The 57671-nt window shown below is 36.4% G+C and carries 42 protein-coding genes, 1 other RNA gene, 1 pseudogene and 1 riboswitch (1 of these 45 running past the window's edge); of the genes and pseudogenes, 21 read left to right on the top strand and 23 right to left on the bottom strand.

Going from position 1 to position 57671, the window contains the following annotated elements; genetic code table 11:
- The 4 genes in view from GOQ16_RS06400 to GOQ16_RS06385 are tightly spaced (at most 21 nt apart) and all read right to left on the bottom strand, a layout consistent with a single transcriptional unit that may run on beyond the window.
- Positions 1-489: the 5' portion of an SRPBCC family protein gene (locus GOQ16_RS06400; RefSeq protein WP_160068536.1), read on the bottom strand. Its footprint begins 30 nt before the window's first position; only the first 489 of its 519 coding nucleotides appear in the window; the start codon lies at positions 487-489; the stop codon falls past the left edge of the window.
- Positions 490-495: 6 nt separating this feature from the next.
- Entirely contained in the window at positions 496-1035 is a 540-nt protein-coding gene (locus GOQ16_RS06395; RefSeq protein ID WP_160068535.1) for a DUF1697 domain-containing protein, read from the bottom strand.
- Positions 1036-1043: 8 nt separating this feature from the next.
- Positions 1044-1487 (bottom strand): VOC family protein, encoded by a 444-nt coding sequence (locus tag GOQ16_RS06390; RefSeq protein WP_160068534.1) that lies wholly within the window; start codon positions 1485-1487, stop codon positions 1044-1046.
- A 21-nt stretch (positions 1488-1508) separates the two neighbouring features.
- Entirely contained in the window at positions 1509-1883 is a 375-nt protein-coding gene (locus tag GOQ16_RS06385; protein WP_160068533.1) for a DoxX family protein, read from the bottom strand.
- Positions 1884-2049: 166 nt separating this feature from the next.
- Between GOQ16_RS06385 and rnpB the strand changes: the two genes are divergently transcribed.
- An RNA gene (rnpB, locus tag GOQ16_RS06380) (RNase P RNA component class A) lies at positions 2050-2429 on the top strand.
- 57 nt (positions 2430-2486) lie between these two features.
- Entirely contained in the window at positions 2487-3848 is a 1362-nt protein-coding gene (locus GOQ16_RS06375) for a sigma-54-dependent transcriptional regulator (protein ID WP_160068532.1), read from the top strand.
- Between the two features lie 42 nt (positions 3849-3890).
- Here the strand turns inward: GOQ16_RS06375 and GOQ16_RS06370 are convergent, their stop codons facing one another.
- The 11 genes from GOQ16_RS06370 to GOQ16_RS06320 form a co-directional block, all read right to left on the bottom strand.
- Positions 3891-4067, bottom strand: a complete 177-nt coding sequence (locus GOQ16_RS06370; protein WP_160068531.1) for a hypothetical protein — start codon at positions 4065-4067, stop codon at positions 3891-3893.
- Between the two features lie 224 nt (positions 4068-4291).
- Positions 4292-5962 (bottom strand): DUF4998 domain-containing protein, encoded by a 1671-nt coding sequence (locus GOQ16_RS06365; protein WP_204987436.1) that lies wholly within the window; start codon positions 5960-5962, stop codon positions 4292-4294.
- A gap of 9 nt (positions 5963-5971) precedes the next feature.
- Positions 5972-7246 (bottom strand): DUF4959 domain-containing protein, encoded by a 1275-nt coding sequence (locus tag GOQ16_RS06360; RefSeq protein ID WP_160068530.1) that lies wholly within the window; start codon positions 7244-7246, stop codon positions 5972-5974.
- A 26-nt stretch (positions 7247-7272) separates the two neighbouring features.
- Positions 7273-9228, bottom strand: a complete 1956-nt coding sequence (locus tag GOQ16_RS06355; protein ID WP_160068529.1) for a RagB/SusD family nutrient uptake outer membrane protein — start codon at positions 9226-9228, stop codon at positions 7273-7275.
- A 16-nt stretch (positions 9229-9244) separates the two neighbouring features.
- Entirely contained in the window at positions 9245-12367 is a 3123-nt protein-coding gene (locus tag GOQ16_RS06350; RefSeq protein ID WP_160068528.1) for a SusC/RagA family TonB-linked outer membrane protein, read from the bottom strand.
- Between the two features lie 297 nt (positions 12368-12664).
- Complete coding sequence (locus GOQ16_RS06345; protein WP_160068527.1) at positions 12665-13846, bottom strand: homoserine dehydrogenase; 1182 nt, start codon at positions 13844-13846, stop codon at positions 12665-12667.
- A 66-nt stretch (positions 13847-13912) separates the two neighbouring features.
- Positions 13913-15220 carry an O-acetylhomoserine aminocarboxypropyltransferase/cysteine synthase family protein gene (locus GOQ16_RS06340; protein ID WP_160068526.1) on the bottom strand — a complete coding sequence of 436 codons (1308 nt, stop codon included), beginning with the start codon at positions 15218-15220 and terminating at the stop codon, positions 13913-13915.
- A gap of 231 nt (positions 15221-15451) precedes the next feature.
- A riboswitch (SAM riboswitch) is annotated at positions 15452-15565 on the bottom strand.
- A 168-nt stretch (positions 15566-15733) separates the two neighbouring features.
- The gene (locus GOQ16_RS06335) at positions 15734-16552 is read right to left on the bottom strand and encodes an AMP nucleosidase (protein WP_160068525.1); all 819 of its coding nucleotides are present in this window, start codon (positions 16550-16552) and stop codon (positions 15734-15736) included.
- A 66-nt stretch (positions 16553-16618) separates the two neighbouring features.
- Positions 16619-17866 carry an ATP-dependent Clp protease ATP-binding subunit ClpX gene (clpX, locus tag GOQ16_RS06330; protein ID WP_160068524.1) on the bottom strand — a complete coding sequence of 416 codons (1248 nt, stop codon included), beginning with the start codon at positions 17864-17866 and terminating at the stop codon, positions 16619-16621.
- Position 17867: 1 nt separating this feature from the next.
- Positions 17868-18566: an ATP-dependent Clp endopeptidase proteolytic subunit ClpP gene (clpP, locus tag GOQ16_RS06325; protein ID WP_149915006.1), complete on the bottom strand. Its 699-nt coding sequence runs from the start codon at positions 18564-18566 to the stop codon at positions 17868-17870.
- Positions 18567-18635: 69 nt separating this feature from the next.
- A complete protein-coding gene (locus GOQ16_RS06320) occupies positions 18636-19097 on the bottom strand; it encodes a type I restriction enzyme HsdR N-terminal domain-containing protein (protein ID WP_160068523.1) in 462 nt (153 codons plus the stop codon).
- Positions 19098-19199: 102 nt separating this feature from the next.
- On the opposite strand from GOQ16_RS06320, the gene holA reads away from it, so the two are divergent.
- From holA to carA, 4 genes are all read left to right on the top strand, one after another.
- Positions 19200-20216 carry a DNA polymerase III subunit delta gene (holA, locus tag GOQ16_RS06315; protein ID WP_160068522.1) on the top strand — a complete coding sequence of 339 codons (1017 nt, stop codon included), beginning with the start codon at positions 19200-19202 and terminating at the stop codon, positions 20214-20216.
- Positions 20217-20228: 12 nt separating this feature from the next.
- Entirely contained in the window at positions 20229-20798 is a 570-nt protein-coding gene (locus GOQ16_RS06310; protein WP_160068521.1) for a hypothetical protein, read from the top strand.
- A gap of 1 nt (position 20799) precedes the next feature.
- Complete coding sequence (locus GOQ16_RS06305; RefSeq protein ID WP_160068520.1) at positions 20800-21006, top strand: YwbE family protein; 207 nt, start codon at positions 20800-20802, stop codon at positions 21004-21006.
- A 242-nt stretch (positions 21007-21248) separates the two neighbouring features.
- Complete coding sequence (carA, locus tag GOQ16_RS06300) at positions 21249-22349, top strand: glutamine-hydrolyzing carbamoyl-phosphate synthase small subunit (RefSeq protein ID WP_160068519.1); 1101 nt, start codon at positions 21249-21251, stop codon at positions 22347-22349.
- Between the two features lie 475 nt (positions 22350-22824).
- Here the strand turns inward: carA and GOQ16_RS06295 are convergent, their stop codons facing one another.
- Positions 22825-25371 carry an ATP-dependent Clp protease ATP-binding subunit gene (locus GOQ16_RS06295; protein WP_160068518.1) on the bottom strand — a complete coding sequence of 849 codons (2547 nt, stop codon included), beginning with the start codon at positions 25369-25371 and terminating at the stop codon, positions 22825-22827.
- 248 nt (positions 25372-25619) lie between these two features.
- On the opposite strand from GOQ16_RS06295, the gene ettA reads away from it, so the two are divergent.
- The 9 genes and pseudogenes from ettA to GOQ16_RS06250 all read left to right on the top strand — a co-directional run bounded on the left by ettA (position 25620) and on the right by GOQ16_RS06250 (position 36197).
- Positions 25620-27302, top strand: coding sequence for an energy-dependent translational throttle protein EttA (gene ettA / locus GOQ16_RS06290; protein WP_149914999.1), 1683 nt, complete (start codon positions 25620-25622; stop codon positions 27300-27302).
- Positions 27303-27312: 10 nt separating this feature from the next.
- The gene (locus tag GOQ16_RS06285) at positions 27313-28503 is read left to right on the top strand and encodes a PAS domain-containing sensor histidine kinase (protein ID WP_160068517.1); all 1191 of its coding nucleotides are present in this window, start codon (positions 27313-27315) and stop codon (positions 28501-28503) included.
- A gap of 12 nt (positions 28504-28515) precedes the next feature.
- Positions 28516-29577: a response regulator gene (locus GOQ16_RS06280; RefSeq protein WP_160068516.1), complete on the top strand. Its 1062-nt coding sequence runs from the start codon at positions 28516-28518 to the stop codon at positions 29575-29577.
- Between the two features lie 119 nt (positions 29578-29696).
- Positions 29697-31214: pseudogene (locus GOQ16_RS17840) on the top strand (IS1182 family transposase); the annotation flags it as partial.
- Between the two features lie 276 nt (positions 31215-31490).
- The gene (locus GOQ16_RS06270; RefSeq protein WP_160068515.1) at positions 31491-31916 is read left to right on the top strand and encodes a Rossmann-fold NAD(P)-binding domain-containing protein; all 426 of its coding nucleotides are present in this window, start codon (positions 31491-31493) and stop codon (positions 31914-31916) included.
- Positions 31917-31925: 9 nt separating this feature from the next.
- Positions 31926-33281 (top strand): oxygen-independent coproporphyrinogen III oxidase, encoded by a 1356-nt coding sequence (gene hemN / locus GOQ16_RS06265; RefSeq protein WP_160068514.1) that lies wholly within the window; start codon positions 31926-31928, stop codon positions 33279-33281.
- A gap of 12 nt (positions 33282-33293) precedes the next feature.
- Positions 33294-35687 (top strand): heavy metal translocating P-type ATPase, encoded by a 2394-nt coding sequence (locus GOQ16_RS06260; protein ID WP_160068513.1) that lies wholly within the window; start codon positions 33294-33296, stop codon positions 35685-35687.
- 69 nt (positions 35688-35756) lie between these two features.
- Positions 35757-35921 carry a cbb3-type cytochrome oxidase assembly protein CcoS gene (gene ccoS, locus GOQ16_RS06255; protein WP_160068512.1) on the top strand — a complete coding sequence of 55 codons (165 nt, stop codon included), beginning with the start codon at positions 35757-35759 and terminating at the stop codon, positions 35919-35921.
- Between the two features lie 42 nt (positions 35922-35963).
- Entirely contained in the window at positions 35964-36197 is a 234-nt protein-coding gene (locus tag GOQ16_RS06250) for a hypothetical protein (RefSeq protein ID WP_160068511.1), read from the top strand.
- Between the two features lie 376 nt (positions 36198-36573).
- Here the strand turns inward: GOQ16_RS06250 and GOQ16_RS06245 are convergent, their stop codons facing one another.
- From GOQ16_RS06245 to GOQ16_RS06215, 7 genes are all read right to left on the bottom strand, one after another.
- The gene (locus GOQ16_RS06245) at positions 36574-37293 is read right to left on the bottom strand and encodes an energy transducer TonB (RefSeq protein ID WP_160068510.1); all 720 of its coding nucleotides are present in this window, start codon (positions 37291-37293) and stop codon (positions 36574-36576) included.
- A gap of 445 nt (positions 37294-37738) precedes the next feature.
- The gene (locus GOQ16_RS06240) at positions 37739-38977 is read right to left on the bottom strand and encodes a hypothetical protein (RefSeq protein ID WP_160068509.1); all 1239 of its coding nucleotides are present in this window, start codon (positions 38975-38977) and stop codon (positions 37739-37741) included.
- A 16-nt stretch (positions 38978-38993) separates the two neighbouring features.
- Complete coding sequence (locus GOQ16_RS06235; RefSeq protein ID WP_160068508.1) at positions 38994-39761, bottom strand: hypothetical protein; 768 nt, start codon at positions 39759-39761, stop codon at positions 38994-38996.
- A 51-nt stretch (positions 39762-39812) separates the two neighbouring features.
- Positions 39813-40811, bottom strand: a complete 999-nt coding sequence (locus GOQ16_RS06230) for an FAD:protein FMN transferase (RefSeq protein ID WP_240140969.1) — start codon at positions 40809-40811, stop codon at positions 39813-39815.
- Positions 40802-43000: a PepSY domain-containing protein gene (locus GOQ16_RS06225; protein WP_160068507.1), complete on the bottom strand. Its 2199-nt coding sequence runs from the start codon at positions 42998-43000 to the stop codon at positions 40802-40804. The genes GOQ16_RS06230 and GOQ16_RS06225 overlap by 10 nt, the downstream gene beginning before the upstream one ends.
- Positions 43001-43018: 18 nt before the next feature.
- Positions 43019-43507, bottom strand: a complete 489-nt coding sequence (locus tag GOQ16_RS06220) for a DUF2271 domain-containing protein (protein WP_160068506.1) — start codon at positions 43505-43507, stop codon at positions 43019-43021.
- Positions 43508-43511: 4 nt separating this feature from the next.
- Positions 43512-44990 (bottom strand): ankyrin repeat domain-containing protein, encoded by a 1479-nt coding sequence (locus GOQ16_RS06215; protein WP_160068505.1) that lies wholly within the window; start codon positions 44988-44990, stop codon positions 43512-43514.
- A gap of 221 nt (positions 44991-45211) precedes the next feature.
- Here GOQ16_RS06215 and GOQ16_RS06210 point away from each other — a divergent pair, with 221 nt between their 5' ends.
- From GOQ16_RS06210 to GOQ16_RS06185, 6 genes are all read left to right on the top strand, one after another.
- Positions 45212-45577, top strand: coding sequence for a hypothetical protein (locus GOQ16_RS06210; RefSeq protein ID WP_160068504.1), 366 nt, complete (start codon positions 45212-45214; stop codon positions 45575-45577).
- Between the two features lie 98 nt (positions 45578-45675).
- Positions 45676-46800 (top strand): efflux RND transporter periplasmic adaptor subunit, encoded by a 1125-nt coding sequence (locus GOQ16_RS06205; protein WP_160068503.1) that lies wholly within the window; start codon positions 45676-45678, stop codon positions 46798-46800.
- On the top strand, positions 46801-51351 hold the full coding sequence (locus GOQ16_RS06200) for an efflux RND transporter permease subunit (protein ID WP_160068502.1): 4551 nt from the start codon (positions 46801-46803) through the stop codon (positions 51349-51351).
- A 199-nt stretch (positions 51352-51550) separates the two neighbouring features.
- Complete coding sequence (locus GOQ16_RS06195; protein ID WP_160068501.1) at positions 51551-52714, top strand: efflux RND transporter periplasmic adaptor subunit; 1164 nt, start codon at positions 51551-51553, stop codon at positions 52712-52714.
- A gap of 73 nt (positions 52715-52787) precedes the next feature.
- Positions 52788-55937: an efflux RND transporter permease subunit gene (locus GOQ16_RS06190; RefSeq protein ID WP_160068500.1), complete on the top strand. Its 3150-nt coding sequence runs from the start codon at positions 52788-52790 to the stop codon at positions 55935-55937.
- Position 55938: 1 nt separating this feature from the next.
- Positions 55939-57399: an efflux transporter outer membrane subunit gene (locus GOQ16_RS06185; RefSeq protein WP_160068499.1), complete on the top strand. Its 1461-nt coding sequence runs from the start codon at positions 55939-55941 to the stop codon at positions 57397-57399.
- Positions 57400-57671 lie beyond the last annotated feature (272 nt).

The following is a 57671-nucleotide window of genomic DNA, read 5'->3' as shown; positions in this document are numbered from 1 at the left end:
TAATCCTTGTTTGAAATCTTCGTTCATATCGTAGAATAACGTGAAAATATTGAATGGAAAAGGAATTTTTCCGTCTATTTCCCAAGTTACTTTGCTTTGATTGTGCGCGATAGAATCTACTGCGATGAAGGATTTGTTGGCTTCACCCTCGCCGTTAAAATATAAATCCATTTCTACGCGTTTTCCTTCCACCACATTGGTGATTACTTGCTTTCCATCACCGACTTTATCACTTTTCCATGTGTACGTAAAGCCAACAGTTCCATCTTCACCGCTATATTCTTTTTGAATATTAGGGTCTTGACGTGACCAATTGTCATATTCTCCTTGTTTTTTGATCTGTTTGACGTAATCAAATACCTCGTTGGAGCTCCTATTGATAATTAATTCACTTCCCGCGTGAAAAGTTTTCGGCAAAACAGCAGCAATGAGGAGTACAATTGCCACAAGAGCAAAAATTGCGATAAGTACATTTTTTAAAATCTTCATAACATTTTAGTTCAATTGGTAGGCAAGCTCGCTTAATTTGAGCATTGTGTTTAAGTTTCGACCTGTCGAAACCACTTTTAATTTCTGTTCGATAAATGGATTAGAAAGTTTGGAATTTGCCATTCCTTGCGGAACGTAAAAATAAAAAACGTCATCTTTGATTTCGTATTTTTCGTCACTTATATCAATACGAGCTAATTTGTCTAAATCCGAAGAATCTGGTTTTTTATCTAGTAAAGTTATAAATATACGATTTCCTTCTTCACCATATTGAAATGGATTATTATGTAAAATGTGCTGCAATGAATCTGTAGTCAGCACAAAAACATGTACGCTAAACCCAAACTGCTCACTAATAATTTGTTGAACTTTCAATATAATATCCGGAGCTGATAAATCTGATTGAAGAATAATATTACCACTTTGGATATACGTTTTGACATTGTGAAAATTAGCTTTTTCAAGATGACTTTTTAATTCGGCCATCTTGATGGTATTTTTTCCAGCAACATTTACTGCACGTAGTAAAATAATGAAAGTTTCCATTAGATTACTTATTCAAATTTTCTATTTCCTTCAAAATGAATCATCCAAGCTATTCCGAATTGATCAGTGAATGAAGAAAATAATTCCGCAAAAAATACATCACCTAGAGGCATTTCCATATTCTGAGCATTCACCGAAAGTGAATTGTATAATTTATGTGCTTCTTCTGCTGTATCAACATCTAGCATAACGTAAGTTGTTGTTCCCGTGACAGCTTTTTGTCCAAAAGTTTCCAAACAATCAGATCCCATAAGCGTACTGTACTCGTTTAAAGGTAAACCGACATGCATTATTTTGTTTTTATCTGCTTCAGGAACTGTATAACTAGGATCTTCGGGCATATCACCAAATCGATATATACCAGTAAATTCAGTATTAAAAACACCTTTGTAGAAATTGAATGCTTCTTCGCAATTTCCGTTGAAATTAAGATAGGAATGAACTTTTGCCATAATAATTAAGTTTATATATAGTTATTTCTCTATTAACGTGAGGTATTTATTTCTATTGTCAATGATTACCCATAGGATGACAAGCAAAAATGCACCAGCCATAGGTAATCCTTCAGGGGCATAATAGATATGTTGTAGCATAATACCGACCATAATAGGGAATAATACAATTGCGCCTAAAGCTCTTGTTTTAGGAATTATCAATAACACACCTCCCAGAATCTCTACAATTGCTATTAATGGCATTAGCCATTCTATCGTTCCAAAAGCTTCATTCACTTTTGTCAACTCTTCACTTAATTCGGGTGTAGGTATGTAATGAAATAGTTTATTCAATCCAGCATTGATAAACATTAGTCCAGCTAATAAGCAGACAATAAACTTAAATATTCTCATTGTTTTAGTATTGCGGTTAGCTTTTTTATTCAAAAAAATTATTTTCAAATCTATTACAAAATTTAAGCAAAAAACTTGGCATAAGGAAAGATTTAAACAAAGAATAAAAATATAATTTCTACATATAGCCAATTCTAATCCAAATAATCCATTACCTTTGCAGCTGAAGCAAACTGGTTCTATCGCTGTCCTGTAATGGGAGAGAGGAAAGTCCGGGCAACATAGAGCAACACGCTTCCTAACGGGAAGGATGCCATATGGGTAGACAGAAAGTGCCACAGAGAATATACCGCCAAGCGTTCGCGCAGGGTAAGGGTGAAAACGTGAGGTAAGAGCTCACGGTCTTGTATGGTAACATACATTACGGTAAACCTCGTGTGTTGAAAAACCAAATAGGTTGCGAGAGTCAAGGGCTGCTCGTTCTTTTTTCTTCGGAAAGCTCGCAATGGGTAGGTTGATGGAGCTTGTGCGCGAGTGCAAGCCTAGATAAATGATAGAAATCCTTACTCAAGGATACAGAACCCGGCTTACAAGGTTTGCTTCTTTTTGTTTTTCTCTCTTATTTTCTTATTTTGTTGACCAATCAAATTATACATAAACACTATGGCAACAGTTTTAATTATTGATGACGAAAGACCGATACGCAGTTCTCTTCGTGATATCTTGGAATATGAAGATTATAAAGTATTGGATGTTGATAATGGAGCCGATGGTTTGGAAATATTAAAGAAGGAGAAGATTGATCTTGTTCTTTGTGATATCAAAATGAATAAAATGGACGGTATGGAAGTTCTTAGCGCTGCTAAGGAATTTTCTGACGTGCCGATTATCATGATTTCTGGCCACGGAACAATTGAAACTGCTGTAGAGGCTGCGCGAAAAGGCGCTTTTGATTTTCTAGAAAAGCCTTTGGATTTGAATCGCTTACTTATTACGGTTCGCAATGCATTGGAAAAAGGAACTTTGGTCAAAGAAACAAAAGTCTTAAAGCGTAAAGTTTCAAAAACAAAAGAAATATTAGGGGATTCACACGGAATTTCATTAATCAAAGACAGCATTGATAAAGTGGCACCAACAGATGCACGCGTTTTAATTACTGGAGCAAATGGGTCAGGTAAGGAGTTAGTTGCAAGATGGTTGCATGAAAAATCTAATCGCTCTTCTGCACCTTTGATAGAGGTGAACTGTGCTGCTATTCCTTCGGAATTGATTGAATCTGAACTATTCGGTCACGAAAAAGGTTCTTTTACTTCTGCTGTAAAACAACGTATTGGTAAGTTTGAACAGGCAAGTGGCGGAACATTATTTTTAGATGAGATAGGCGATATGAGCCTTTCGGCACAGGCTAAGGTGTTGCGTGCTTTACAAGAGAATAAAATCACGCGTGTAGGAGGTGAGAAAGAAATTTCGGTAGATGTACGTGTTATTGCTGCGACAAATAAGGATTTGCTAAAAGAAATCGATGCGGGTAATTTCCGTATGGACTTATACCACCGATTGAGTGTAATTCTGATTCATGTTCCTTCATTAGCGGAGCGTCGTGATGATATTCCGACTTTGGCATCGACGTTTTGTGCAGAGATATGTGAGGAATATAATATTCCAACGAAACCTATAACTACGGATGCCATGAAAGCTTTACAAGCTCTGCCATGGACAGGTAATATTCGTGAATTGCGCAATATGGTAGAACGTTTGATCATTTTGAGTGGTAAAGAAATTACAGATTCTGATGTGAATATATTTGCTAATCCTTCAGTTTCGACGCACAATTCAAAAGTATCTGGTTCCTCGATGATTGATATGGATAGAATGGAAACGTATGCAGACTTTTTGAATTTCGCAGAGGAGAAATTCATTACACATAAATTGAATAAAAATGGGGGAGACATCGTTCAGACAGCACAGAAAATAGGCGTCTCGGAAGAGGAATTAAAAGGTAAACTTGCAAAATTTAAGCTATAACAAAAGAGGTTGTGAAATATATATTCACAACCTCTTTTGCTTTTAATGATTGAACTTACGTTTTTGTCTATTGTAAAGAATAACTATTACAACAAGGAGTAAGATGGCACCAATAATAATAAAACCAGTTGAAGAACTATTTTCCTCCACCTGATCAGTTTGAGCCCATCCCAAACTAGCCCACAACGATAAGAAAAATATGCCACCTAACTTTCTCATAAAATTTGAATATAACGTTAACTATTAAATCTAATGAATTAAAGCTTGACAAACAATAGATTTAAGACTTTTTAACGTTTTTTATTAATTAACACTTAACATCTAAATAATTTATTATGAACGTTCTCTAGTTATAATCGGTTGTGCAGATTTTGTTATTTAATATAAGAAAAGCGGGTTTGAAAAATTTCAAAACCCGCTAGTTTTAAATTTTGATAATAGGATTATTTTGAAAATCTGAAATTAGCAAAATAATATACCATATCAGTTGGTGGCGAAAACGTCAAACTAGGTTCACCACCTATATTAAGAGCAATAACTCTATTGTGACGATTTACAGTAGACTGTAGATCTACAGTAACATCTGTCCATTGTTGTAATTGATTATCTGGTATTCTAAAATCATTGGCATTAAACGAGGATCCTTCTTGGCCAAATGTGCTTTCGGATGTAAATGCCCAAAGGTAATTCATTATCCTAGGCCAAAGTCTTTGATAAGGATCATAGGTACCGCTAATGACAGATTTAGCTGGCATATAAACTTTGAATTTGAGGTATCTGTACTCAGGAATATTAAAACGATATTCTTTTGGCAGAGTAAATACAAATGTTCCATTTTTGCCTCGCATTGTAACTCGGAATGGATTTTCTATTCCGGTACCTGCTGGATAGGTGGTAGCTGGAATTTGCAGGTCTAAAGCCCATGCTGATGCGTCTTGAATTTTGCCATCAAGGAAGAAATTCATTGGTATTAAAGACTCATTTGGCGTTGTGACATACTCAATTATACCTCTACTTTCGAATGGTTTTAATAAATGGTCAATACCTAAAGAATTTGGTACGTATTTAATTTTTTTGATTAAACCTAAGTTCAAAAGATCTACCATTGTTTGAGCATTTGGATTTGTAATAGGAGATACTTTACGTATGAAAGGAAGGTAATTGCCACCACCTATGGTTTTTACAATTCCATTTCGATCATAATGCAAAGTTTTTAATGGAAATATGATGCCCCCAGTCAAATCTAGTTCTTCGACGTTTGCGAAATAAAACAAATCCTGAAGTGTGTTCGTGTGTACAGGAAAAGTTAATTTCTTATAGCTAGCTACCGCATCTGCCGTAAAGGTAGTTATCCCATTCGCTTCTAAAATTTCTCGCTCAGCAGGATTAAAGGTACTCGAACCTGTTGGCATATTAATGGTAAATGGTGTGTTCAGTTGAACTGAATCTAATATTGCCACTCCATTTACTTTTGGTATTACATTATATTTGAGTAGCATATTTAATGGTTGTCCAGCATTTAAATTGGCTGCGAAGATTCGAGGGTTATTTACTTGCTTACCTGTTATTTTTGCTCCACTTTTATCGGTGTACTCATATTCTAAGCTCCTATAATTTAACAAAATATTTGTCAGCGAAGTAGGCCAATCTAGTACAGCGGCACTTGGTGATGTCAATACTCGTGGAGATGAAACTACTAAATTGTCAACATCACTCTGTGTATAAGGAATAACTGCTATTACCTGAGGTACAGATTTGTTCTCGAATTCGTCGATAGTATACACACGAATTCTATACAGTTTTGACTGCTTGAGATTATTTACATTAACCCATGACACTAAAGAATCTATAACAATTTTTTCGTTATCAAATTCTATAATTGTTTTATGTGATTTACCCATTGATATTTGACTAGAAGGAATACGACCCGCTTTCATCAAATCTAACTCAACCCGTTCATAACCGATTTTACTTACAATAGTATCGTATTTGGCAGGGTATACTACCTCATCTGAATAGGGCTCCACATTGTCATACATCCCTTTACAAGAATATATAAGCGCAAGTACCCCAAATAAATAAAGATATTTGCTGTTTATTTTAATGACTTTCATAATTCAAGGTTAATTGCTTTTTCTACCATAAAGAGTTATTTCAGAAAGACAGTTCGCATCTTCTAAAGTATAATTACCATTGAAACTTTTTACAGCTTCATAGCGAAACCAACGCGTTTTCTTGGTGTATGCTGGTTCGTCCGGGTACATATAAGCCATATCACCAGCTTCACCTTTTTTCACAAACTCCAACTCGCTCAATCCTAAAGGTACTTCGATTTTGTTTTGTGATACGAATTCCCAAGAGTTGGTACTATCGTTCCAGATATACATATTGTACATGCCAACATTTTCATTTCTATAATATTGACCACGAGAAATATTGGCAAGTCCTCCAGAGTGACGTTGTACAGTGACAATTCGGCTTAATTCGTAGTAGTCACCTAAGTCAATGATAAAATTCCAAGGCATATTACCATCTGATGATCGCCCTGTTTTGCCACGTCCACTGGTATGCATAAAATTCAAATTATCACCACGGTCAATAATATCATCTATCACATATCTATTTCTACCTTCAAGACCATTTCCAAATACCATAGGCACGCCACCTACTGAGTCATTTGGGTTGGGTAATACCCAACTTTGTTTCGGGACTTTTATATCCTCATACAAAGAAATTTGACCTTTTGAAATTGGTTCTGTGATATTACCATAAATGTCTTCTACGCGAATTTTTACATCAACCTTTTCACTTGGAGGAAGCACTAAATCATTAATAAATCTTCTGTCTTTCTCCAAGTTGGAAGAGAATACTGATGTGAGCGATCTTGTTTGTCCATTCTGATTGAATGTAAAGTCAACATATACATTTATATTTTGCTTTAACTCATTATTCCAATCAATGAAAAATGAACTAAAACCAGGTTTTACAATCATAGAGTTTGCTACTCTACTAAAAGCAGGCTCTAAGGGTTTAACTTTTACATCTAAAGCTTCAGATTTATTGCCCGTCCTATCGACTGCAAACAATTGTATCGTATATTCCTCTGTATCTGGAAGACCATATACATCTAGGGAGTCGACAAAGTATGATGCAGCAAATGTAAATACTCGGCCATTTTTATTAGTATAAACTGCTTCCACACTCATCAAGTCTTCATCTGATGGTAGTGAATAGAAAAAACGCGCTCCACCGTATAAGGGTTCATATTTTTTCAATGTGATCTTACCAGGGGCTTGGCTATCATCACTGTTTGGCTTAAATCTATCTTTCTCCTTGCAGGATGATAGTATACATAAGCTGATAAAACAGTAGATGACTCTTAAATATATTGTTTTCATAAAATTGCAATTAAAGTCTCAAATAATTACCAACCTGGATTCTGAATCAATTGACCATTCGTATTCATTTCATTAAGGCTGATAGGCCACAAACAATCTGTAATAGTGAATCTGCGTTGTTGTTTAACTTCAAGGATGAAGAATGTTGATCCGGTTGTGCCAGTATGTGTCCATCCCCAAACAGGCGATGAGAATGCTGAAGTAGCTTTTTTGTGCCTCCACATATCCCAAAAGTGAATTCCTTCAAATGCAAACTCTATAGATCTCTCTTTCAAGATTAAATCACGAAGTCCTTCTTTGGTTCTATGTTTATTTACAGTTCTTGCTAAAGTTGGGTCTGACCATACATCTTCTATTTTAGGAACACCTGCGCGTTCTCTTACTTTATTTATTTCATCGTATACAGATTGCGACGGTCCTGAAAACTCATTCATTGCTTCTGCCTTCATTAAATAAAGATCAGCCATACGTACTATTGGATATGGAAATTTGATTGTACGCTGCCAAGCGTTTGACTGAGATTCTGGATGAACCATTTTTTGCGTTCCAATACCTGTTGCCAAGAAATCTGTAGTATGTTGAGAGGAATTGTAACCGCCGTGAGAGTTACCGTACATCATTGTGTTTATACGTACTGCGTGCGCCCTCCAATATCCCGCAGTAATACCAAGATTTGCATAAAATCTCGGTTCTCTATTCATATATAATTTGATTGTCTCTGCACCAGGTTGCACGTATCCATTCCAGTGTGCATAAGCAGGATCAGACATGCCAGGCGTTCTTATTATTTCATGCCGATTGTTGAAATCGTATGTCAAGTCTTCTTCGATAGGTAGTCCATTCTCAGTATAATAACGTTCAGTCATGGCGTAAGTAGCAGCCATCCACTGCCATGAATATGCTGCAGTATTTACTACACCATCACCATATCCTTCTGGTAGTCGTATATTAGTTGAGTGTGCAAGCTCTCCTTGATTATAATAATCTAAATTTGAGTTACCCCAGACCAATTCTTTGTTCCAAGGATCTACAATTAGCATACGCAAATCATATAGCTTTTTCATTCGTTCATTATTTTCAAGAAAAGCAGGTCTGTCATATATAAATGGTTCTTTTTCGAATTTGTATAAACCTAAGCCATTTTCTTCTGCTGTAGCAATTGCGTCATTTATTGCAACGAGAGCCTGCTGCCATTTTTCATTGTTCACTTCCATCGGAAAGAATGGCTGCCCATCTTTATCCATAAAGTCACCAAAATATTCACGATTTCCATTAAAGAATGGACTAGCTCTGAAAAATAATACACGTGCTTTAATCGCTTTTGCTGCGACTTGATCAATTTGTCCTAGATTATTTGATGTTGCTCTTTCTGTCAAATTCGGAATTGCTTGATTCATCAAATCAAGAATGTAAGTAAAGCACTCTTCTACCTTTTTTCTTGGTAGGAATAATTCTTCTTTTTTAGACTCTGGAGAAGCTGTTGTTTCTGGAATTACGATTGGACCATATTGTTGTACAAGTAAGAATGCAAAATAGGCTTTTAAGAACATTACTTGAGCTTTCCAATCCGCAATTTCGACTTCGGACATGTCTTTCACCTTGTCAATATTTGCCAAAAAGACATCTGCTTGTCGGATAGCTATGTATAATGGTTTGCCTCCTTCAGATCCAGACCAAAATCCTAATTGAGGATTTGTTTGTGATTGCAGACCACGCATGATTCGGATAGCTCTTAGATTATCTGTATTATTGTTTAGATCCAATCGACCTACATATTCATCACCCAATGTCCATGTAGTCACGTGTGTACGTTCGTCATTTGGCAAATAGCTATAAACTTTCGCGAGTGCGTTATATGCATCTTCCTTTAAGGTAAATATATCTTCTAATTTTAAAGTGTTATCAGGAACTACATCTAGATACTTCGTGCAAGAACCTAAGCCTATGGCAGTTGCTAATAATAAATATTTTAATGATTTCATTTTTCGGTTATTTTAATTAATAGACTAATTGAATACCTACATTAAATCTTTTGTTTGGAGGATATCCTAATCCATTTCTACCCATTTCTGGATCCCAAAGTTTAAATGGACTTGTAACAAACAAATTCTCGCCACTAATGTATATACGGCTACCTTTATTTAGGCCAAAACGTTTTAAACCTTTAGGGCTATAACCAATTTCAAGAGATTTCAGGCGTAGAAACGATCCATCGCGCATCCACCATGAAGATTGTTGAATGTTATTATTGACAGGATTTGTGGATAGTCGAGGCCAGAAAGCATGGATATTTGGATTTGTCTCGCTCCAATAATCTTCTGCTATTATTGAAAGGGCATTTCTTCTATTTGCAAAAGGAGCTATTCCGTATGCTCCTGTCGCAAGGTTAGATTCAGCTGTTGAATTTATAAAAAAAGAGACATTGGCATTTCCTTGTAAAAAGAATGAAAAATCGAAAGATTTATATCCCATAGACATACCAAAACCATATTGTATCTCAGGTACCGTTGGGAATCCCATAGCTATACGATCATTGCTATTGATAATACCGTCGCCATTGATGTCTTTATATTTGATATCACCAGCCATATATTCTCCAAAATCTTGTTTTGGAGAATTTCGAATTTCTTCTTCATCTACAAATAAGCGTTCGGCTAGCAATCCCCATTGTTGGTTTATGTTCTGACCTCTACGTTTTAGATAAGCATCAGGGTAATCTCTTTCATCTAATTCATCTAATTTATTTACGGCATAGGTGAAATTTGCACGTCCTGATATCCAAAAATCTTGGTTTATATTTTTCATGTAATCCAATGAACCGTCAAAACCTTGTGAACTAACCTGCCCCACATTACCGCTTACGCTAGCTTCTAAACCAGCTGATGCAGGGAAGTTTTCTCTGTTCATATAAATTTTGCTACGTACATCTCTGAAAAAATCTGCAGTCAACTTTAATGACTCATTCATGAAATTAATTTCAGCCCCTAAATTCCATTTTTCGGATTGTTCCCAAGTGATATCAGGATTGGCATATCTATTTACAGAATAACCATCATAAGCATTCATAAAGGAAGTACCCCAACGGTAAGCTCCTCCACCCATAGCGATATCGGATAAATAGAAGAAGCGCCCTGACCTGTTTGAAATGGCATCATTACCAACAAGCCCCCATGTACCTCTTACTTTTAAGGAACTGATCGCTGGCTTTAGCGGTTCGAAGAACGTCTCGTTAGACATTAACCAACTCACACCAAATGATGGAAAAAAGCCATATCGCTTTTCACCAGTGAATTTTTCCGACCCATTAAAGCCGTAGCTTGCCTCAGCAAAGTATTTATTATCATAATCATACGTCAGACGACCTGAATTACCCATATTTTTTTCAGGTAATGTTTCATAGATGGAAGTACTGTTTCCAGCTGTCAACAACTTTTCTTCCATCATACCTACAGTCATTGCGCCAATATTATGTGAACCAAAAGATCTATTCCAATTCAATCGCGCTTCAAAATAGTAATGTCCATTCGCATCTCTGTTTGGGATCACATTGCCAAGGTAAGATTGTCCAGTTGTTGGATTTAGGGGATAAAGCTTAAATTCCCCTGTAATCTGATTGTAACTTTCTAAATCGTAATAAAATGGGTTATAAGTACGTCTACTAGCATACTTACTCCATGTGCTGACAGATGCTTTACCTTGAATTTTTAATCCTTCTGTTAGGAATCCTAAATCTTGTGATAATGTAGCTTGTGCTATGATACTACTTTCGTTACGATCTTCAAAACCTCGTACCATTTCGGCGTATGGGTTTGATTTAAGTGAACCTGTCACAAATGAATTTCCAAAAAGAACATGCTCAGTAAATTCATTGGCAGCATCAGGCTTATATACCGCAGGGAAATCTACAGGATTACTATTCATTGTCATGCGGAAAATATTTGATGCTGACTCGTAAGGACCTGTATAACGCTCAAATCTGCCTTGTATACGAGTGTCTAACGTAGTAGTTTTCGTTAGTTTGAAAATCACATTTGATCTAATGAATAATCGATTGATATCAATGTTATTATTAAAGTTATTTCTGTTATCTACTTTCAGAAGGCCAGTTTCTTTATCAAAACCTGTAGAAACATAGTACGTTGCCACCTGTCCACCACCAGATAAATTAACATTTGCTTTGGTGTTGGTAGTTGATTTATTAAATAGTGTATTGTACCAGTCGATATTTGGATATATCATAGGATCTTCTCCATTGAATGTGGATTGGATTTTTTGTTCTGAGTAGTAAGATCCAAGTATCGGTTGACGAGTCAATTGTGCTTGATTATACAAGCGCATATAGTTTACGCCATCGATCATATCAATCATTTTTGTAGGCATAGCCGTATTGACATCGACACGGGCATTCATCGACACAGGTCCTTCGCGGCCTGATTTTGTTGTTACCATGATGATACCATTAGCACCTCTTGCCCCGTAGAGTACCGTAGCTGATGCATCTTTCAGAATCGAGAAACTCTCAATATCGTCGGGTTGTAGTCTTGCTAAATTGTCGGTAGTAGCTTCAAATCCATCAATTAAGATCAAGGGTGATGTTTGATAACCAAATGTTGTTACCCCACGAATAAAAAACTGTGCATTATCTGCGCCAGGTTCTCCTGAAGTTTGATACGAAATAACACCTGGAATTCTACCTGCAAAGGAACCTGTTAAATTGGAGGCAGGAATTTTGAGGTCTGATGCCTTGACAGTCGTAATAGCTCCAACAACACTGGATTTTTTCTGTGTTCCGAAAGCGACCACTGTTACTTCATCAATGGCACTACCATCTTCATACAATAGAATTTCCAGAATATTCTTCTGATCCACGACAATACTCTGTGTTTTCATTCCCACGAATGTGAATGTCAGGCTGTCTCCCACACTTGCTATCACTTGAAACTCACCGTTTGCATTAGTCTGCGTTGAGGTAATTTTATTCTTCAAGACGTTCACTCCTCCAATTGACTCTCCATTTGAACCACTTTTCACGACGCCAGTGATTTGTTTTTGAGAGAATGCTAGAATAGGAATTGCTAGAAAGAATAAAAGTATCAACAATTTTTGTTGAACTTTTTTCATAAAATAGATTTAGTAGTTGTATTAAATAAATGGTTAATTTAAATAAATATACAACACTAATATTTTAAAACAAATAGCTAAGTTGAGTATATGGAAAATTTTTTTACAAACTTTAACGTTTTAGCTTAGAAAGTTGACTGTGATTTATTTTCTTTAAATGAAATTAGATTTCTTGAGTATATTAAAAGACCTTATGTCTCTTAATATCTAGTATAATTTAATAATTAGGGATGGTCAAAAAGCAAAAAAGCACAATCATTTTAAGACCGTGCTTTCAAATTTTGTTACATATTCTTTCTAGGAGATTTCCGCTAGGAAATAACCATCTTGATTGATTAAATCTCGCTTGTCAATAATCTCTTGCAAATTAATGTAGCCAATCACATATTTTGATTTTTCACCGTAAAAACGCTCTGTGATAGATTTGAATTCAATGTTTTCTAACACGTCTTCATCTTCGTAACGCAAGTATACTTTCAAATCGTAGTTTGTAGAGTATTGCAATTCTTTAGATTCCAAATGTTTTTTGTACTCATATCTGTAATCATAGCGTAGGGCTGCGATATCCGAAAGTACAGCCGAGCCTGTAGGATGACCACCTGCACCTTTACCGTAGAAGAATTGCTCGTCCGCAAACGCTGCCTTTACCAATACACCGTTATTTTCATTCTCGACATTATATAGAATATTGTCGTTGGTGATAAATTTTGGCAAAACATACAATACAACTTCACTATTACTGATCTCTTTAGCAAAAGGAATTAGCTTGATTTTAAAGTTTTTTTCTTTTGCGTAGCGAATGTCGTTATCGTTTAATTTGTCAATTCCAAGATTTAAGATTGTCTCCGGATTTACAAATAAACCATACGCGTGTGAGGCAACGATAGTCAATTTGTATTTTGGGTCATAACCACCGACATCCAAAATTGGGTTTGTCTCCGCGAACCCCAGCTCTTGGGCTTTTTTCAATGCATCGGCATAACTTTGACCTTCATTGAAAATTTTGGATAGAATATAGTTTGAAGAACCATTGAAAATACCGCTTATAGAATGTAAAAGCTCATTATCGTAGTATTCTTCCAAATTGCGAATAATCGGAATACTTCCACAAACAGCACCTTCATACAATAGGGAAGTGCCATGTTGTTGTTGGATTTCTGTTAATTCTTCTAAATGTGTAGCGATCATTTTTTTATTTGCAGACACCACGTTCTTACCTGAAGAAAGTGCTTTTTTGGTGATTTCAAAAGCTGCATCCGCATCATCAATCAATTCAACTACAGTATTGATTTCAGGATCATTCAGAATAACATTTGCATCCGTTGTGAATAATTCAGCAGGCAAGGATCTTTTCTTGTCTGCATTCTTGATCACAAATTTTTTAATCTCTAAGTTTAAGTTTTTTGTCTTAATAATATCGTATAGTCCTTGTCCGACAACGCCAAACCCGAACATACCGATAGTAAGTTTTTTACTCATATGTAGCTTTAATAGTTCTTTTCTTTCCTTATGTATGTTTTCTAAAAAAATTAAGTAGTCTGGTGACTACTTAATTTTTTCAAATGCTTGTTCTAAATCCGCTTTGATATCGTCGATATGTTCAATACCAACAGACAAACGCAATGAACCTGGGAAAACACCTGCTTTAGTTTGCTCTTCATTACTCAATTGTTGATGAGTCGTAGCTGACGGATGTATTATCAATGATTTAGCATCACCAACATTTGCTAAGTGACTAACTAATTCTAGTGCATCGATAAATTGATCTGCTTTCTCAGCACCACCGTTAATCGAGAATGAAAGAACAGCACCGTATCCATTTTTCAAATATTTTTGTGCATTTTGATGATGAGGATGACTTTTCAATCCCGGGTAACTTACTTTTTCCACTTGTGGATGTGCTTCCAACCATTGCGCGATTTCTAATGCATTATCAACGTGACGTTGTACACGTAAAGACAATGTTTCTAAACCTTGCAATAATAAGAATGAGTTGAAAGGAGATAGGGCAGGACCAAAATCTCTTAAGCCTTCAACACGTGCGCGAATAGCAAACTGGATATTTCCGAAAGGACCATTTTCGCCAAACACATCAGCAAAAACTAATCCGTGGTATCCTTCTGATGGTTCAGAAAATTGTTTGAACTTACCGTTACCCCAATTGTAATTACCACCATCAATGATTACACCACCAATACTCGTTCCGTGACCACCGATCCATTTTGTAGCTGATTCAACGACTACATTTGCACCATGTTCTAATGGTTTAAACAAATATCCACCTGCACCGAACGTATTATCTACGATTAAAGGTAAATCATGTTTACGTGCAACAGCTGCGATTTTTTCGAAATCTGGAATATTATAACTTGGATTTCCGATAGTTTCTACATAAATAGCTTTTGTTTTATCGTCAATTAATGCTTCAATGTTGTCAGCATCTGAATCTGCTGCAAATCGAACATCTATTCCAAGTCTCTTGAATGCAACTTTGAATTGATTATACGTACCACCATATAAGTTCGCACCTGCAACAAAATTATCACCGCTTTCTAAGATATTGTTCAAAGCGATAAATTGTGCTGCCTGACCAGAAGCAACTGCTAATGCAGCTACACCACCTTCTAATGATGCGATTCTCTTTTCGAATACATCCGTAGTAGGATTCATGATACGTGTGTAGATATTACCAAATTGCTTTAAAGCAAATAGATTAGCACCATGTTCTGCATTTTCAAATACGTATGATGAAGTCTGATAGATAGGGACAGCTCTTGAGCCAGTAGTAGGGTCTACATCTTGTCCTGCGTGTACTTGTAAAGTTTCGAATTTTAAATTTTTATTCTCAGCCATTTTCTTTTCTGTTTTTTTAGGTTATTAAATATATGTATTTATTCTATCAATAATGCGAAATTTGGTCGTCGTAATCGTATTTTACTATGTTAAAGCATGGTAAATACGGACGACTAGCGCATTCGGATAGAACGTAATACGGAATTATTTGGTAGCAAGATTTGTGTGTACCTATCAAGTACAGTAGTATATAAATACTTCGAAATTGTAAATTTTGTCATAGTCTATTTTCATTTATATGCTCTAAAACGATCTTGTTTTAGACAGGATTTGGCACCTTTTCAATCCTTATTGAAGGTTGCCAGTGGGTCATTGAGCCAGTCTCTCGCCACTTCTTTATAAATCAAGACCAATATTGAAAAGGTATTGATTAGGAATACTCTACTAAAGTACTCGACAAATATAGTGGATTTTTTAGAAAATCAAAAGTATTTGAAAAATAATAGTAAAAAATAAAGTCCAACTAGCGAGATTGGACTTTATTGGGTTTGGTTGATTTCTGTTTTCATTGCATTAGAATTTCAAATGTTTAACGGTTAAACCATTATTAATGAGTTGTTTTAATGCATCGATTCCAATATTTAAATGTGTCTCCACAAATTTTTCGGTTACGGATAGATCTGAAGCTGCAGTTTTGACACCTTCGGGCACCATCGGTTGATCCGAAACAAGTAATAAAGCTCCTGTCGGAATTTTGTTTGCAAATCCCACACTAAAGATTGTTGCGGTTTCCATATCGACAGCCATCGCACGGATGGATTTCAAATATTTCTTGAATGCTTTGTCATGTTCCCACACACGACGGTTGGTTGTATATACAGTTCCTGTCCAATAATCACGTTCGTGATCTCTTATAGTAGTAGAAATTGCTTTTTGCAAGGCAAAAGAGGGAAGAGATGGTACTTCAGGTGGAAAATAATCATTCGATGTACCTTCACCTCGAATAGCAGCAATAGGCAATATTAATTCCCCAACAGCAATTTTCTTTTTCAAACCTCCAGTCTTTCCTAAGAAAAGAACCGCTTTAGGATCTATAGCGGTTAGCAAATCCATTACTGTTGCCGCCATCGGACTACCCATACCGAAGTTGATAATCGTAATGCCATTAGCTGTACAGGCTTGCATGGCTTTATCTTCACCATATATCGGCGCATCATCGTGCATAGCCGAAAACATTCTTACATATTTTGAAAAGTTGGTTAGTAAGATATATTCCCCAAATTCTTCTAAGGGTTTGCCCGTATAGCGTGGCAACCAATTTTCAACAATCTCATCTTTTGATTTTAGTCCTGGTGTGATTGGACTTTCTACTGATTTCTGTTTTTTCGTCATAAGCAATTCTTTAAATTATATATTGCAAAAATCCCTCACTTTTTTGGAGTGAGGGATTCTTTATTATTACGCTACTTTCAATTTTTTGATATCAGATTTTGCAAATTTTTTCTTCGCATAATCGAGCGTAATATGTAATGTTTTGTCCTCACTATTTTCTTTGCTGGACGGTATTTCGAACATGGCATCCAGCATAATCGCTTCGCAAATGCTACGTAAGCCACGGGCACCCAATTTGAATTCCCACGCTTTGTCTACGATAAAGCTATACACTTCTTTGTCAAAAACTAAATCAACACCTTCGTATTCAAATAACTTAATGTATTGTTTGATTAAAGCGTTTTTAGGTTCTGTCAAGATGCTTAACAATGTCTCTTTGTCCAATGGATTCAAGTGTGTCAATACTGGAAGACGACCGATTAATTCTGGAATCAAACCGAAGTTTTTCAAATCTTGAGGCGTGATATATTTGTATAAATTGTTTAAATCTACATCTTCCTCTTCTTCCAACATTTTGAAACCAACAGTTTGTGTTCTCAAACGGTTAGCGATTTTTTTCTGAATACCATCGAATGCACCACCACAAATAAATAAGATGTTACTTGTGTTGACAGAAATCATTTTTTGATCTGGGTGTTTACGACCGCCTTGAGGCGGTACGTTTACATTTGTTCCCTCTAATATTTTCAATAGAGCCTGCTGCACACCTTCACCAGATACGTCACGTGTGATACTAGGATTGTCGCTTTTACGCGCAATTTTATCAATCTCATCGATATAGATAATACCTCTTTCGGCAGCAGCTACATCGTAATCCGCAGCTTGCAATAAACGCGTCAAAATGCTTTCAACATCTTCACCAACGTAACCAGCCTCGGTCAATACTGTAGCATCTACGATAGAAAAAGGAACATTTAAGATTTTGGCAACAGTTTTTGCCAATAATGTTTTACCTGTACCCGTTTCACCAACGATGATCAAGTTTGATTTTTCGATTTCAGTTTCGTCAGCAGATGATTTTTGGTTCAATCTTTTGTAGTGATTGTATACCGCTACTGAAATAACTTTCTTCGCATCATCTTGACCGATTACGTATTGATCCAAATGTTGTTTAATCTCTAATGGACGAATTAATTTTAATGTCGTTTGTAGAGATTTGTTTTTTCGCTGATTCAATTCTTCTGCTAAGATCTCTCCAGCTTGAGTTACACAACGATCACAGATATGTGCTCCGTCACCAGCAATAAGCATTAAAGCTTCGTTCTTACTGATGCCACAAAAAGAGCATTGTATATCTTTTTGATTTTTACTCATTTTATTTATTATCTTTTCTTGGTGCTAACACCTCATCAATCATTCCAAATTCTTTGGCTTCTGCAGCTTTCATCCAGTAATCACGGTCAGAAGATTTTTCTACCCATTCGTACGATTGACCTGAATGATCCGAGATGATGGTGTATAATTCTTCTTTCAATTTCATCATTTCACGCAAATTGATTTCCATATCTGATGCTACCCCTTGCGCGCCACCTGAAGGTTGGTGAATCATCACACGTGAATGTCTTAATGCAGCACGTTTTCCTTTTGCGCCAGCTACTAACAATACAGCACCCATCGAAGCCGCGATACCTGTACAGATAGTCGCTACATCTGGTGTAATATATTGCATAGTGTCATAGATTCCTAAACCTGCGTATACACTACCACCTGGGGAGTTAATATAGATTTGAATATCTCTTTTTGCATCTGTAGATTGCAAGAATAACAGCTGAGCCTGAATAATGTTTGCTACTTGATCATTAATTCCGTCACCTAAGAAAATAATGCGATCCATCATTAAGCGTGAGAAAACGTCCATTTGTGCAACATTTAATTGGCGTTCTTCCACAATGTAAGGCGTCAAGTTTGTTGGCATTTTCGTCTCTACTCTGGAGATAAATCCATCCACATGTTGGCTACCAATTCTGTGGTGTTTTATCGCATATTTTCTGAATTCGTTTTTATCTATATTCATATGTATAATATTTCTATTCCCTAAAATTAAGACTAAATATAAATGCTTTTTGTGAAATACATATAAAATTTATGTCTCTAAAATGTAATTTGGAAGATCATCAATAAATTGATAGCTGTTGTCTTCAAAATTAACCCTGCAAAAGTAATGTTCTATGCCGTTGCTGACTAATAACAAGGGTATTTTATGCTTGCTATTGTACGAACTGATTTGTTCAAAAGTTTTTGCATTTATCTTTACTTCAGGTGCTTTAAATTCAGCAAGAATCACTTTTTCACCTTTAGTATTGTAAATAATTAAATCCGAACGCTTTTGCAAATCATTCAAAATTAGTCCGCCTTCGATTTTCATTAAAGTCTTTGGATATTTTTTGTATTGATGCAAAAAATGTACCCAATGCTGTCTTACCCATTCTTCTGGTGTCAATACCAAATTCTTCTTACGCAATACATCAAAAATGTATATTTTGTCGTTAATGCGCGAAAGTTTAAGTGAAGTGGGAGGTAAGTTTAATGGGACAGGACTAAACATACACAAAGGTAATGAATTACTGTCAAAATTAGAAATGCTTACGTCTTCGAATATTCCACAATTCCCAAATGTTTCGTAATAAATAGTTAATTTCGCGATGTTATGAAAGTACAAGAAATACTTAGCGCAATAAAACAACGCAAATACAAGTCTTTGTATCTGTTGCATGGAGAAGAATCGCATTATATTGATGTGATTTGTGACGCTATAGAAAGTACGGTATTGAATGACGCGCAAAAAGGGTTTGATCAGACGATTTTTTACGGTAAGGATGTTGATTTTTCGACAATCATTAGCGCAGCAAAACGCTATCCAATGCTAAGTGATTACCAAGTCATCATTGTCAAGGAAGCGCAAGGATTAAAGTGGAAAGGAGAAGATGGCGTAGAAATGTTGGCCAAATATGTAGAAAATCTTACTCCTACGACTATTTTAGTTTTTGCGTATAAACACGGTAAGTTTGATAAACGTACCAAATTATATAAAGCGATAGAAAAAGCCGGAATAGCATTTGAATCCGAGAAATTATACGACAATAAAGTCGCGCCTTGGATTGTTGATGAAATTCAAAGTCAAGGTCGAAAGATTCATCCACAAGCCGCAGCTTTGATGGCTGAATATTTGGGAACTGATTTGTCGAAAGTGGCAAACGAAGTCCAAAAATTAATTCTCAATGTATCTAAAGAGAAAGAGATTTCTGTTCAAGATATTGAGCAAAATATTGGAATAAGTAAGGATTTCAATGTATTTGAATTGAATAATGCACTCGGCAAACGAGATACGTTGAAAGCAATCCAAATTGTAGATTATTTTGCTGCGAATCCAAAATCAAATCCAGTCGTTCTGGTAATGGGTACGCTGTATGGTTATTTCTCCAAAGTGTTGAAGTACCATTATCTTTCGGACAAATCTTCGCAGTCTGCTGCACGCGAATTAGGTGTTTCGCCATTTTTTGTAAAAGATTACGAATATGCAGCTCGTAATTTCAATAAACTCAAATTATTTCATGTAATGACGATTTTGAAAGATTACGATTTAAAATTCAAAGGTTTGGACGCAGGTCCAAATACTTCGGATGGAGATCTATTGCGCGAAATGATTTTTAAAATTTTAAATTAATATACTTTACATATGAAAAAAATCTTACTTGCATTGGCTTTAGTAAGTTCTTCTTTTGCGCTGAAGGCACAATCTTCTAATTATATGATTATTCAGGGTGGGGGTAATTTAGGTTTTGCTAATGAAGGATATAAAGGTGCTTTCAATGGCTATTCCGCTCACTTTATATTTGGTAAAAATTATAATGATCGTGCTTATTTGGGATTGGGATTAGGAAATGAACGATTTAAAGGAACTTATGAGCATATGGAAATTGCGCAGTCCGACGCAGTAATTCATACTTACAATTACGACCAAAATTTGTTTCCTATTTTCGTGGATGGCCGTTTGCCTTTTGGTGAATTTAATGATGTGTCACGAATTGGAATTTTGGCGAATGCAGGGTATGCACCAAAGCTAAGTGCGCAGTATGATAAAGGTTTTCTATTCAAAGCTGGTTTTTTCTATTTGCATGATACGCCATACAAAACAAAATGGACGGTTTCGGCGGCTTATGGTTACCAGCAATTGACCAAGAATATTTTTATGAAAGATTTTCAACACCAACATTTTAATATTTCTGTTGGTTTAATGTTTAAATAGGATGAAAGACGGAAAAACAAGAGCAGATATTAAGCCTGGTATGCTGGTGAATATCGTGTTGAAAAAAGATCAACGTACGGGCATATTGACAGAAGGAATAGTGAAAGATTTGTTGACTTCAGCTTCTTTTCACCATCGTGGGATCAAAGTAAGATTGACGGATGGACAAATTGGTCGTGTGCAAGAAATAATAGAAGATGACTTTTAACAAATAATCCATATCCTCTATTAAAATTTGTATTTTACTTTTGATTTTTACTTTTTATTTCTACCTTTGTCTCCCGTGAAATTTGATACTTTTGATCCAGTAAATGATGTAATCAACTTCAATGTAAACATTGAAATATCATATATTTGATACTTTTAGCCCATTCGGGCTTTTTTTGTGTCCAAAAATATCGAATGAAGATACGCTACAGAATGAATAATTTATTTTTTACAATATAAAAAATGACCAGCTACAGTAAATTACCCGCAATTTTAGTTTTAGAAGATGGTACTGTTTTTCACGGTAAAGCAGCCGGAAAAATAGGAACAACTACTGGTGAAATTTGTTTTAATACAGGTACGACAGGGTACCAAGAAATCTTCACAGATCCTTCGTATTATGGACAGATCATGGTAACAACCAATGCGCACATTGGTAACTATGGTATTGACGAAGATGATGCTGAATCTAACAAAATTCAAATTGCTGGATTAGTTTGTAAAAACTATAACATTAACTATAGCCGTAAAATGGCAGATAGTTCTATTCAAACTTATTTTGAAGAAGAAAATTTGGTAGGTATCTCTGATATCGATACACGCTCATTAGTACGTCACATTCGTGACAAAGGCGCGATGAATGCTATTATCTCATCAGAAAATTTGGATGCGGAAGCGTTGAAAGCTGAATTGGCTAAGGTGCCTTCGATGGCAGGTTTGGAGCTTTCTTCAAATGTAAGTACTATAGAGCCTTATTTCTATGGTGAAGAAGATGCAGCTGTGCGTATTGCAGTATTGGATTTAGGGATTAAACGTAATATCTTAAGAAACTTTGACGCGCGTCAGGTATATGCTAAAGTATTCCCAGCAAAGACTTCATTCGCTGAAATGGAAGCTTGGGGTGCGGATGGTTACTTTATCTCAAATGGTCCTGGTGATCCATCTGCAATGGATTATGCCATCAATACCGTGAAAGAGATATTAGCAGCAGACAAACCAATGTTTGGTATTTGTTTAGGTCACCAAATCTTAGCATTAGCAAACGGTATTCGTACGCAAAAAATGTTTAACGGTCACCGTGGTATCAACCACCCTGTGAAAAATATAATCGCTAACCGTTGTGAGATTACTTCACAAAATCACGGTTTTGGTGTGGTAAGAGAGGATATCGAAAATTCTGAAAATATCGAAGTTACGCATATCAACTTGAATGATAATTCAATCGAAGGTATCCGTGTGAAAGGTAAAAAAGCTTTCTCTGTACAATATCACCCAGAATCATCTCCAGGTCCACACGATTCTCGTTATTTATTTGACGATTTCGTTAGCATGGTAAAAGCGTAATAAAGCATTATTGTATTATATTTTAAAAGGCTCAACATTGAAAAATGCTGAGCCTTTTGTTTTATATTTAAGGAATTACATTGTGTAGGAAATGAATAAAACCTATTATAACAAAATATTTTGGTTGAAATTTTCAAGGTATAATTGCAATAATTCTTTAATAACTAAAAAGGATTCTATTCAATTTTTAGTTATTAGTGCAATACATGTTTTACTGTTTTTATTTGTAGGGTCTCCTATACAATTTGTTTCTGGAGTGTATATTTTATTAGGTCTCAACGAGCTTTATATTAGGAAATCTTCTTTATCGAGAGCGAAGATTCAGCGTTATACACTTACTTTATTAATACTTTTAATTTTGATTCTTATATTAATTCCAATTAGTAGCTTCATAAATGATGTACTGGTCTAAACAAAAAAATCCCCAAGCTTAAGCTTGAGGATTTCTAGTATATATTGTGTATTCGAAAAAGGCTTATTTTTCTTTTTTTTCGTTAATATCTGTTGAGACTGAATCATCGCTATTCGGATTTTCACCTTTCACTACGATTTCATTTTTCTCTTCATCCAAATCAACAGTCAATAAAGCATTAGATTTTAGTTCACCTCGAAGAATTTCTTCTGCAATAGGATCTTCTAAATATTTCTGAATGGCACGCTTCAAAGGACGCGCACCAAAGTTAGTGTCATAACCTTTTTCCGCAATATAATCTTTTGCTTTATCTGTCAATTGAATACTGTGACCAAGCGATTGTATACGTCCGAATAATGATCTTAATTCAATATCAATGATTTTGAAAATGTTTTCTTTACTCAATGAATTAAATACGATCACATCATCTACACGATTCAAGAACTCAGGAGCAAAGGCACGTTTCAGTGCAGTTTCAATCACACCTCTTGAATGCGCATCAGCTTGCGTTTCTTTAGCTGTGGTAGTGAAACCAACGCCTTGACCAAATTCTTTTAACTGTCGAACACCAATATTCGATGTCATAATGATAATCGTATTTCTAAAATCCACACGACGACCTAATGAATCTGTCAATTGACCTTCATCCAATACTTGCAACAATAAATTGAATACATCTGGATGCGCTTTTTCAATCTCATCCAATAAGACTACTGAATAAGGTTTGCGACGTACTTTCTCTGTTAACTGACCACCTTCTTCGTAACCAACGTATCCTGGAGGCGCACCAACCAAACGAGAAACAGCGAATTTTTCCATGTACTCACTCATGTCTACTTGAATCAGTGAATCTTCTGAGTCAAACATAAAGCGCGCTAATTCTTTCGCTAGCTCTGTCTTACCAACCCCCGTTGGACCTAAGAAAATGAATGAACCAATCGGTTTCTTCGGATCTTTAAGACCAGCACGTGTACGTTGTATCGCTTTAACCAATTTCTGTACAGCATCATCTTGACCAATGATACGACCTTTCATCGATTCGCCCATATTCAATAGCTTTTGACTATCTGTTTGGCTTACGCGTTGGACAGGAATACCCGTCATCATGGATACGACTTCAGCTACATTATCTTCAGTCACGGTATAACGTTTGGTTTTCGTTTCCGCTTCCCAAGCCGTTTTTTCTTTTTCTAATTCTTCAAGAAGCTTTTTCTCTGTGTCGCGTAACTTAGCTGCTTCTTCATATTTCTGTGAACGAACAACTTTGTTTTTCTCGACTTTTACTTCTTCGATTTTTTCTTCAATATCAATGATAACTTGAGGAACGTGAATATTTGTCAAGTGTACACGCGAACCCGCTTCATCCAACGCATCGATAGCTTTATCTGGTAAAAATCGATCCGTGATATAACGCGTAGTCAAAGTCACACAAGCCTCTAATGCCTCAGGCGTATAGTTAACATTGTGGTGTTCTTCGTATTTATCTTTGATACGATTTAAAATTTCCAATGTCTCATCGTGCGAAGCAGGCTCGATCATAACCTTTTGAAAACGACGATCCAACGCACCATCTTTCTCAATGAATTGACGATATTCATCTAATGTCGTTGCCCCAATACATTGGATTTCTCCACGTGCTAAAGCTGGTTTAAACATATTCGATGCGTCCAATGAACCTGATGCACCACCAGCACCCACAATCGTATGGATCTCATCAATAAATAAGATAACATCTGGTGATTTCTCTAGCTCGTTCATCACCGCTTTCATGCGCTCTTCGAATTGACCACGGTATTTTGTACCTGCAACCAAAGAAGCTAAATCCAACGTCACGACGCGTTTGTTGAACAATACACGAGAAACTTTACGTTGCACGATGCGCAATGCTAAGCCTTCAGCGATAGCGGATTTACCAACACCTGGTTCACCGATCAGAATCGGATTATTTTTCTTACGACGCGATAAAATTTGAGACACACGCTCAATTTCTTTTTCACGACCTACGATTGGATCCAATTTTCCTTCTTCCGCTGCACGTGTCAAATCACGACCGAAATTGTCCAGTACTGGAGTTTTTGACTTGATGTCAGAAACTTTTTTCGGCGCAGAGAAGTTTTCTTGTTCTTCGTAATCGTCATCAGGCGAAGATGAGCCTGTTGCTTCGTCTGTGATATTTGTTTTGCTTTGCTCTACTTCGTTTTTGAATAAGTCGTAAGAAACACCGTACTGCTGCAAAATCTGCGATGCAATATTATCTTCATCACGCAAAATCGCAAGAAGCAAATGTTCGGTGCCGATGATATCAGATTTGAAGATTTTAGCTTCTAAATATGTTATTTTAAGGACTTTTTCAGCTTGTTTTGTCAAAGGAACGGATCCTATAGGCGTCCTTGATACAGAAGATCCCTTCACAGCGTCCTCTACCGATTGTCTTATTGCAGCTGTATCAAGATTGATGTTTTTAAGAATTTTGATAGCGATACCATCACCTTCTCGGATAAGCCCAAGCAAGAGATGCTCCGTACCTATATAATCATGGCGAAGACGCAATGCCTCCTCACGACTATAGGATATAACATCTTTTACTCTTGGTGAAAATTTTGCTTCCATGTAAATACCTTTCTTTATTTTAAGTGAGGGTTTGTATAAAAGTATGAAATAATTAAGAAAACCGCACTTATATTTATTAGAAATTATCAACAATTAAGCCATAAAAATAGTTCGTCAAATTGGCAGTTGAGGTTTGGAAATGCTGCAACACACATTACTAGCTCTATTTGTCTATTTTTATTTGGGGGTTTATTTAACTATCTTTGAATTTGCAAAAAACTAGAAAAACTTCAGTATAAAAATATCATATGTCTGACGAGAAAATTATCTTTTCGATGGCTGGCGTAAACAAGATTTACCCACCTCAAAAACAAGTATTAAAAAACATTTATCTATCTTTTTTTTACGGCGCTAAGATTGGTGTTATCGGTTTAAATGGTTCTGGTAAATCTTCATTATTGAAGATTATTGCTGGCTTAGATAAATCTTACCAAGGTGAAGTTGTTTTCTCTCCAGGTTATTCTGTGGGTTATTTAGCTCAAGAGCCAATATTGGATCCAGAAAAAACAGTTCGTGAAATTGTCGAAGAAGGTGTAGCTGAGACTACTGCGATATTAAAAGAATACGAGGAAATCAACGAGAAATTTGGCTTGCCAGAAGTCTATGAAGATGCTGATGCAATGGATAAATTGTTAGCTCGCCAAGGTGAGCTGCAAGATAAAATTGATGCGACGAATGCTTGGGAATTGGATTCTAAATTAGAAAGAGCGATGGACGCGTTACGTTGTCCTGAACCAGAAGCAAAGATTGCCAATCTGTCAGGAGGTGAGCGTCGTCGTGTTGCTATGTGTCGTTTATTATTACAAGAACCAGACGTACTATTATTGGATGAGCCAACCAACCACTTGGATGCAGAATCTATTGATTGGTTAGAACAACATTTGCAACATTACAAAGGAACTGTCATTGCAGTGACGCACGATAGATATTTCTTGGATAATGTGGCAGGATGGATTTTGGAATTGGATCGAGGTGAAGGTATTCCTTGGAAAGGAAATTACTCTTCGTGGTTAGATCAAAAAGCGAAACGTTTAGCACAAGAAGAAAAACAAGAGACAAAACGTCAGAAGACATTAGAGCGCGAATTGGAATGGGTGAAAATGGCTCCGAAAGCACGTCATGCCAAATCGAAAGCGCGTCTTCATAATTACGAGAAATTAGCATCGGAAGAAACGAAAGAACGCGAAGAAAAATTAGAGTTATTCATTCCGCCAGGACCACGTTTGGGTAATGTCGTGATCGAAGCAAATAATATTTCTAAAGCTTATGGTGACCGTATTTTATTTGAAAACTTAAGTTTCTCTTTGCCTCCAGCAGGTATTGTTGGTATTGTAGGTCCAAATGGTGCGGGTAAAACGACATTATTCCGTTTGATCACAGGTCAAGAGCAACCGGATACGGGTGATTTCAAAGTAGGCGAAACAGTGGTTTTGGGATATGTAGACCAAATGCATGACGATTTAGATCCTGAAAAATCTGTTTGGGAAAATATTACCGATGGAAATGATAACATTTTGTTAGGCAATAAAACTTTGAATTCGCGTGCATACGTTTCGAAATTCAACTTCAATGGTGGAGATCAGCAAAAGAAAGTTGGGGTACTTTCTGGTGGTGAACGTAACCGTGTTCACTTAGCGATTACATTGAAAAAGGCATCTAACGTATTATTACTGGATGAGCCTACCAACGATATTGACGTAAACACATTACGTGCATTGGAAGAAGGTTTAGAGAATTTTGGTGGTTGTGCGGTAATTATTTCCCACGATAGATGGTTCTTGGATAGAATTTGTACGCATATCTTAGCTTTTGAAGGTGATTCTCAAGTGTACTTCTACGAAGGAAACTATACCGAATACGAGGAAAACCGTAAAAAACGCTTAGGTGATGTTGGTCCAAAACGAATTAAATATAAAAAGTTGGTTAAGTAATTTGTAACGAATGAGTTTTGAATCATCTAAGTTACTTGAAGCAATAATCGATACCGCGATTGATGGCATTATTACCATTAGCAATCGCGGTATTGTGGAATCGATAAACCCAGCAGCATTGGAATTGTTTGGGTATTCGGCAGATGAGGTAATAGGAAACAATATTTCGGTGTTAATGCCGGAGCCTTATCAAAGTCAGCATGATTCGTATATACACAATTACAAAAGCACAGGAAACAAAAAAATCATTGGGATAGGTCGTGAAGTTTTAGGTCGCCGAAAGGATGGTTCAACCTTCCCATTTCGATTGGCGGTAAGTGAGGTCTTCTACAAGGATAAGAGTATTTTTACAGGATTTATCCATGATTTGTCTAAAGAAAAAGCTGCCGAAGATCGACTTTTACAGCATACTTTGGAATTGGAAGAAACAGTTCGCCACCGTACCAAAGATTTGATTTCTTTAATATCGGAATTGGAAAGAGCCAAAGCCGATGTGAGCACTTCTTTGGAAAAGGAAAAGGAATTGAATCAGCTGAAATCTCGCTTTGTATCGATGGCTTCTCATGAATTCCGAACGCCATTAAGTTCGGTGCAATTATCGGCTTCCTTAATTGATAAATACATGGAGCAGCCTAATTTTGAGGCTGTGACTAAGCATACGAGCCGTATCAAAAGTGCTGTTCAATTATTGAATAATATATTGAATGATTTTCTGTCGTTAGAAAAGCTGGAGGCTGGTGTCGTTGTTGTGAATCAACAAAAGATTAATGTGGTGCATTTGGGTGAGGAAATCACCGGAGAAATGCAGATGATTTGTAAAAAGAATCAACATATAGTCTATCAACATACAGGTGCAAATGCAGAATTTGAATTGGATGCGCATTTGCTGAAAAGCAGTATCATTAATTTGATTTCTAATGCGATAAAGTATTCTGGCGAAGATACTTTTATCGAATTCACTACCGAAATAACGGATACTGAATGTACTATTGTCATTCGTGACAATGGAATTGGTATACCGGAAGAAGATCAAAAAAATCTCTTCGAACCATTTTTCAGAGCACATAATACCGGAAATATTCCAGGAACGGGTTTGGGTTTGAATATTGTAAAACGATATGTAGCTTTGATGGGTGGAGAATTGGAATATTGGTCAGCTATCCACAAAGGAACTTCTTTCAAAATGACGTTCCAAAAGTAAAAAATCTACACTATGAATAAACGTACTATTTTGATTATCGAAGATAATCTGGAGATAAGGGAGGGGACTGCCGAAATATTAGAACTCACAGGAAGTTACAATGTTTTGACTGCTGAGAATGGCAGAATCGGGGTTGAATTGGCGCTTAAGCATGTTCCAGATTTGATTCTCTGTGATATTATGATGCCCGAATTGGATGGTTATGGTGTGTTGTATATGCTGAGTAAACAAGAGTCGACTATGCATATCCCATTTATCTTCTTGACAGCAAAATCAGAGCGTGTTGATATGCGCAAAGCTATGGAAATGGGAGCGGATGATTATTTGGTGAAACCATTTGATGATATTGAATTGCTTAATTCTATTGAAAGTCGTTTACGTAAACGTGATAGTTTACAATCTGTTTTGGAGAAACCACTTGTTCTTAATTTGAGTGAAGAAGATCAACACATCTTATTGAATGATTTGGTCAAAGAAGCGCGTGTCAAAGTTTATAAAAAGAAACAGTTGATTTACGAAGATGGCGATTCGCCTATCTATGTGTATTATTTGGTAAAAGGGAAAGTTCGTACTTTTTTATATTACCAAGATGGGCGAGAATTGTCCACAAATATTCATACCGATGGACAGTTTTTTGGGTACGAGTCTATATTGTTGAATGAAGGATATACAGAAAGTGCGAGTGCCTTGGAAGATACCGAAGTGGCCTTAATTCCAAAGGAAAAATTCTTTGAATTGATGTTTAATAAACCTGTGATTGCTACTAAGTTCATCAAATTACTGTCTGGTAATGTGAAAGAGAAGGAGGAGCAGATGCTTGGTTTTGCATACGATTCTGTGCGCAAACGTGTAGCCAATACATTGGTGCATGTGGCTTCAAAAACTATAGAATCTCCCAATCAGGATGAAGTCATTATTCGTATTTCTCGTGATGATTTAGCGGCATTAGCTGGTACAGCGAATGAAACAATTAGCCGAATGTTAGCTGATTTCAAGGACGAAAAATTGATCATTAAAGAAGGTAACGCGATTCGGATTTATTCCATCGAAAAGCTCAAAAATATTAAGCAGTAAAAAAGTTGAGGCTGTCTAAAAAGGTCTGATAAATAAAGAACCCCGTCATTAAAAAAATGGCGGGGTTTATGTTTTTTGTCCTCAATTTTTTGTAAATTGAGGTGCACCCAAAAAACGATATGAAAGTACAATTTAAAGCCTTACCATCCAATAGTCCGAGTCTATTTCCTGAAGATATTTTTGCTAAAATACCTTCCAACCATCTTGTTCGTTTGGTTAATCAGGTTGTTGATGATCTGAACTTAGATCATATCATTAAACTCTATAAAGGAGGTGGGACCACGAGTTATCACCCCCGTATGCTTATCAAGGTTCTATTTTACGCGTATTTGAGTAATATCTATTCGTGTCGTAAAATCGAGAAAGCACTTCAGGAGAATATCTACTTTATGTGGCTTTCAGGAAATAGCACCCCCGATTACCGAACGATTAATTATTTTCGAGGCAAACGTCTTAAGGGCGTTATCCAGGTACTTTTTGGTGATATAGTTCGCATGCTCCATGAATTAGAATATGTGAGTCTGAAGATTCAGTATATTGATGGCACCAAGATTGAATCAGCTTCGGGGCGTTATACGTTTGTTTGGAAGAAGTCTACCCAGAAGAATAAAGCAAAATTAGAAGCAAACATCGCCTCAGTACTTGCCGATATTGATTCACAAATCAACCAAGATCAATCTGAGTTAAACAGCGATGAGACTCCTAAGCCTATAGATAGCAGAGAGCTGAAGAAGAAAATGGATCAGCTCAATGCGAATATCTAGGAAAAAAGTAAGGCTACGCAGAAACAACTTAAAAAACTGGAAGAAGACTATCTCCCTCGATTGGAAAAATATGAGCATCAGTTGGAAATTCTAGGTGACCGTAATAGCTACAGTAAAACCGATCCAGATGCCGTCTTTATGCGCATGAAAGAAGATCACATGAAGAATGGTCAGCTAAAACCGGCTTATAATACCCAAATCAGCACAGAAAATCAATTCATCACCCAATATAGTATTCATCAAACTACAGCCGATACAGTGACTTTAGCATCCCATTTGGAGCGCTTTGAGCAGCAATATCAAACTCAAAGTGAAGAAGTGGTGGCAGATGCAGGTTATGGCAGTGAGCAGAATTATGAATTCATGGAGGGTAAAGGAATAGTTTCGTATGTGAAGTACAATTACTTTCATATGGAGCAAAAGAGAAAGCAGCAGAGCAATCCTTTTCTGGTACAAAATCTCTTTTACAATGCGCAGGAGGACTACTTGGTATGCCCTGCTGGACAGAAATTGACTTTATGGAAACAGGCTGAGCGCACTAGTACCAATGGTTATGTTAGTCAGGTAAGTATATACCGTGCACAACGGTGTGAAGGATGTCCGATGCGCGGCCAATGCCATAAAGCAGAGGGAAATAGAACGATTGAAATTAATCATCAGCTAAACCAGTTAAAGGCTCAGGCTAAAGAGAGATTGCTTTCTGAAAATGGTCTTTATCACCGGAGTAAACGGCCAGTTGAAGTGGAAGCTGTTTTCGGACAATTGAAAAGTAACAATAAGTTCAATAGATTTACCATGCGAGGATTGGATAAAGTCGATATTGAGTTTGCATTAATGGCAATTGCTCATAATCTCCGAAAAAGGGCGAAAAGAAGAAAAAACACATCTGTAAACTCTTCAATGAACAATATAACAGCCTCAAAAACTGTGAATACTTACATCATTGCAAAAATGCATCTCCAATCGAAAAACGCAGCTTAACACTTAGAAATTCCCTAATAAATCGATATTAACAAGAAGAAGCTGACCTTTTGGGACAGCTTCAACTTTTTTATAATGTGATACAAATCATATATTAAGTTGACGTCCTACATTCGTATCCCTTACGTATTGACCTACTTTTGAATCAAGAAAAAAGTACAATAGTTGATGCGAGTAGTTGCTTATAATATTCAAGAGTTTGAGAAAGAAACATTAGCTAAAGCCAACGCAAAGGTTCATGATTTGACATTAATCTCAAATCCTTTGAATCTGGCTACAATACGTTATGCGGTAGGCAAAGAGGTGGTTTTGGTATCTCCGCAAGACAATCTTGATCATACATTGTTAGAAGCATTGCATCAGATTGGGGTAAAGAAGATCATTACACGTTCTCATTCTGTTGCTCATATTGATCTTGCGCACGCAGGAAAATTGGGCTTGCATGTTGCAAATACACCTTCCAACGATGAATCAGCAAAAAGTATTGCTACACAGACTATAGAAAATCTAAATAATTGGGTGAACAATAAATGCTTGGGCGTAGCCTGTCATTGTTCTTTTGATTGCTCCAAGAAAACCTCTTCCATTTTTTAAATCATTATCATGGATTACACGAATTTAATAGAAAAATATAATGTGGCAGCTCCGCGTTATACATCTTATCCTACAGTTCCATTTTGGGAAAATGAAGCATTTAATGAAGAAGATTGGAAATCGAATGTTGTAGCTCGCTATAATCAATCCAAGGAACACGGAATTAGTATCTATATACATTTACCATATTGCGAGAGCTTGTGTACATATTGCGGTTGTAATACACGTATTACCAAAAACCACAAAGTCGAGGAGCCTTATATAGATTGTGTGTTGAAAGAGTGGGAAATGTATCATCGCCTCCTTGGGGAAGGCAGTGTTTTAATCCATGAAATACATCTTGGTGGTGGTACGCCCACTTTTTTTCAACCTGAAAATCTTGATAAGCTAATTAAAGGAATTCTCAAAGGTAATCGCAAAACATCGGATGCTAGTTTTTCCTTTGAAGCGCATCCTGCAAATACTACAAGAGAACATTTACAAAGCTTGTATAATTTAGGATTCAAAAGGTTGAGTCTTGGGATTCAGGATTTTGATGAAAAAGTACAATTTGTGATTAATAGACAACAGTCTGTAGCTGATGTTATACGTGTCATGACGGAAGCCCGCGAAATAGGTTACGAGTCTATTAATTTTGATTTGATTTATGGTTTGCCACTGCAAACCAAGGAATCTATTCAAATGACTTTGGATGTTTCATTGCAAATGTCGCCTGATCGCATTTCTTTTTACAGTTATGCACATGTACCTTGGATAAAGCCGGGACAACGACGTTTCACAGAATTAGATTTACCTGTTGGAGAGGAAAAGCTAGCGTTGTATAATTTGGGTAAGTCGCTGATACAAAAAGCAGGTTATGAAGATGTGGGTATGGATCATTTTGCCAAAAAAGAGGATGCCTTATTTATCGCAAATGCGAATGGTACATTGCATCGCAATTTTATGGGGTATGCAGATCAATATACGCCGCTAATGATAGGATTGGGTGTTTCGTCCATTTCTGATGCTTGGACAGCTTTTGGACAAAATGTCAAAACTGTAGAGGAATATCATCAATGCATCAATGAGGGTAGATTGCCAGTTTTCAAAGGACATTTGCTGGATGAAGAAGATGTAATCATTCGTCAGTATATCTTGGATATGATGTGTAGAGGCGTGGTTAATTTAATTCCAAATAATGAATTAAACACACGCATATTAGAAAGGTTAAAATCATTGGAAAATGATGGATTAATCATAGTTAATGAACTAAATATATCCATTACGGTGGTTGGGAAATCTTTCTTGCGCAATGTATGTATGGCTTTTGATGAGCGCTTGCAGCGCACCAAAGAGCGCGAAAATTTATTTAGTCAAGCAATTTAATACAAAAGAATTATGGCGGTAGAGACGAAATTGAAACTGGCGACGCATTGTTATCATTGTGGGGATAAAGTGGAAGAAACTCCGTATTTGTTAAATGATCATACATTTTGTTGTCTTGGCTGTCAGACAGTTTATCAAATTTTAAATGATAATAATTTAGATAGTTATTACCGATATAATGCGCATCCTGGGAAATCCCAAAAGTCAAACAAACAAGACTTAAGTTATTTGGATGAACCAAATATCATCAGCAAATTGGTTGACTATCAAGATGAGGATTTAGCCATAATTACATTTTACATTCCTGCAATTCACTGCAGTTCGTGTATTTGGTTGTTGGAAAATCTTTACAAATTAACTTCTTCAGTAAAGTCTTCGAAAGTTGATTTTATGAAAAAACAGGCCAGCATCACATTTCTTAAACAAGAATTGTCTTTGCGTGCCTTAGTTGAATTGCTTCAAAATATTGGTTACGAACCAAAAATCACCTTACAAGATGTAGTAAAAGAAGGTAAGAAAATCAATCAAAATGGTCTAATAGCTAAGATTACTGTAGCTGGATTCTGTTTTGGAAACTCCATGATGATCAGTTTCCCAGATTATTTTGGGATGGGAGGTTTTGAGAAGGAGTACGCGAATTTCTTTGGCTACATGAATTTGGCGTTTGGAATTCCAGTTTTGTTATACAGCGCTTCCGATTATTTCAAATCTGCTTGGAATAGTTTGAAGCAAAAGCAACTAAATCTCGACGTACCTTTAGCTCTAGGTATTTTTGTATTGTTTTTGCGTTCGGCTATAGAAATAATTACGCAAACAGGTCCAGGATTTATGGATACATTGTGCAGTTTGGTGTTTTTTATTTTGATTGGAAAATGGGTACAACAGCGTACGTATTATCATATTTCTTTTGAACGGGATTACCGTTCTTATTTTCCAGTTGCTGTCACAGTCTTAGAAGAAGAAAGAGAAATACCTAAGCAAATAGCTGATTTGGAAGTTGGTAATCGCATATTAATTCGTAATAATGAAATTATTCCAGCAGATGCAATCCTGTTAAAAGGAAATGCGTCTGTAGATTTCAGTTTTGTGACAGGAGAAAGCAAGCCTGTAGAAAAAGTCTTAGGCGAAGTAGTGTATGCAGGTGGTCGACAAATCGGAGGTGCAATTGAATTGGAGGTCGTGAAAGCGGTTTCACAAAGCTATTTGACACGTTTGTGGAACAATGAATCGTTCAAATCCTACGAGAAGAAATTTGATACTTTTGTCGGTTATATCAGTAAATATTTCACTGTTGTGTTGGTCTGTATTGCATTATTGGCACTTGGATTTTGGTTTGTCAATGGTCAAGCCGACAAAGCTTGGGCGGCATTTACAGCGGTGTTGATTATAGCTTGTCCGTGTGCCTTGGCTTTGAGTTCGCCGTTTACACTTTCTGCGGCGTTAAGTATTTTTGATAAAAATAAATTTTACATCAAAAACACTTCGGCAATTGAACAAATGGCTGCAATTGATACTGTAGTTTTTGACAAAACTGGAACTATTACATCGCCAACGGCTACAGCGTTGGTTTTTGATGGCGAACTAAATCGTACTGAAAAAGATATTTTGTATTCTATCTGTCGTAATTCTAACCATCCTTTAAGTCGTGAAATCTTGAAAGGGTTGGGCGATTGTCAAGTCCTTCCAGTTGCTGATTACACAGAAATTGTTGGTCAAGGCCAGTCAGCAACTTATCTGGATTATACAATAGCATTAGGAAGTTCAAGTTTTGTTGGAGAAAACAGAAAAACAGAAGGTACTTCGGTTTATGTGAAGATTAACAAAGAAATTAAGGGAGTTTTCACTTTAGAACAATCTTGGCGTTCGGGACTGAATGAGGTTGTTCAAGCTTTGAAAAGTGGGGATTACAATTTGCATTTAATTTCTGGTGACAATGAACGTCGCGCGGAAGCACTAAAAGTTATTTTTCCATCACAATCTAATTTGCTCTTCAACCAAAATCCTTCGGATAAATTGCAACGCATTGAGCAGTGGCAATCTGCGTCTCACAAAATATGTATGTTGGGAGATGGTTTGAATGATGCTGGCGCTTTACGCAAAGCAGATTTGGGAATTGCAGTTTCAGACGATATCAATAATTTTTCACCCGGTTGTGATGCGATTTTGGATGGCGAGTCATTTGCTAAAATTCCAGCGTTCTTTAATTTTAGTAAAGATGCGGTGAAAGTGATTAAAATGAGCTTTGTAATATCCATCTTGTATAATATTATAGGGATTAGTTTTGCAGTACAAGGGACGATGTCACCACTTTTTGCCGCGATATTGATGCCAATTAGCACCGTGACGATTATTTCATTCACAAGTTTGATGACACGTTGGTATGGTAAGAAAAGGGGATTGATTTGAGAGTATTGGGTAGTGAGTATTGCGTAATGAGAAATCTATTTTTTACTTTTAACTTTTGACTTTGAAAAAATGAACATCATATTTTTATTAATTGGATTCAGTGTTTTTATAGCCTTAATATTTTTAGGAGCTTTCTTTTGGGCGAATAAAACCAAACAGTATGAAGACACATATACACCTTCGGTTCGTATTCTCTTTGACGATGAAGTTAAGGAAGTAGATAATTTAAAATAATGGTTTAATTCTTCGTAACTTCGCAACAAATTAATAATAAAAATGCCAAGAGAAACAAAAGAAGGTTTATACCGTGGAATTATTGAGCAGGATGCAGATGGAAATTATTTCTGTGGTCCGTTAATATTGGATTATAAACTGGCAAAATATCATTTCAAATTAGGAGATTTTATCAGCGTCAAAAAGGTAGTGAGTAATACAAGTGCTAAAAGCGTTGAAAAATATCCTCAAAAGGCAGTGAAATTTTCACTAGCTGACAAAAGAAACGAAGATTAAAAGAGATTTAGGGATTACCTAAATCTCTTTCTTTTTAGTAATTATCGATTATAAGGGTATTCTTGAATAAGATTAAATCCTCGCTTTATCAATTCCATATCTTCTTTTTTCTTCTTTATCAATTTCACTTCTTCAGTTCCTTCTGGAAATGATTTAGTTAAAATAATATCTCCGTTTTCCTGAATAGTTTAGTTTAATCTGAAATTATTGATAGTGATTTCTTTTGTTTTTTTATTGAACATTTTGTCAGATCAAGTCCAAAAACATTCTTTAAATTTGCTTCAGTTTGCAATTTAGCTTCTATTATTTCTTTTATTATAGTCGATGTCAATACATTGTTCATTGTTGTTCTGATTTAATGCTTTAAAAGCTGGTGTTAGCGATAGTCCAATGGATTAATAGAGCCCACATATTTAATTTCATAGCTCATTTCGGTTTGGATTGGCTTTCCTTTAAACCTTGCAGGAGACCATTTCTTTGAACTTTTCAGTATCAACTTTGTCACTGCTACATCCATACCTTTTGAAATACTGTTCCTTATGATGACATTTTCCACTCTACCATTTTCAGTCACTACAAATGTGGCTAAGAAGTATGCTGCTTTATGTGGATCGTATTCTCTTAAATCTTTCTGAACATAATCGGAAAAGGACTCATTTTCTTTATAACGAGGTGTGATATATTTGTTGGCTTTAAAAAGTGGCTTATTGTTGTATAAACCAATTGAATCAAGGCATTGTTCTTTACTTATTAAATATTCCTCAGACAAGAACTTAAATCTGCGAAATTCATCTAAAGCAATAATCAGCGCTGTGTCATTAAGCAATTCAATACGGTAAGTAGTATTGTGTAATGTAAGATTGTTGTGGTTAACTGCCCAATAATGTGTATAATTATTCCATCCTGGGTAAAAACTCAAATTCCAATTAGACTTACTGAAGGAATATCTAGTATAAAGTGTATCTGGATCTATTTCTATGTTAGATAGGTTTTCAGTCGACACTTTAATCCAGTTTTTTTGGATCATTTTCTGATTTTGTGCTAGGGAATTGAGTGAGAATAAAATCAGTATACCAAATATTGATATAATTTTCATAATTTATTTTGCTAGCTTCTTTTGTCTTTTTACTTAGGAGATTAGAAATCCAAAAACTTTCAGTTTTGCATTAGCCATAGCAACCAACATTTATTGTTTTCGAAATTTAAATAAAAAATTCAACATATTATCTTCTTTTAAATAGAAAACTGAAGCTTTAATTAATTTTAGCCATCGGGATAGCGCAAACATGTTTTGTTATATAACTAATCAAAATGTAGAATTTGTTTTGACAAGATTCAATAGCCGCATTAATTGCTGATTGATACTTAACTTTTAATATCGCTTCATTTAACGTAGGTCTATACCCTGCAACTGTAACCCAAATAAAAATACAAAAGCAAAATCTTAAAGAATGAGTAACTTTTTGTTATTTAGGCTCTTTGTTTCTTAATATTTATAAAATTAAACCTACCATTATGTATTCATTATATGATTTAACCATTTATCGATTATAGGGGTATTCTTGAATAAGATTAAATCCTCGCTTTATCAATTCCATATCTTCTTTTTTCTTCTTTATCAATTTGACTTCTTCAGTTCCTTCTGGAAATGATTTAATTAAAATAATATCTCCGTTTTCCTTAATAGTATAGTTTAATTTGAAATTATTGATGGTGATTTCTTTTGTTTTTTCTTCTAAAAGATATTGCTGAAATGATTTTTGATAGTTTGTGTCTCTAACTACTGCTGTACCTTCATATTCAAAGATCACGTAATTCCAATGGTTTGGAATTGTTTTAACGGATTTGCCATTGCGGTCTACTTTAAATATTCCATTAAGAGTAGATTTTTTGAAATATTCGGAAATCATCTTCTGTGTATTTGAGAGTGAGAAGAACTGCGTAACAGCAAAAACGACTATAAGAATAATTTTCAAAGCTATTAGAGTTTTCGAAATCCACGCTTTACTAAATACCGGCTTATTAATAGTACGAATTTCAGCGGGTTTTCCTAGAATAAAGAACGCATTCAACGTTTTAATATTGGGTAGAAGTAAGAACAATGAGAGTATAAATAAAGCTGTTGATACCAATTTAACGGGTACATCAAAAAAGTAATTAACTGTCATAATATTAATACTCGTAGCCATAGTGATGAGTGCACCAATGACCATAGTTCTGCGAAATAGCAGTAATAAGGCAGATATTTCAACTATTCCCATGAAAATATTATAGCCTTTAGAGAACCCTAAAAATGTCCATGCTAATCCCATTGGCGAAAATTCATGGAGCGGTTGCATTAATTTGTTGAGTGTTGGTGGTGGCATTTGCGCATGAAGCAGTTTGATAGCTCCATAATTGAATAACATAAATGCGATGTAATAACGTATTAAAACACTAAGCCAATAATATAAGTTGTTATACTCCTTGCGATTTTTGTCTAGTAAACTCCAAATTATAGAGCCAAGCACTCCAAGAAGAATGAGAATTGATAAAGTGACCCAATCATAAGAAGTGTCACCACTTCCATTACTGTATATACTGTAGTCATAGGTATAGTGCAGTACGTTTTTAGCAAACCAAGGTGTGAAATCATGCAGTAAAGAGGTAATAGGCTTTGTAAGAACCTCAAATCCCGGATATGATGCATTATTAAATACAATAATGAAACTTATTAGGAATATAAATGCAAAACGAAATAAGACCTTATTGGCGGTGGTCCAGTATAATTGATTGTTCATATCTATTTAATGTTACTTAAGGTTTGAAATAAAGTCTCTCGTACAGAGATTTTACACTTTCGACTTTCTCCTCATTACTTAGGCTAGGTTTATAAAATATATTAATTGTTCGACCAGCACTTAATGGATTAAAACCATTATCTAAACAAATAATATTCAACATAATGGACATTATATAACTACCATACATGTCATTTTTAGCTAGATCTGAATTGAAATACTTTTGAAGAAAAGGTTTGTATTTTTCAGCTTCAAACTGTTCCATTAGGAAGTTTGCCTCAGAAGAATTACTGATTGGTTTTAATTTTTTTAGTTTATCTATATAGCTTAGGCTAAATATTGGGATGATGAAATCATCAATAAAGTTTTTTGAATTAACTAGGTATCCTTCAATCTCATTTTTCGTCATTGCATCTGATTGAAATATAAGCCTCAATTCATTAGCATGATTTGCATTATATACCCAATAGAAATATCGATTAGGGGGGTAGATATATTGATTTGTATATACAGAATCCAATGATTCTACTATTATAGCATTTTTCGCTGAATCTAGTTTAGAAATTTCAATAATTCTATATTTTTTATAAGGGATATAATCGCTTGTTGGGGAATACACATTATGAATTACAGATTTGAATAGTGTATCATTTGACTGATGGAAAGCATATAGTTCATCATTTCCCGATACCACATAAGGTTTGCTAATAAAATTTTGAGCGTAGACAAAATTAAAGATGCTCCAAATTAAGATAATTATGGTGCTGAAAAATGAGATTTTCATATATTGACTTGTATAATATAAATTGTAAATCAATATATGAAAATATTTTCTTTATCGTTTAATAATCTTTTTCTTGTCTGTAATAAACAAAAACTTATACTTTGGATAGTTCTTTGCTAATTTTTTGCCTTCTTTTTCACCTAAAACCATGATAGAGGTGCTTAATGCATTGGCAAATTCTGCCGAAGGCCCATAAATGGTGACACTGGTTAATCCCGTAGAAGGATAACCTGTTTTTGGATTAATGATATGCGCATAGCGTACTCCATCTATTTCTGCGTATTTCTCATAACTACCCGATGTTGCTAAAGCCGATTCTGTAAATTTCAACACTTTAGCAATTCCGTGTCTTTTAAAAGGGTTTTTAATACCTATTTTCCAAGGTTTACCGTTGGCTTGTAATCCCCATGTTGCTATATCGCCTGATGCATTTACAATTCCGCCTTGGACGCAAAGAGATTTTAAAAGTTCGCGGCCTTTGTCGGCGGCATAACCTTTTCCAATCGAGCCAAAACCGATTTTCATGCCTTCTTTAGCCAGGAAAATGGTTGATTTCACAGAGTCTAAAATTATATGCTGATAACCGACTTTCTCAATGGACTTTTTAATTTTTTCTTCCGAAGGTTTTTCCGTCATCGAGCCATCGAATTGCCAAACTTTGTCCATCGCTGCGGTGCTGATATCAAACGCACCATTTGACATTTTTGAATAGTCCAAAGCGCGTTTGGTCAACTCAAATAGTTCTTTGTCGACTTTAACAGGCTTTATCCCCGCATTTCGATTAACTTCCGAAACTTGCGTATGTGGCCGCCATTCTGAAATGAGATTTTCGATGCGTTCGATTTCTTCAATGGCTAAATCTATTTGTGTATTTGCGAAAGAACTATCGGGAGAAACAACAGTAATTTGGAATTGAGAACCCATCAAAATGACATTACGAACGATTTCAATCTTCGGTTGTCCAAGTACTGAAAATGGAATAAACAGAAAAGATAGAATAGCTAAAGCTAATCTATCTTTCAGAAATGAATATGTTTGTATTAATAACAATCTGTTAAAATTTGATTATTGTCAATATAGAATTGTAGCGGCTTTCCGTGATGATTGGTGGTAATTTCATTCAATGTTTTCTCTACATCTTTTTGCATTTTCAAAGCGCCACAAATCATAATAACTCCCCCTTCTTGCAATAAATTCGCAAAGAAAAAGTAATCGCGAAGAATCAAGTCCATAACGTACATTTTATTGTTTTCTCTCGAAAATGCGAGTTCAAAACGATTAAGTTGCCCTTTTGATTGATATTCTTTTGCAAAATTTTTATAAGATTCGGTAAGTGAATTATTCATTCTGAATCCCGAATAGAGATGAATATCTGTAAGCCCCTTATTGTTGATAACCATTCCCAAGAAAGGCGCAATACCTGTTCCGTTTGAAATCATCGCCACTTTAGGGGCTAATTTTGGCAAATGAAAATTCGGATTTGCCATTAGGCGGGCTTCGGTGATTTCATTTATAGCCAAATTATATAAAAAACTCGATCCCAAACCATCGGGAAATAACTTGACAATGAGCTGTACATCTTTTCCGTTTCGACCAATCGAGTAGAAACGCTCTCTGTTATCTTTAGCAGGATAAATGGCTAACAAATCACCCGAATCAAATTTCAGGTTGTTTAGTGGTTTCAGAATGATTTTGAAAGTAGAATTGTCTTCTGAAACAGCAGTCATTGAGATGACTTTAAATTTCTTAAGACCTGGAACTTTGTTGCTGTATACAGTTGGAGCAGTAGCGAGTGCGTGCAGGGATTTTTCCGACCATTGTTGAACCCAATGTACGAAATCAGCAGACGAGCGGTCGTTTACGGTATATAAATCCACTAACTTTTTAGCCCAAAATTGTTTTTCTAATAACTGTTCCACGTGTTGTGCATAGGCACAGAAGTCAACATAAGCTTTAGAGCCAAATCCCACTACACTAAAATTAATATCTTGTTGTTGCGGAAACTTAGTAAGTAGCTCATCAAATTTCGTTGCGTTTGTAGGCGCATCTCCCAAACCGTATGTTGAAGTAAAAATCAACAAATGTTTTGCTTCGGGATAGGATTTGTATTGGTTCATTTCTGTTAAGAAAGAACGTTTACCATCCGATAGCAATTGCTTGTGTACTTGATTGGCAAAAAATAGGGTAGAACCATTTTCCGAACCTACCAGAATAATAATCTCCGCATTTTCAGCTATGTATTTGTTCTTGATTTTGGTACGCGTACGCTTAAAGGTAATCACAAAGCCTGTGTACATGAAGAACACAATATTCAGCGATGCTAACCCCAAAATTATTGCCCAAATGATATTGGTACGTCCAGTATGTAAATCAATATTGAGTTTTTCTAATGCGACGGTATACGGAAATTTGGTTTCCTGCATGATGTCGCCATTCACTTGATTAATAGAAATTGTTCTATCTTTTAGCGTAATGATAAAAGGTTCAGCGGCATCGTCAGGAATAAATGGAAACTCAATTTTCTCCACATCAGCTAATTTCGTGTTTTTGAAATAATCAATATCGGCTAATTCTTTGGTGATAGCTTCATCTGAAATGGGATTATGATTTATTTCTATATTTTCTTTTTTGAAAAATTCCAAACGAACCATAAAAATCACAGTTCCAGTCAATGCTATCATCAGCACTGGAATCAATAACCATCTACCTGTTACGACGTGGAAATATTGCGAAAAGAAGTCTCTATTGATTTTGTCGAAAAAATGTCTGAAACCTTGTTGGCGTTTGATTATCAAAATGAAACCACTAATGGTAATCAGCAACAACAAAAATGAAACGATACCGACGATGGTTCGTCCAGTTTCTTTTAAGAAAAGAGAACGGTGAAGTGCTGTAGTCCATTGGATAAATTGTGATTTTGGAATTACTTCACCAAGCTTTTCGCCGGTTAATGGGTTGATATAAGCTTTAAGTGGGTTCCCATCTTCATCCATAGCTTCTATTACCACAAAATCATTGTGATCTACAGTGACTTGCAGGACTTCAAAATATGCCTCGCGCAAAGCTGGAAGGCTTTGCGCGAGGGTAATATCACCAAAATTGTCTACGCGATAGGGAGGAGTTTTCTCTTGAACAGCATCGAAGGCCAAGATGACTCCTGTGATCGCAAGTATCAGCATAAAAACAGAAGATATTAACGCTAATGCTAAATGCGCATACCTCCAAATTGATAACGTCATTCTATATATTTATAACTATTAGACTTTTATAAATCGCACGAGACGGATATATCCTGTTCCTTGTGCACCAGCTTTATTTTCCAAAGCTTCAGGTGTTAAAGCTACTTCGACATCTTTTACATAGTATTTTTGAATTTCTACGGAAGATTCAAAACGAAGCTTGTAGCCTTTTCCTAATTTTGCGGTATCAAATTCGATAACGCGTGTAGCACGAGCACCACCTGCGATAGAAGCACCAGTGATAGCATTTAATTTTTCTTTTTTCTTCACACGGAATTTATCCCACTCTGGCAAGGTATTGTACCATTCTTGGTCTGGACCCAATACACCCAAGGTTTTCTCGTATTCCCCTTTTGGATTAATCAATGAGATGATGACATAAGCCTCTTTACCCGAATAATTTTGCATTTGAATCATGCATTTGTATTTGGTTGTTTGGGCGAATGCGCTTGAGCTAAAGAATACAGCAAATAATGCGACTAAAATATATTTAAAAGAATGCTTCATTATCTTATTTCAAAAAATCAAAGTTTACATTGTTGTTTTTCAGGAAATCATTTTGACTAGCCAATTCGTAAGCAGTCTCTTCAAATTCTGTTTTCAAATCTTTCTTAGCACCTGCATCCACCAAAGTTTTTAAAACTTTATCGTCTTTCGCTGTCAAAGCGGCTTTGTGTAAAGCTGTGTTTCCTTCCTCATCTTGTGCATTAATATCTACACCCAATTCAATAGCTTTCTGAATCAATGCAACGTTACCTTTATCTACTGCAAGGTGAAGTAATGTGCTTCCATTTTGTTGAGGTGCTTTTACATCAATTCCTGCTTTCGTCAATAGGTTTAATTTTTCAGTGAAATCATCTGCAGCGTTATTTGGCGTAGGACGGAAAGAATTGAACCAATAAACAGCTAAGTTATTGTTGTCTTTATCCAAAACTTTTGCATCAGCGCCATTTTGCAATAAAATAGCAACAATTTCTGCCGAACTTGATGCTACCGCTTTCGTTAATGCCGATTCACCGTCTTCGTTTACTGCATTCACATTTTTTACTTTTGCTAATAGGTTTTGAACCAGTTGCGCATCTCTACCTGCAGCTGCAACTATTAATGCCGTATTACCATCGTTATCTGCTTTTGCTACATCAACACCTTTCGCTAAAAAATAGTTAATCGTTGCGGCGTCTGCTCTGCGCGCTAAAGCATGCAATATTGTAGCGCCTTCAGGGTTAATAGCTTTAGGATTTAAATTGTATTTTTCCACTAATGTTTGAAATACATCCAGACCATTTGTTTTTTGACGAGAACCTTGAGTCGCAAAAAATAAAGCTTGATCCGTTGGTTTTACACCTTTAGCCACTAACTTTTCGATAATTTCTAAATTACCCAACTTAGCTGCGTAATCTGCTACCGTACGACCATGTGCATCTTTATGATCAATAGAAAGTCCTTTTGAAATAAAGTAATCTGTGATTTTTAAATCTTGGTCATTCGCAATACCAAACATTATTAGGTTAGCACCGTGCTCATACGTCGTTTTTGGATCTACTCCAGCTTTGAAAAGCGCATCATATACTGCTGTATTTTGATTGCCTGAAGCCGCAGCATACGCAATCACAGCATCACCGTGGCTGTCTTTGTAATGTACATCTGAACCATTTGCGATAAGATAATCTACTAATTCCAAATTACCAGCTGCAGCAGCCCATTGTAAATATGTTCTCGAGTGGTGTGTTTTTTTATGTACTCCATTTCCTTCTTGCTCAATCATGTATTTAATTACATCATTGGATATGCGGTTATTGATAGCCATAGATACAGGGTCATGAAAACCCGCATTTTGTTCTGCAGGATTGTGACCTTTAGCGATTTCGGCTTTCAAAGTTTCTAAAGTTGGTTTTGCACGCCAAAAATCTGCAGTCAATAAGGTGTTGTCCTGTGCTTTAGCAAACAGTGCTGATGCTAATAGTAAAATGGATAAAAGTGACTTCTTCATATTTTGATATTAACGTTTTACAGTGTTAATTTTATTTAAATTAATTCTAAATAACAAAAGTATGAAATTTTATATTCTTTAAAAACTTTTAAGCTTCTAAATCAAAGTTTGAATTAAAGTTTTTCGGATTGCGTCACTTTTTGATATTATGATTTTGTTAATAACAGCATTTTTACATACGAATGGCGTATAAAATACAGTAGTTCTTATCTTTGCCGCTGATGATGCGTCTCCTACATGTAATAGCTTTATTGAGCTACCTCAACATTTTATGTTTTGAGGTCAAATATTGTTATGCGCAGAATTTGGAGACTATTGCAGTGGGCGAAACTTTTATTGAAGTCGTGCTCGAAGATGTACTAAATCTTCACCACAATGAAGATGCGGAAAAAGTTCCCGAAATCATGTATGACGATTATCGGATTTTTGCTTTATCATTAGGGCTTCTTCCAATAGTTCTATACTTCTCTTGGATATTACGTCGCATTTTTGCTTCAAATGAACAGATAAAACATACCATTTATTATTTAAAAAGGTTAATTCTTCCCGGATATTATACCTTTCTATATCGGTATCGTCCTTTCTAACTACACTATTCTTATTTAAATACATCTAAACCGAGCTATTTACACCAAATGGTTTGGGTTTTCCTATATATTTTTTATTGAAAATCATTTTATTAACTATGAAAATCAAACGTCATTGGTACCCTATATTGGGCTGTGCACTTGTTTTTACAGCGTGCACGAATGCAAAAGAAAAAGACACAAAAGAGGTCGCTAAAGAAGTTCCAGTTGCAAACTTAGTGCAAATGGATACTGTTATTTACAAAGAATATATTGCCGATATTCAATCGCAACGTAATGTAGAATTGCGTTCAAGATTAACAGGTTTTTTAAATAAAATATACGTCGATGAGGGTGCTCATGTTCGTAAGGGACAAGTGCTTTTTTCTTTGAACGATGAAGAATATAAAGCCGATTTAGCACAAGCGCAGGCAGCATTGAATAATGCTAAAGCTGAAGTGAAGAAAGTAGAACTGGAAATTGAAAGAACAAAAAAGCTTGTTGACAAGAAAATTGTAAGCACTACAGAAGCTGATTTGTTGGAAGTGCAGCTACGTGCAGCTTTATCAAAAGTAGAAGAGGGAGAAGCAATTCTCAATCAAGCGCGTACAAAATTAAGTCACACCCTCATCCGTGCACCTTTTGATGGTCGCATTGACCGTATTCAATTGAAAGAAGGTTCTTTATTGACAGAGGGAGCCCTGATTACGACGATTTCTGATTTGGACAGAGTTAATGTGTACTACAATATTTCGGAGTCGGAATATTTGGCTTTAGCAACGGATTCTAGCTTCAAGAAAAATGCATTCAAACAAGAAGTAAAATTGATTCTAGCGAATGGCGAAATATATCCTTATCCAGGAATTGCCGAATTGGTAGAAAGTGAATTTGAAGCGAGTACAGGTTCTATTTCATTGCGAGCGCGTTTTGATAATCCAGCAGGATTGTTGAAACATGGTGCTTCTGGAAGAATCGCTGTGCCTACAAGTACGGGAGACCTGACTTTTGTGCATCAAAAATCTGTATTGGAAATTCAAGACAAAGCATATGTGTATGTTTTAGGTGCTGATAACAAGATTAAAATGACTCCATTCCAGAATGGACAACGTGTCGGTCATTACTACATTGTTGAGAACGGATTAGAGCCTAATAGTAAAGTTGTCTTTGAAGGTGTACATGCCTTGCGTGATGGCATGTCTATTCAACCAAAAGAAGTAAACAATTCGCAAGGAGGGATGAAATAGATGTTCGAAACGTATATTAGGAGACCAATACTTTCTTTGGTTATCTCCATATTTATTACATTATTGGGATTGTTGGCTTTATTTACTTTGCCTATTACACAATTCCCAGATATTGTTCCGCCATCGGTGGTCGTGACAGCGAATTACACGGGTGCTAATGCCGAGGTGAGTACCAATGCAGTAGCTATTCCGTTGGAAAGAGCGATCAATGGTGTGGCTGGTATGACCTCCATGAATACGGTGTCGACGAATAATGGAACAACATTAATACAAGTATTCTTTAAAGTAGGTGTCGATCCAGATATTGCTGCGGTAAACGTGCAAAATAGGGTTACAACTGTTTTGGATGAACTTCCAGAAGAGGTTATCAAAGCAGGGGTGACTACCGAGAAAGAGGTAAATTCCATGTTGATGTACCTTAATCTCTTTACGGATGACGTGACAGCTGATGAGCGATTCATTTATAATTTCACGGATATTAATATCCTCAAAGAGCTAAAACGTATCGAAGGTGTTGGTTTTGCACAGATTATGGGTGCAAAAGATTACGCGATGCGTATTTGGGTAAAACCAGATCGTTTGTCGTCATACTCGATTTCTACAGAAGAATTGGTAGAAGCATTGCGTCGTCAGAATATTGAAGCTGCACCAGGACAAACGGGTATTTCGTCAGATAAAGCGCGTAACATGCAGCAATATGTATTGCGCTACCCAGGTAAATTTACGGAAGTAGCGGAATACGAAAATATTCCAATTCGTGCGAATGCGGATGGTTCTATTATCCGTGTGAAAGATATTGCGGATGTAGAATTTGGTTCTTTAGACTATGAAATGGTTTCCAAAACGGATGGTCAACCTTCTGCATCTATCATGTTGAAACAATTGCCAGGGTCAAATGCGCAGGAGGTTATCCAACGCGTGAAGGATCGTATGGAAGAATTGAAAGGTTCAACTTTCCCTCCGGGAATGACCTATACAATGGGCTACGATGTTTCACGTTTCTTGGATGCATCTATTTCAAAAGTTATTTGGACTTTGATTGAAGCATTTATTTTGGTATTCATCGTGGTATTTGTGTTTCTTCAAAACTTCCGCGCTACTGTGATTCCAATTCTAGCAGTTCCTGTGTGTTTGATTGGTGCGCTATTTTTCATGCAAATGATGGGTTTCTCTATCAACTTATTGACATTATTTGCATTGGTATTAGCTATTGGTATTGTGGTCGATAATGGGATTGTCGTGGTGGAAGCGGTGTATGCCAAAATGGAGGAAGAGCATATGCAACCCCTGGAAGCTACATTGGCGGCTATGAAAGAAGTGGGAACAGCGGTAATTGCGATTACGTTAGTTATGTCAGCTGTATTTGTTCCTGTAGCATTCCTGTCAGGGCCTGTTGGTGTTTTCTATCGTCAGTTCTCCTTGACTTTGGCGGCATCTATTGTTATTTCGGGTATTAATGCATTGACATTGACACCAGCATTGTGTGCCTTGATTTTAAAATCACCACATGACGCGAAAGAAAGCAATGGTTTAATGGCTCGATTCTTTAAAGGATTTAATCACTATTACGAGAAAATTGCTGGAGGATATAAAGGTTTATTAAATAAAATCGCAGGACGTCGCACAATCACATTGGCAACATTGGTTGGAATGTTTGTGCTAACTTATGGTACGATGTCTATTGTTCCTTCTGGATTTATCCCAACAGAAGACCAAGGTATGGTGTACGTTGCGGTGACTACGCCTCCAGGTGCTACAGTAGACCGTACAGAAGCTGTATTGGATGAAGTGGACCGTATTGCTCGTGATATGGATGTGGTAGAAACGGTGTCCACGTTAGCCGGATATAGTATCGTAACGGAAGTATCTGGTGCATCCTATGGTATGGGGATGATTAACTTAAAAGCTTGGGATGATCGTAAGGAAACTGTCGATGATGTTATGGCGATATTGCGAGAAAAAACAGCACATATTGCGGACGCTACAATAGAATTTTTCCCTCCACCTACAGTTCCGGGATTTGGTAATTCTTCAGGTTTTGAAATGCGTCTTTTGGATCGCAGTGGAAATGAAGATTTAAATCAAACCGCCGTAGTGGTGAATGATTTTATTAGAGCATTGGAAGAAGATGATGTTATCGAATCTGCAAGTACAACCTTTGACGTGGGTTTCCCGCAATATATGTTGGAAATAGATTATGATTTGGCTGCCAAAAAAGGAATTTCGGTAGAGAATGCAATGAATACATTGCAAACTTTATTGGGAAGTCAGTATGCAACCAACTTTATCCGTTATGGACAGATGTACAAAGTAATGGTGCAGTCTGATGCATTTACACGTCAAAAGCCAGAAGATGTTTTAGCGCTTTATGTCAAAACAGCCGATGGCGAAATGGTTCCTTACTCGTCATTCTTAACGATGAAACGTGTATATGGTCCAGAGCAAATCACACGCTACAATATGTTTAATTCTGCGATGATTACGGGGCAAGCAGCAGCAGGATTTAGTTCTGGTCAAGCGATTGAAGCGGTAGAACGAATTGCAGAAACTTTACCACAAGGTTTTGAGATTGAATGGTCGGGTATGACACGTGAGCAGAAAATTTCGGGTAATCAAGCTGCATATATTTTCTTATTGTGTCTTGTTTTCGTGTATTTATTATTAGCTGCACAATACGAAAGCTTCTTATTGCCAATGCCAGTTATTTTGTGTCTTCCAGCAGGTTTGTTTGGTGCGTTCTTGTTCTTGAAAGTTTTGGGATTAGAAAACAACATCTATGCACAGGTGGCATTAGTCATGCTAATTGGATTGTTGGGTAAGAACGCGATTCTAATTGTAGAATACGCGAATCTAAAACGTAAACAAGGCATGGATGTATTGACTGCTTCCATAGAAGGTGCGGTAGCGCGTTTGCGTCCAATTTTGATGACATCATTTGCTTTCGCTGCGGGTTTGATTCCATTGATGTTGGCTACAGGTGCCGGAGCCTTAGGAAACCGGACAATCGGTACAGCATCAGTAGGAGGAATGGTGATTGGTACCATTATCGGTGTGATTGTAATTCCTGGTTTGGTGGTTTTATTTTCTAAAAGAAAGAAAGCCAAAATAACTAAAGCGGCTACAGTGATCGCGATTTTCAGCTTATTTTTTTCAGCTTGTTCTGTTCCGAAGAAAATGACTGAACAAGAGCTGAAAGCAGAGCTTCAAACTGATGCAACTCAAATACTGACTGATTCTATTAGTTTAGCTGACATAAAATGGAATTCCTTTTTTAAAGATCAACACTTAGTTGATTTAATCAACATAGGGTTAGAAAATAATCAAGATTTAAGACAAGCAATTCACCGTATAGAAATCGCACAAGCGAATTTCAGACAGCGTAAATCAGCATTATTGCCGACATTGGATGCGGCGGTCGAAGGTGGAATTCGCAAGTACGGGCATTATACAGAGTCCGGTATAGGTAACTATGATTCTAACTTTTCTGAAAACCTGACGGCTGATGAAAAATTGCCAGAGCCATTTATTCCAGATTATTTTGTAGGTGTTAGGTCTTCTTGGGAAATTGATATTTGGGGTAAACTTCGTCAACGTCGTGAAGCTGCTTATTTAGGTTATTTGGTGGAAAATGAAGCTAAACGTCTCGTAGAAACTGAACTTATAACCAGTATTTCATCCGCTTATTTTGAATTAATCGCTTGGGATAGAAAGGTGAAAGTTTACGACCGTAATATTGTCTTGCACGAGCGTGCTTTGGAAATCATCGAAGCACAAAAGGAAGCAGGGCGCTCGGATGAATTGGCTGTACAACAGTTTAAATCTATTTTGGCAGAATCTCGTGCGAATAGAGCTTTGGCATTGCAAGAGATTGTTAAGAATGAGCACCAAATCAATCAATTGTTGGGTAGGGTGTATCAACCCATCAAAAGGTCGGAAGATGCTGTGTTAGAAAATAGTTTGTTTGCAGAAATGATGTTGGGGTCTTTTGATCAATTAATTTCCAATCGTTTGGACATTCGTCAAGCTGCATTTGATTTGAAGCGTGAATATCGCGAGCTGGATGCTGCACGATTATCATTTTTGCCATCCGTAGCGATTAGTCCTTATTTGGGATTACAATCTTTCAGCTTTGATAAATTATTCAACTTAGATAAATCTGTGGCTTATGGTCTATTTGGCGGAGTTACTATGCCGATTTTGCGTCAGCGTGAATTGAAATCGCAATATGAAGTGATGAAAGCACAGTACGGCATTGCTTTTTTGGAGTATGAGAAAAAAGTATTGAATGCTGTGAATGAAGTGTCACTTGCGGTGGAGACACAAAAGCTTCTCGCCAATCGAGAGCAATTGGTAGATGATCAAGTTAACGCTTTAGTAGCTTCTACAGAAGCGGCAGAAGAATTGTTCATTGCTGGACGCGTAAGCTATTTGGATATTATCTCCGCACAAAAAGGAGTTGTCCAAGCACAAATTACAAAAGTAGATATTCAGCGTGAAGATTTATTAAATCAAATCGTATTGTATAAGGCTCTTGGTGGTGGTTGGAATTAATCTGTTAATAATTAACAATTTGTGTAAAAAGTCTCTCCATTTCGAGAGACTTTTTACATTTTAAATCGTCTATGATATATTTTTTGGCTTATTCTTTGTTAAAGACTGTTAAAAAACAATAAATTATTAGTTACATATATTCCAATTTTTATATAATTGTAACAAGTTAGTTACGATTATATTTAGAAAAGGATTCAGCATGATTAGAAGATTCAGCTCAAAATTAAATTTATCAGCCCTATTACTTATAGTATTTACAAGTGTAATTCTCTCTAGTTGTAATCAAGGCAAAGCCACAGAAAAAGATAATACAGACAAACCTCTAGCGCTCCCAGTGCATGTGGCTGACACAAGTGATGCAGAAACCATCAAAAATTATATCGGTACCATTGAGGGAAAGGTCAATGTTGAAGTGAGACCTCAAGTAGAAGGCTTGTTGCAGGAAATTTATGTTGATGAGGGAACTTTTGTGACCAAGGGACAAAAACTATTCAAAGTAGATGCGTCAGCTTATCAAGAGGTATTGAATAATGCGATTGCCAACCAAAACGTAGCGAAAGCTAAATTAGAAAATGCCAAACTGGAAATTGAAAGGCTAAAGCCTTTGGTCGACAATGAAGTAATTTCAAACGTAAAATTAAAATCTGCGAAATCCGATTACGATGTTGCGAAAGCGTCGCTTGATCAAGCTACAGCAGCAGTAGGTAGTGCAAAAATCAATCAAGGATTTACCATCATCACGGCTCCTGTGAGTGGTTATATTGGTCGTATTCCTAAAAGAATCGGAAATTTGGTGTCTAAAAGTGACAAAGAGCCTTTGACGGTACTTTCGGATGTACAAGATGTGTATGTCTATTTTTCAATGAACGAATCTGATTTTCTTTATTTTTCTAAATTGAAAATCAAAGAAGATAGCATAAAGGGCATTGCTCGAAATAATAATTCACTTAATTTTCCGGATGCAACTTTGATACTTGCAGATGGTGAGGAATATTCTGCAAAAGGTGTCGTGGATGCCATTAATGGTCAGGTTGATCGTACTACTGGTGCTATTTCACTGCGTGCTTCTTTCCCAAATAGAGATAATATTCTGCGTAACGGTAGTACGGGAACATTGAAGATTTCTGAAATCAAAAAAGGTGTAATTCAAATTCCTCAAGTTGCGACGAGTGAATTACAAGATAAAACTTTTGTTTATGTTCTAGATGATCAAAATCGTGTTACTCGCAAAGTTATCAATATCGCAGGTACTAGTAAGAGTAACTATATCGTGTCAAGCGGTGTGGAATTAGGAGATCGTGTTGTGTTAACAGGTCTTGATAAAATCTCTGAAGGAACGAAGGTTCTTCCTATTCATCAATAATCTTTAAATCATACGTGTTTGCTCTGCTGATAGGCAGAGTTAGCATTGCTATGTCTTAAAACAATCCATAATTATGCTAAAAACCTTTATAAATCGTCCTGTATTGGCGACGGTAATGTCATTAATCTTGGTAATCTTGGGATTAGTAGGTTTGAAAACTTTGCCTATTACCAGATTTCCAGAGATTGCGCCACCAAGTGTGGTTGTATCGTTAAGTTATCCAGGAGCAAATTCGGAAACCGTTGCAGAGAGTGTGCTTCTTCCGATCGAAGAGGCAATAAATGGGGTAGAGGATATGATGTACATTCGTTCATCTGCGACTAACTCAGGCTCAGGTAGCGTGCAAGTATTTTTTAAAACAGGAACAAATCCTGATATCGCTTCTGTGAATGTTCAAACACGAATTTCAAAAGCAATCAGTGCCATTCCATCTGAGGTTAATGATAATGGTATCACAGTCCAACCACGTCAGAGTGGAGCCATCATGACTATAAATATCTTTTCGGATAGAAAGGATACAGTTTATGATGAGACATTTTTGCAGGCATTTGCGCAAATCAATCTAATTCGTCCATTGCTTCGCGTAGATGGTGTGGCGCAGGTTTCACGTGTCGGCGCGCGCGATTATTCGATGCGCGTATGGTTGAATCCAGAGAAAATGGCTGTTTACAATATTATTCCGCAGGATATAACCAAAGCTTTGAATGATCAAAACTTTGAGATAGCTCCAGGTAAATTTGGTGAAACGTCGGACGAAGTTTTTGAGACTGTCATCAAGCACAAGGGTAGATTCAGCAAGCCCGAGGAATTTGAAAATATGGTAATCAAAACCAATAAAGATGGCTCTGTACTCTATCTTCGTGATATCGCACGAATAGAATTTGGAGCTACGAACTTGGGTAGTGATAATAAAGTGAATGGGCATCCAGGTCTTACATTAAATATTACACAAACTAGTGGTTCTAATGCGCACGAGATAGATATCGCGGTACGCGAAGTATTGGATGAAATTTCTAAATCTTTTCCTGAAGGTATTAAATATGATATTTCTTACAGTGTGCGTGATCAGATTGATCAATCTATTAATCAAGTAAAAAGTACCTTATTTGAGGCTTTTATTCTAGTTTTTATTATTGTATTTATCTTTTTGCAAGATTTTAGATCGACATTGATTCCAGCTATCGCAATTCCGGTTTCGCTGATTGGTACATTTTTCTTCTTGAGCCTTTTGGGTTTTTCGTTGAATGTATTAACCATGTTTGCGCTGGTGTTGGCTATTGGTATTGTAGTGGATGATGCGATTGTCGTAGTGGAAGCTATCCATCAAAAGATGCATGAAACGGGTATGCGTGCGAAGGAAGCTACGTTGGAAACGATGTCCGAAATCACAGGAGCTATTGTTTCCATTACGTTGGTAATGGCTGCGGTGTTTTTGCCTATAGGATTTATGGAAGGTCCTGCTGGTATATTCTATCAGCAATTTGCGTATACATTGGCCACTGCAATTCTGATATCCGCGTTTAATGCATTGACCTTATCTCCTGCATTATGTGCGCTGTTGTTAAAACCTGTACATCCCCAAGATATTGAAGAGGAAAAAAAGCTAAACAAATTTCAAAAATATAGAAATCGTTTTTTTACAGTGTTTAATGCCTCATTTGATCGATTTACCAATAAGTATATAATTGGAGTAAAATATTTGTTGAAAAAGAAAGTTGTTGCATTTGGGGGATTAATTCTTGTGACAATTATAGGTGTTGGATTATTGTATTTTACGCCAAAGTCATTTATTCCTACAGAAGACGACAGCTTCGTAACGTATTCTTTGGCTATGCCTCCTGGCGCATCTTTAGCGCGTACGACAGAAGTATTGCGCCGTGCAGATAGTATCTTGAAAAAGCGTGAAGACATTGAGGGAATGACCACTGTATCTGGTTTCAATGCTTTAGATGGTGGTACAAGTGCGGCTTTCGCAGCGGGCTATATTAATGTGAAACCGCACAAAGAGCGGAGTTCTATAAAAGACATAAATGATTTTATGGATACGATTCGCCAAGATTTATCGGTTATCAACGAAGCTTCTTTCAAGGTTTTTCCACGACCTACTGTTCAGGGATTTGGTGATTTTGCAGGTGTGCAATTAGTGCTACAAGATAGATTGGGAGGTGATATTCGCGATTTTGATGTGGTTGCAGATTCTTTTATCAATAAAATCAATGCCCTTGAAGAGGTTGACAATGCTTATACATCATTCAAGTCCAATTTTCCACAATACGAAGCGGATATCGATGTGGTCAAAGCGAAGAGTATGGGGGTCGATATAAAAGACATGATGAATACGATTCGTATGTATTTTGCACGTGTAAGTGCTGGTGATTTTAACCGTTTTGGTCGTACGTATCGTGTTTACATGCAGTCAGATTTTGAGCATAGAACGGATCCGGAATCGTTGAATTCTATTTTTGTGAGAAATAAAGACGGGAAAATGGTGCCAGTTGGTACGTTGATGACATTGAATAAAGTGGTGGGGCCAGAATCGATCTCTCGCTATAATTTATACAACGCGATAACTGTGAATGTCAATCCTTCTTCTGGATATAGTACAGGTGATGTGATGAAAGCCATAGAAGAATTGGCTGGAGATCAATTGCCCGGTAATTACGGTTACGAGTGGACTGGGATGTCTTACGAAGAAAGTAAATCTGGCACACAGACTGTACTGATTTTCGGGCTAAGTATATTGTTTATTTACTTTTTGCTCGCAGCACAATATGAGAGCTATATTTTGCCTTGGGCAGTCTTGCTATCTGTTCCAGTTGGATTGATCGGTGTGTTTTTAACCGTGTTGGCTGTAGGATTAGAGAATAACATCTATGTTCAAGTCGGCTTAATCATGCTAATTGGATTGCTTGCCAAAAATGCTATTCTGATAGTAGAGTTTGCAGTACAGCAGCGTGACAAAGGCAAATCAATTTATCAGTCTGCCATTGAAGGTGCTAGATTGCGTCTTCGACCAATATTGATGACCTCTTTAGCATTTGTTGCGGGATTAGTGCCATTGATGTGGTCTGTAGGGCCATCTGCGATTGGTAATCATTCTATTAGTTTTAGTGCGGCAGGAGGAATGTTGTCTGGTGTAGCGTTAGGGATTTTTATTATCCCTGTATTGTTTGTTGTGTTCAAAACTTTGGATGAACGCGTGAAGTTCAAAATGAATAAGTAATATGATGACGAAATTTTCATACAGATTTATCTTTTATATAATAGGATGTAGTTTGATATTTAGTTGTAAGGTTGGTGCAAAATACGAACGGCCTAATCTGAATACACCAAATGAATTTAGAGGTGCTACAGCTACATCCGCTACGGATAGCTCTTTAGCTCGCGTCAATTGGAGGGAGTTTTTTAATGATCCACACCTGATTGGTCTAATTGATTCAGCGTTAAGCAATAATTTTGATATGCGTATCGCGTTGAAGAATATTGAAATAGCAAATAGAAATTTGAGAATCAATAAATTAAATTATTTACCTAGTGTTGAAGCAAACATTGGTACTGTGAATAAGCAATATCGATCGGAAGATTTTTATGCTTCGCCTTCGTCAAAATGGTATGAGCACAAAGGTGAAAAGGCGCCTTCGTCATTATTTGGGTATCAATCTCAGTTTTCTACAGGCTTGGAGTTTAGTTGGGAATTAGATGTATGGGGTAAAATCGCAAATGAAGGCGATATCCTAAAATCTGTTTGGCTCAATTCACAAGAAGCACGCAATGCCGTGCAAACAAAGCTTATTGCGGATATTGCTACCGGTTATTTTAATCTATTGAAATTGGATGCGCAAATAGAAGTCGCAAAAAGAAATTTGCGGTTGAACGACAGTACATTACGAATGATTAAGTTACAATTCGAAGCGGGCGAAATCACAGCTTTGGCGTTGCAACAGACAGAATCACAGCGTCTTGTGGCAGCTTCTATGGTTCCGGATTTAGAGAAGGAAATCATTATTCAGGAGAATGCACTTCGCGTATTAATTGGAGAAATGCCAAACAATATTGCTCGTGGCGACTCCCTACATCACAAGCTAGTTAATTTCCAAGATGAAATTTCTCTAGGAAGTCCATTGGAAATAATTCGTGCTAGACCAGATATTAAATCCGCAGAGTATGATTTGATTGCTGCAAATGCAAATATGAGTATTCAACAAATTATGCGTTACCCACAATTGAGTCTGAGTGGTGTGTTCGGTGTAAATGCGATGTTGCCAAAAAATTGGTTTAATATACCAGGAGCTTTGTTAGGAGGGATTGCAGGCGAATTGACTGCGCCGGTATTCAAAAATAAAAAGCTGAAAAACAAATTTGAAATCGCTAAGATCGAACGTGATAAAGAAGAGTTGAATTTCCAGCGCACTGTGATGGAGGCAGTATCCGAAGTTTCAAATACAATAACGACAGTAGAGAAACAAAAGGAACAATTATTACTTTCCCAACAGCGTGTCAATAATTCTGAGTTAGCAGTGAAGAATGCGTCTTTATTATTTAGGAGTGGTTATGCTACATACTTGGAGGTTATAACAGCGCAAAGCAATGCATTAAAAAGTGAGCTGGATTTGGTGGAGTTAAAACAGAAACAACTGAATAGCTATGTGGGCTTATATCGCGCTTTAGGTGGTGGATGGGAATAGTTTGAATGTGTTGATTAAAAATAATTCACATATAAACAATAAGTTACGGTTTATTTCGTTTTTATTTTTCTGGGATACTTGTTTTGTATTACAATTCTTCCCTATCTTTGCACCACTCCGCAAGGGAGGAACGCTGGTAACAGCGATGAAACACGAGGTTAGAGACAGTTTAAACGGGGAAACTCTGGAAAAACAAAAAAAGAAAAAATCTTCAAATAAAATTTGCGGATTAAAATAAAGTTTCTACCTTTGCAGTCCCGACGGAAACGAAG

The sequence above is a fragment of the Sphingobacterium bovisgrunnientis genome, from assembly GCF_009829085.1.
In the GTDB taxonomy this organism is placed as follows: Bacteria; Bacteroidota; Bacteroidia; order Sphingobacteriales; family Sphingobacteriaceae; genus Sphingobacterium; species Sphingobacterium bovisgrunnientis.
The sequence above is the reverse complement of the archived record's forward strand: the minus strand, read 5'-3'. Positions and strand labels throughout refer to the sequence as shown.

Coding starts and splice junctions, on each gene's coding strand:
- GOQ16_RS06395 (WP_160068535.1), bottom strand. CDS start 1,035: ATGGAAACTTTCATTATTTTACTACGTGCAGTAAATGTTGCTGGAAAA.
- GOQ16_RS06390 (WP_160068534.1), bottom strand. CDS start 1,487: ATGGCAAAAGTTCATTCCTATCTTAATTTCAACGGAAATTGCGAAGAA.
- GOQ16_RS06385 (WP_160068533.1), bottom strand. CDS start 1,883: ATGAGAATATTTAAGTTTATTGTCTGCTTATTAGCTGGACTAATGTTT.
- GOQ16_RS06375 (WP_160068532.1), top strand. CDS start 2,487: ATGGCAACAGTTTTAATTATTGATGACGAAAGACCGATACGCAGTTCT.
- GOQ16_RS06370 (WP_160068531.1), bottom strand. CDS start 4,067: ATGAGAAAGTTAGGTGGCATATTTTTCTTATCGTTGTGGGCTAGTTTG.
- GOQ16_RS06365 (WP_204987436.1), bottom strand. CDS start 5,962: ATGAAAGTCATTAAAATAAACAGCAAATATCTTTATTTATTTGGGGTA.
- GOQ16_RS06360 (WP_160068530.1), bottom strand. CDS start 7,246: ATGAAAACAATATATTTAAGAGTCATCTACTGTTTTATCAGCTTATGT.
- GOQ16_RS06355 (WP_160068529.1), bottom strand. CDS start 9,228: ATGAAATCATTAAAATATTTATTATTAGCAACTGCCATAGGCTTAGGT.
- GOQ16_RS06350 (WP_160068528.1), bottom strand. CDS start 12,367: ATGAAAAAAGTTCAACAAAAATTGTTGATACTTTTATTCTTTCTAGCA.
- GOQ16_RS06345 (WP_160068527.1), bottom strand. CDS start 13,846: ATGAGTAAAAAACTTACTATCGGTATGTTCGGGTTTGGCGTTGTCGGA.
- GOQ16_RS06340 (WP_160068526.1), bottom strand. CDS start 15,220: ATGGCTGAGAATAAAAATTTAAAATTCGAAACTTTACAAGTACACGCA.
- GOQ16_RS06335 (WP_160068525.1), bottom strand. CDS start 16,552: ATGACGAAAAAACAGAAATCAGTAGAAAGTCCAATCACACCAGGACTA.
- clpX (WP_160068524.1), bottom strand. CDS start 17,866: ATGAGTAAAAATCAAAAAGATATACAATGCTCTTTTTGTGGCATCAGT.
- clpP (WP_149915006.1), bottom strand. CDS start 18,566: ATGAATATAGATAAAAACGAATTCAGAAAATATGCGATAAAACACCAC.
- GOQ16_RS06320 (WP_160068523.1), bottom strand. CDS start 19,097: ATGTTTAGTCCTGTCCCATTAAACTTACCTCCCACTTCACTTAAACTT.
- holA (WP_160068522.1), top strand. CDS start 19,200: ATGAAAGTACAAGAAATACTTAGCGCAATAAAACAACGCAAATACAAG.
- GOQ16_RS06310 (WP_160068521.1), top strand. CDS start 20,229: ATGAAAAAAATCTTACTTGCATTGGCTTTAGTAAGTTCTTCTTTTGCG.
- GOQ16_RS06305 (WP_160068520.1), top strand. CDS start 20,800: ATGAAAGACGGAAAAACAAGAGCAGATATTAAGCCTGGTATGCTGGTG.
- carA (WP_160068519.1), top strand. CDS start 21,249: ATGACCAGCTACAGTAAATTACCCGCAATTTTAGTTTTAGAAGATGGT.
- GOQ16_RS06295 (WP_160068518.1), bottom strand. CDS start 25,371: ATGGAAGCAAAATTTTCACCAAGAGTAAAAGATGTTATATCCTATAGT.
- ettA (WP_149914999.1), top strand. CDS start 25,620: ATGTCTGACGAGAAAATTATCTTTTCGATGGCTGGCGTAAACAAGATT.
- GOQ16_RS06285 (WP_160068517.1), top strand. CDS start 27,313: ATGAGTTTTGAATCATCTAAGTTACTTGAAGCAATAATCGATACCGCG.
- GOQ16_RS06280 (WP_160068516.1), top strand. CDS start 28,516: ATGAATAAACGTACTATTTTGATTATCGAAGATAATCTGGAGATAAGG.
- GOQ16_RS06270 (WP_160068515.1), top strand. CDS start 31,491: ATGCGAGTAGTTGCTTATAATATTCAAGAGTTTGAGAAAGAAACATTA.
- hemN (WP_160068514.1), top strand. CDS start 31,926: ATGGATTACACGAATTTAATAGAAAAATATAATGTGGCAGCTCCGCGT.
- GOQ16_RS06260 (WP_160068513.1), top strand. CDS start 33,294: ATGGCGGTAGAGACGAAATTGAAACTGGCGACGCATTGTTATCATTGT.
- ccoS (WP_160068512.1), top strand. CDS start 35,757: ATGAACATCATATTTTTATTAATTGGATTCAGTGTTTTTATAGCCTTA.
- GOQ16_RS06250 (WP_160068511.1), top strand. CDS start 35,964: ATGCCAAGAGAAACAAAAGAAGGTTTATACCGTGGAATTATTGAGCAG.
- GOQ16_RS06245 (WP_160068510.1), bottom strand. CDS start 37,293: ATGAAAATTATATCAATATTTGGTATACTGATTTTATTCTCACTCAAT.
- GOQ16_RS06240 (WP_160068509.1), bottom strand. CDS start 38,977: ATGAACAATCAATTATACTGGACCACCGCCAATAAGGTCTTATTTCGT.
- GOQ16_RS06235 (WP_160068508.1), bottom strand. CDS start 39,761: ATGAAAATCTCATTTTTCAGCACCATAATTATCTTAATTTGGAGCATC.
- GOQ16_RS06225 (WP_160068507.1), bottom strand. CDS start 43,000: ATGACGTTATCAATTTGGAGGTATGCGCATTTAGCATTAGCGTTAATA.
- GOQ16_RS06220 (WP_160068506.1), bottom strand. CDS start 43,507: ATGAAGCATTCTTTTAAATATATTTTAGTCGCATTATTTGCTGTATTC.
- GOQ16_RS06215 (WP_160068505.1), bottom strand. CDS start 44,990: ATGAAGAAGTCACTTTTATCCATTTTACTATTAGCATCAGCACTGTTT.
- GOQ16_RS06210 (WP_160068504.1), top strand. CDS start 45,212: ATGATGCGTCTCCTACATGTAATAGCTTTATTGAGCTACCTCAACATT.
- GOQ16_RS06205 (WP_160068503.1), top strand. CDS start 45,676: ATGAAAATCAAACGTCATTGGTACCCTATATTGGGCTGTGCACTTGTT.
- GOQ16_RS06200 (WP_160068502.1), top strand. CDS start 46,801: ATGTTCGAAACGTATATTAGGAGACCAATACTTTCTTTGGTTATCTCC.
- GOQ16_RS06195 (WP_160068501.1), top strand. CDS start 51,551: ATGATTAGAAGATTCAGCTCAAAATTAAATTTATCAGCCCTATTACTT.
- GOQ16_RS06190 (WP_160068500.1), top strand. CDS start 52,788: ATGCTAAAAACCTTTATAAATCGTCCTGTATTGGCGACGGTAATGTCA.
- GOQ16_RS06185 (WP_160068499.1), top strand. CDS start 55,939: ATGATGACGAAATTTTCATACAGATTTATCTTTTATATAATAGGATGT.